The sequence below is a fragment of the Candidatus Neomicrothrix sp. genome, from assembly GCF_035329545.1.
In the GTDB taxonomy this organism is placed as follows: Bacteria; Actinomycetota; Acidimicrobiia; order Acidimicrobiales; family Microtrichaceae; genus Microthrix; species Microthrix subdominans.
In genome coordinates this window covers 1-55,082 of record NZ_DAOLGP010000009.1, presented here as the reverse complement: position 1 = coordinate 55,082, position 55,082 = coordinate 1, and the positions used below count along the sequence as shown (strand labels likewise).

Genomic DNA, 55,082 nt, shown 5'->3' with positions numbered 1-55,082 from the left:
CGGGATGATGCACACCGGGTTGACCTTGCGGGGCAGGCCCAGAATCCGTCGAGCCGAGGGGATGTGCCAGATGGGCAGCGTTTGGATCGACGCACCCAGGCCAACCGCACGGCACTCCAACAGCAGGTTCTGCACCGCCGGAAACACCGACCCGTAGAACGACGACACCGCAATCTGGGGACGGCCGACCGGACGGTGCTTCAGGCTGCGTCGGTAGCACGGGATGACGAACACCGGCAGCTCGGCGAAGTGCTTCGCCTGCCACCTGCCCGGAGCCATCTGGCGGAGCGCCTGACCGTCGCCCTGCGCCAGGCGGGTGACGACCGGGTCGAAGGCGCTGAACAGCGGCCGGTACAGCTTGGCCAGCCGCTCCTTCTGCTCGGGGTCCTCGACGACGAGATAGGACCAGTCCTGAGAGTTGCTGCTGGTCGGCGCCTTCAGCGAGAGCTCCAGCAACGGCAACAACACGTCATGGCTCACCGGGTCGAGGTGCAACCTGCGAACCGCCCGCTGGGTTCGCATCGTCTCGGCAAGCGGCATGTCGAGGCGCGCCAGCGCTTCCTCCGCCGATGGGATCTCGAACTTCGCCGCTTCGGGTTTGGCCGTCCGGCCGGATCGCGTCACTCGTTCTCCGATTCTGGTATCCGGCCAGCCAGGGCGGTGTCGACCAGGCCGTCCCCAGGCGGCCAGGGCCAACCCTTCAAACGAAGGTGCCTCACGCGGCGAACGCCGTTGACGCTTCGATATCGTCGCGCTTAAGCGCGTCCCCTACAACGACGTTGACCCGAGTGCCAGCATCCAGTTGTTCGACGATCTCGACCTCTCCCGCTCATTCTGGCCAGCATGCCACGCAAGCGCCCCGCGATCGACCGCTATCAGGTCGGGTCACTCCAGCGTCTCAGCTTGACCTTGTGGCTTCAATGGCCGCCTGGCGCACGAACTCGCTGAGCGTTTTGTTCCTCGACCGAGCTGCGCTGAGCACCGCTTCGTAGTCCGCCGGAGAAAGTCGCACCTGGGCGACGCGAGACGGCCCATCACCAAGCGACGGACGCCCACCGCGACGCCGCGGCTCCCCAGTAAACGCTGGAGGGTTGGCCACGACATCATCAGCCATCGCCTCAAACTCTTCGTCGCTGATAACTCGACCGTCGAATGTCGGCTCTGTGGAGCGACGCGCCTGAACGGAGCGAGACGGCCCATCACCAAGCGACGGACGTTCACCGCGACGCCGCGGCTCCCCAGTAAACGTTGGAGGGTTGGCCACGACATCATCAGCCATCGCCTCAAACTCTTCGTCGCTGATAACTCGACCGTTGAAAGTTGGCTCTGTGCTCATGTTCAGACTCGATACTCTGGCGGCAAATGATGATGGAAGGTGGGCCGAAGCCGCATCGCATGGAAGACGACATCGTCACCGTCGTCAGACTCGCTCCCGATGAGTTCAAGAAGGGCCCCAGATCGATCCGGGCCCACGATCAGGAACCGCGGGGGCTCGTGGTCAGGTGGAATTTCGTAGGTGTCGAGAACGGCGTTGTTGATGGCGTGCGCTATGTCGAGATCTTTGATCCCGTGCTTCCCAGCGGACGGCATGATATGCACAGGCACGAAGCAATCGTACTACAGAACTACCGTCGGCGATACCCCCGTCGACGGTTGCGCACCGTCTGCGACCAACACATCCCGGTCGCCAAAACTCCGACGACTTGAGCCTTGACTACATACAGTCGGCCTGTTCGAAGTCGTTGACCATCTAGCGCTCTGGCCATGAACGCTGGTGGGGGTGCGAGGTGGCGTGTGAGGGAGTTATGCTTGCCTAACACAACGCCCTAGGAGTGGCTCATGACAATGACAGCGACCGAACCCATTCCCGGCAGCGAACTGGCCGTCGACCGCATGCCCGGCCACTGGTTGCTGGCCCGGATGGGCAAACGGGTGCTGCGCCCTGGAGGAAGAGAGCTGACCGACCAGCTGCTGGATGCACTGGCGATCGACTCAACCGACGATGTCGTCGAGCTGGCGCCTGGGCTGGGCTCGACCACCGAGCTGGTACTCGGCCGCAACCCGGCCACCTACGTGGGGGTCGACCGCGATCCGGTGTCGGCCGAACGGGTCGCCCACGTGGTCAACGGCCCGGGCCGCTCGGTCGTCAACGCCTCGGCCGCCGACACCGGCCTACCCGAAGCCTCCGCCGACGTCGTGTTTGGCGAGGCGTACCTGACGATGCAGCCGGCCTCCCAGAAGGCCAAGATCATGGAGGAGTTGGCTCGTGTGGTGCGCCCCGGCGGTCGCATCGGCCTGCACGAGGTGTGCTTCGCCCCCGACGACCTCGACGAGGAGCGCTGCGGGGCGATCGCCGACGACCTCCAGCGGACAATCAAGGTGAACGTCACGCCGCTGTCGCTGCGCGGCTGGACCGAGCTGTTGAACGAGGCCGGCTTCGATGTGGACACCACCGTCACCAACCCGCTTCACCTGCTCGAGCCACGACGGCTGATCGCCGACGAGGGTGCGCTGGGCGCCGCCCGCTTCGTGAGCCGGGTCGCCCGCGACTCGCAGGCTCGTGCCCGGGTGTTGGCCATGCGTGCCGCGATGCACGACAACGCCGACCATCTCCAAGCGTGCGTGGTGACCGCCACTCGCCGTTCACCCAACTGAGCCCGGCCGTATGAAGCGATCTGTGGTGCTGGCCGTGGCTGGCGCGCTCGTGGTGGTGGTTGTTGGCGCGGTCGTAGTGTGGCCCCGCGGCGCTACCCCCACCGATGAGACCAGAGTGCGCGAGGACTTCGAGGCGCGCACCAACGAATCGGCGGGTCCCGATGGCACTGCGGGGACTCCTCCACCCGGGATCTACCGATTCGACACTTCAGGCTCCGAGGAGCTGAAGCTGGGCGTGCTGCCCACCGAGACCCGGCCCTACCCCGAGACGATCTCGGCGACGGTCGTCGACGCCGACCCGGGATGCTTCACGATGACGCTTCACCTGTTGGAGCAGCACAGCGAGGACAGCACCTACTGCGTTGGCGACGACGGCACAATCAGCCTCGCCGGGCATGAGAAGCACCAGCAGGTCGGGCCGATGAACCCGACCGCCGACATGACCTGCGACCCCGATGTGCTCGCCAAACCGGCGGACGGCAGCGTGCCGCTCAACTGCGAGCTGACGTTGGACGGCGGCCCGAAGCAGCTGACCGCCACGCTGAAGGGCACCAGCAGGTCGAAGCGACCGGTCACGGTCGACCTCGGCGACGGAACCCCGGTCGAAGCCACCGAGGTCGACCTCGATTTTGCGGTCACCGGTGACCTGACCGGCACGTGGCGGGAACGCCTGTGGTTCGCCGACGATGCGCTGCCGGTGCGCATCGCCCGCGACCTCGAACTCGAGGGGCTCGCCTCGTTCACTGAACACCGTGACTCCACCATCGTCGGTCTCACACCAGAGGACTGACCGGGCGCGACCGGTGACCACCAGCCGATACCCGCACCCCGGTCCGGGCCGTCCGGATCACAACTCCGCAGCGAGCGCGCGTAAGCGGCCGACGAGCGGACTGCGCAGCGCCGCGATCGAGTCGACGTCGCCGGTGGCCAGCGGGAGGGTCACCAGCGCGGACACCCCTGCGACGAAGGCCTCACACGCAAACCTGCCGTCCGGATCCTGTTTGCCGAGCAGGTAGGCGAGCGCATCGATGACCGTTGCCTGAAGTTCCGCTCGCCGAACGAGCGCATCGGGCCCGGCGGCGTGAACCTCGACGACGTAGAGCCGGGCGAAGGCCGGGTGATCGGCGATCGCCTCCAGGTACCGGTCGAACGCGTCGATCGCCCGGTCGAGCGGTGGCCGCTCCGAGGCGAGCAGCGCGGCACCCATTCGGGCGGTGAGCACCTCGCCCACCAGGTCGAGCGCCTCGAGGAAGCACTCCAGCTTGTTGGCGTGCAGCGCGTAGAACGTCTGGCGTGACACACCGGCGAGCTCGAGCACGGCTGCGACCGGGGTGTCGGCGTAGCCACGCCCGACGCACGCCTCGGCCATGGCGACCGCCAGCCGCAACCGCTGGGACTGCTCCACCTGATCGCGGGTGAGGTCGTGGCGGCCCCGAGGCAACGACGCCGCTGTGCCGCCGATGGCCGTGGAAGGGGCCGGGTTGACCAATGACCCGGTGCCCGCTTCAACGCTCACCTCGACCCTGGCCCCCCACGCGCCCGTCGGGGTCGGTCGAGGGGGACGCGCAGCGTATTGATCGTCGTGGCCAACATCTCGTAGTGGCCGACCAGCATCAGGAATTCGAGGGCGGTCGGCTCGTCGAGATGGTGGCGCAGCTGATCCCAGGTGTCGTCGCGCAGGTCCCGCCGGTCGTGCAGCTCGTCGACGGCGACGAGCAGCGCGTGCTCGCGGTCGCTCCAGCACGGGGCTGCGGGTCCCTCGACCACGCCGTCGATCTCGGCCGGTGTCACCTTGGCCCGCTTGGCCAGCTGCCGGTGGTGGGCCTGCTCGTACTCGCAGCCGGCCAGGTGAGCTACCCGCAGGATGATCAACTCGGTCTCCCGCCGGGGCAGCCTGCCGCCGGGCATCAGCCGCCCGGCAAAGCGCAGCCAGCCTCGAAACAGCTTGCGGTTGCGGCCCAGGGTGAGGAAGAGGTTGGGCGGGGTGGTGCCGGTGACCAGGCCCGACACCTGAGCGAACGCCCAGTTGACGGCGCCGACATCACGTCGCCCGCCCGGCGAAATCCTCGGGGTGGCGCTCATGCCCGTTCCCCCTCCGCCTGCTTCCCTTGGGGCGTGGTCAGCTCCACCCGTTCGTCACGGGCAATCGCCAACACCCCGGCCACCTTGGCGCGTAGCGCCCGATCGACCACCGGCTGGGCGATCGACCGAACCGGCAGCACCGCACCAACCCACCACGGGGCGACGATGCGCCGGGACCGCCGGGCAATGCCCCGCTCCAACGCGTTGATCCCCACCTCCAGGTCGGTCACCTTGGTCACCGTGCCATCACCAAAGATCGACTTGGCCGCCTCGGTGCCGAACCCACGGCTGGTCATGTCGGTGTCCAGCTCGGCGAAGTAGGCGACACCGACCCGAGCCCCGCTCGGTGCCAGCTCGGCGCGCAACGTGTTGCCCAGCGCCTCAACCGCCGCCTTCGACGCCGAGTAGGCGCCCATCAGCGGCACGCTGACCGCAGCACCCAGCGACGACACCGCCACGGCATAGCCGTTGGGGTGGGAGATGTGCGGTCCGGCGGCGCGGAGGGTGTAGTAGGTGCCGAGCACGTTGACCCGGTTGATCTGCTCGAACACCTCGGGATCGCCGCCGACCAGCGGCAGCTGGGCGGCGATGCCGGCGTTGGCCACGACCACGTCCAATCCGCCCAGCTCGCCGACCGCCGCCTCGACCGCCGCCTCGACGCTGCCCCGATCGGCGACGTCGCAGTGCCAACACGGCGCACCCGCCTTGGCGGCCGCTTCGGCCAGCAGGTCGGGCTCAAGCCCGACGAGCGCCACCCGGGCGCCCCGCTGGTGGAGACGTTCAGCCAATGCGGCGCCGATCCCCCGCGCCGCCCCGGTGATCAGAACCCGACGTCCGGCCAGCGACTTTTGATGGGAGCGCATCCCGTGGAGGCTAGCCTCGACAAACAATGATGTTTCTCAATGACCGAACGCCGGCCCGAGTTGTAGCGGCGCTGGCGGCGACCGTGGTGCTGCTGGTCGCCGGGGCGTGCTCCGGCGAAAGCGCGTCGTCGACAAACACGGTCCGAGGCGGGCCCGCCCCATTTGCCGAGGCCCCGTTCACCGGCACCGACGAGGAGTTTTATCTGCCGCCCGACCCGCTGCCCGAGGGCGAGCCGGGCGAGCTGATCCGGGTGATGGACCTGGGCGAGTCCGGCGGGATGGCGACACGCAAGGTGATGTACCACTCCCGCGACGCCGCCGGCCGCGACCGGGCAGTCACCGGCCTGGTCACCTACCCGGCCACCACAGCGCCCGAGGACGGTTGGCCGGTGGTGTCCACCGCGCCCGGCACCACCGGGCTGGCTCCTCAGTGCGGTCTCAGCCGACGCAACGGCGAGGCACAGGACTGGGGAGTCCCAGGCGTGCGGGTGATGACCGACTACATCGGGCTGGGCACCGAGGGCGGGCCCCTCCACCCCTACTTCTCCAAACCCAGCGAGGGCCACAGCGTGATCGACGGCGTGCGCGCCGCCCAACGGCTGCCCAACGCAGGCGCCGGCAATCGCTGGTTCTCGGTCGGGCACTCCCAGGGCGGTCACGGCGCCCTGGCCGCCAGCGAGCTGGCCGCCGACTATGCACCGGAGCTCGACCTGCTCGGCACCCTCTCGCTCTCCCCGGCTGCGATGTTTGAAAGCGTCTACGGCGGAATCGACCCGATCGTCACCGGCATCCTCACCGCGATGAGCCTGTACGGCGGGGCGGGGGAACACCCCGAGATCAAGCTTGAGGACTACGTGACCGACGAGCTCGCCAACGCGTCCGGCGTGTTTGAGGAGGGGTGCCTCCCCGAGATCACCGACACGCTGGTCCCCCTTGCCGTCGGCGGCCAACTGTTCACCAACGACCCGCGAGACACCGACCCGGCCAACTCCATCCTCCTCGACAACGACGTCGGTAACGTGGCTGTCGACGCTCCGCTGTTTCTGGTGTCGGGCACGGCGGATGACCGGGTGGCGACCGACCGGGTGCGCGACCTGTATGCCCGCCTGTGCGAGACCGGGCAGGTCACCGAGCTGCTGATCGTCGAGGGTGCCACCCACGACAACATCACCGCCGAGACGGCAACCCAGACCTCGGCGTGGCTGAACGCCCGCCTCGTCGGCGATCCGCCCACCAACAGCTGTGACGAGTCCCCCACCGCTCCCTGATCGCTGCAAACCCGGTGGGAGAGTCGGGACGACCCGACAAATTCCGATAGCTTCTGAAGTGCGGACCCTGCATCGTGGGGTAATAACAGGAGGTAACCCAATGGCGGGTCTCGGAGTCCCCATTCACTCGGGTCGCACGGCCCCTTGGCGACGGGTAAGCATCGTGCTTGCCATGCTCGTCGGCCTGACGGGCATCGCTGCCTGCGGAGACACTGGTGTTCGCGAGGTGTCCTCCACCGACCCCAGTGCCGGGCTTGCATCATCCGCCGCCGTTCAGGCGCCTCAACAAGTGGCTTCGCCAACCCTGGTCTACTTCGAGAAGAACGAAAACATCGCGACCGCCGGCAGGCCCGGCGTCCCGGCCACGCTGGAAGGCGCGATCGCCGCCCTGCTCCAAGGCCCCGACGACTTCGAGACCGACATCGGCATGGCTACTGCTATCCCGGAGGCCACCACGCTGCTCGGGGTGTCGGTGTCGGGCGGCACCGCCGTCGTCGACCTCTCCGAAGCCTTCCAGTCGGGCGGTGGCAGCCTGTCGATGCAACTTCGGGTTGCCCAGGTGGTCTTCACCGCCACGCAGTTCGATGAGGTGCAACGGGTGACGATCAAGCTGGACGGCCAGGACGTCGACGCCATCGGGGGCGAAGGGGTGCCAGCAGTCGACCTCGACCGCACCGACTTCACCAACGTCACGCCGGCCGTACTGGTGGAATCACCAACCCCGGGGGCATCGGTGGCATCGCCCCTGAAGGTCTCGGGAATCGCCAACACGTTCGAGGCGGTCGTGAGCTACACGATCGCCGACGGCGACGGCCTCATCGTGGACGAGGGTGTCACCAACGCAAGCGCCGGTACCGGCACTTGGGGCGACTTCGAGTTCACCTCGACCTTCGGGGCCACCAAGCCGGGTATCGGCGAGGTCATCGCCTACCAGGAGAGCGCGAAGGACGGCAGCCAGATCGACGTCTACTCGGTACCGGTTCGGTTTGGGGCATCCGCCCCATCGACCCCCGAGCCCCCGTCGTCGGGAGAAGAACCCATCGCCGTGGCACCGCCGGTGCCGCCGGTCTTCACCGGCTGAGGCTCACTTCCCGGCACAAGCGGGAACGCCCATGGCAAGGTGAGATCCTCTGATCGACCGGGGGCCACCGATGAACGAAGCCGACCTCACCCACCTGCGTCGCTGCGTGGACCTCGCCGCCGAGGCGGTTGAGCACGGCGACCAGCCGTTTGGCTCGGTGTTGGTCTCGGGCGACGGAACCGTGCTGGCCGAGCGACGCAACCGGATCGTCACCACCGGCGACCTCACCGCCCACCCCAAGCTGGCGCTCGCCGGATGGGCGTCCCAACACCTCGACCCATCCGAGCGGGCCGCTGCGACGATGTACACCAGCGGCGAGCACTGCACGATGTGCGCCGCCGCCCACGTGCGGGTGGGGATCGGCCGGCTGGTCTATGTGCTGTCGGCCCCGATGATCGCCGAGCTGGTCGAGCCGGACGTCAAAATCGGGCTGCGGGTGACCGACATCGTCGCCGCCTCCAACGTGGACGTCACCGTCGAAGGCCCCTGCGACGAGCTGGTGCCGGAGGCGTCGGCGCTGTTCGGCCGGGCCTGAGCCGAACGAACCGGGGAGTGAAATCGACCGCCTGACGGTCACCCGGACTCCCGACTTCGAAGAGGGCAGCGAACCGGGGAGCCCAAACAACCGCCTGACGGCAGTCCGGACTCCCCACTTCGGAAAGGGTTTGGGCGCTCGTGGGCGGCGGCGGCCCGCTGAAGCTCGCCGGCGGGGCTATTCGGCGATGGGGAGGGTGACCACACGCTTGCCCCGGGCGCTGCGAGTTTCGCACCCCTCCAAAGCTTTGATTGCGTCGGCAAACGGATAGATGCCTTCGAGTACCAGGCGGATCCGCCCTTCGGCGATATCGTCGATCAGTGCCTCCATCTCGCCACCGGTGTCCGAACGATGCACGAACGGCACGACGCTGATCCCCCGCTCGGTGGGCTCCTGATCGCCCGACACGGTGATCACACGGCCGCCGTCCCGCACCACCTTCTGGCTCGAGGCACCCGTGCCCGGCTGAATGGCGAGCGCTGCGTCCACCCCGCCCGCCGCCCAGGCGAGCACGTCCTCGCGCCAGCCCTCCGATCGGTAGTCGACCGCAGCCTCGGCACCGAGCGACAGCAGGTACTCGTGGTTTGGTTGGGAGGCGGACCCGATCACGCGCACGCCGCGACCGGCGGCCATCTGCACGACCAGGGTGCCGATCGCCCCGGAGGCCCCGGCCACGAACAGGGTTTCTCCCTCGGTCAGCGCAAGTGAGTGAATGCTCTCCACGGCCGATTTCCCGGCAACCGTGACACCCGCTGCGGTCGCAAAGTCCATGGCGTCGGGCATCGGCGACAGGCCGCCGGCGGGCACGACGGCGCACTCCCCCCAGGTGCCTCCCTCGGGACGCATGTTGGTCGACACGATGACCCGATCGCCGACCCCGACGTTGTCGACGCCCCCGCCCAGCTCGGCGACGACGCCGGCACCCTCGATCCCGATGACGTAGGGAAACGGTCCGGTCGGCGGGATGAAGTAGCGGTCGTGGATGCCCACCCCGAATGCGTGCATCTCGACGAGCGCCTGGCCCTCACCGGGCGATGGTTTGGGCAGATCGGTCAGCTCGACCACGTCACTCTGTGGTTCCAGGCGCACATAGGCTTGCATCCGCTCGACCATATGCCCCACGCAGCGCGCCGACCGACGAACCTGCCGTGCAACTTGGCTTCACTGCCACGCACAGCGCTCATGACGAGGATTTGCGCATTTCGGCTGTTGTCCTATGGTCGGTCGCGTTGGGGGCGATAGGCCGGGAGGCTGACGTGAGTGGAGGGGGCGCGCCATGTTGAACACCGCCGGATTTGGCGATGCGACCGGACGGGCCGAGTCGATGCTCGGGCGTCGGCTGCGGCCCTGGTGGGGACAGGCACCGAGCAAGCTGCTGATCGGTGGTCTCGTCCGGGCGGGCCTGTTCGGGTTGATCATCTACGGCTGCTGGCAGGTGCGCTACGGATCGGTCGACCTGACCGAGATCGACCTCGCCGATGGCAGCCTCGAAGACCATCGCAGCACTATCGAGACCGCCGCCGTGTGGGTGGCCGCCGTGTCGGCCGTGCTCGCGCTGTACAACCTGATCCAGGTGGCGGTCGGCATGATCGACCTGTTCGTCCGTCGGCACGTCGAAGGCCAACTTTTGGCAGCTCAGGAACGTCGCACCGGCGACTTCCTTCCCGGCATCGTCCAGCACTTCTGGTTCCGCAGCCGGGACCGCAGCAGCATGAACCGGTCGGTGCGCCGACGCCGACGCTACGAGGTGGTGATCGCCACCTCGCGCGGGCCCAAATCGTGGAATATCCGGTTGCAGGACTTCTCCAAGGTGCGCTCGCGCAACGGTGCCAGGGTCCGCCTGCGGGTCAGCCCCCTGCTCGGGTACGTCAGCCGCATCGAGGTTCTGGACGCACCGACGCCGACCGAACACACCGGCTTCGACCAGTACGCGCACCGCCGCTGACCCCGACAGCCGCCCCGGCGCTCGTCGCCTGGGCCTCCGGCCACCTCGCTCACCGTCGCTCCCAACCACAACGGCCGCCGGACCCGGCTGCATCACCGGTAGCGTCTCGACGATGACCGACGACACTGCCGAGATCACCGGCCGGGACCGGCCCCTCGAGGGCCAGGTGTGCCTGATCGTCGGCGCAGGCGAAGGCATTGGCCGGGCGTGCGCACAGGCCTTCGCCGAGGCCGGCGCCGTCGTGGCCCTGGTCGCACGCGACGAGGGCCGGCTGAGCACCCTGGCCGACGAGGTCGGAGCTTCGTCCGGCGGCCGAGCCATTCCGATCGTCGCCGACCTGGGGCAACCGGAAGCCGACCAGACGATCGTGGAGCGGGTTCTCGCCCAGACCGGCCGGATCGACTCGGTCATCGCCGTGGCCACCAGGGCCGGACGAGGAGCACTGGTCGACGTCGACCTCGCTCAGCTGAGGGAGGCCTTCGAGGTGAACGTGATCGGCACCCTCGGCGTCAGCCGCTGTGCCGCCCGGGCGATGCGCTCGGCCGGTCGTGGCGGCTCGATCGTGCACGTTTCCACCTTGGGCACCCATTCGCTGCCCGAGAAGCAGGCCCCGTACACGGCCACCAAGGCGGCGATGGTGTCGGCGTCGAGGACGATGGCCAAAGAACTGGGTCCGGCTGGCATCCGGGTGAACGTCGTGACCCCGGGGTACGTCAACGGTCCGCCACTCGAGACCTTGTTTGCGTCGATCGCCGAGCGGGAAGGCATCGAAGCCGCCGACGCCTCCCGCCGGATGGCCGCCACCGCCGCGCTGCGCCGCCACGTCGACCCGGTCGACATCGCGCAGGCCGCGCTGTTTCTGGCAGGGCCGGGGGCAAACAACATCACCGGCGTGGAGCTGCGGGTCGACGCCGGCCAACTCATCCAGGGATAGGAACCCCGCAGCGGTCGCAGGTCGCCGGCCGCAGGCTGGCGACGCTTGACTGCGCCGGCGCGGAAGGTCCTACGGTACCGACCATGACCACAGCGACCGGAACCCGGACCACGCCCACCGTGGCCTTCGTCCAATCGAGTTGGCATGCCGACCTGGTCGACGGCGCTCGGCGCGGTTTTCTCGAGGTCGCCTCGGCAGGCGTCGCCGAGGTGGAGACCTTCGAGCTGCCCGGGGCCTTCGAGATCCCGCTCCACGCCAAGCTGCTCGCCGAGACCGGTCGGTTCGACGCCATCGTGGCCGCCGGTTTGGTCGTCGACGGGGGCATCTACCGACACGAGTTCGTCGCCGACGCCGTCATCGGCGGGTTGATGAGGGTGCAACTCGACACCGGAGTGCCCGTGTTCTCCTGCGTCCTCACGCCCCACGAGTTTCATGAACACGACGCGCACCAGCGGTTCTTCGCCGAGCACCTCGTCGCCAAGGGTCGGGAGGCCGCCCACGCATGCCTGGCCACGCTGGAGGCGCGCCGCGACCTGCTCGGCACCGACTGACCCGACCGTGCGGCCGAGGCCCGACGGCGCCCGGCGTCGAGGCCCGACGCAGGCAATCTCGCTATGACCGAGGCGCCGGCCACGTCGGCCGGGGGCCCTGACGAGGTCAGTCGCGCCAGTAGTTGTTGGCCGCTGCCACGGTGGCGAACTCGATCGCCACCACGTGCCCGGCGGCGGTCAACGAGTTGGGATCGTTGGCGTACAGCGGCCGCAGGCCGGCGCGTACGTCCGCATCGGTCTGGATGGCACCGATCGTCTTGCGGGCCATCATGATCGCCAGCTCACGACCCTCTTCGGGGGTGGCGGTGATCAGGGTGTTGTCGGGCACGAGTGCCATCGGTGACTCCTCAAAGTCGCTGAGCATGGACGGGACACGGCCGCTGTGACGGCCGTCAACCTTCGACCCTACGCCCTGCCGGTCGGGAATCGCTGGAACCCGACGCGCGAGACTCGTGCCATGAAGCTGATCACGCTGGACAACGCCCCCGACTACGACGCCGAGCGCCTGGTGGCTCAGCCGTTCCTCGACGGTACGCAGCTAAACGCCCGGGTGATTCGCCTGAGCCCCGGCCAGGTGCTGCCGCCTCACACCCATGGGGTCTCCGAGCTGATGCTCTATGCCGCCGAGGGCGAGGGCCTCCTGGAGTCCGACCATGGGCCGGTGCGCTTTCGCACCGGATGCCTCGTCCTGCTCAGCGGCGACGAGGAACTGCGCATCTCCAACCCGGGCGACACCGGCCTGACGTTGCTGGCCTTCCTGGCGCCTCCTTTCCCACCCTCCACCGACACCTGATTCTCGCCGATCGGCCCGCTCGTTGGCCGGCTGATGGGATGATGAGGGGTTGATGAAGAGCCTGGCGTTCGTTCTGAGCTATCTGGCGGGCCCGCTGCGGCGGCGCGACCGCCGCATGGTGGCGATCCTGCTCGGCACCTTTGTGGTGCTCGTCGTCGTGTTCGCCGCCATCTTCCACGCCGTGATGGCCCAGGAGGGCCAGAACCACAGCTGGGCCACCGCCTTCTACTGGACGCTCGTCACGATGACGACGCTCGGCTTCGGCGACATCACCTTCACCTCCGACCTCGGCCGGATCTTCTCGGTGATCGTGTTGCTCACCGGCACCGCATTCCTCCTCATCCTGTTGCCGTTTGCGTTCATCCAGTTCGTCTTCGTTCCCTGGATGAACCGGCGCGACGCCAGCCGGGCACCGCGCTCCATACCGGCGTCCACCTTCGGGCATCTGGTCCTCACCCGGCTGGGCCCGATCGAAGACGCCCTCATCCGCCGAGCCAAACAGGCCGACGTGGACTACGTCGTGCTGGTCGCCGACCTGACCGAGGCGCTCCGCCTGCACGACCAAGGGTACCGGGTGATGGTCGGCAGCAGCGACGTTCCGGAGACCCACCGCGCCGCCAGGGTGGCCAACGCTGCACTGGTGTCGGCGACATGGCCCGACACGACCAACGCCAACATCATCTTCACCGTCCGGGAGATCTCGACCAACGTCCCGGTGGTGGCCACCGCCACCAAGGAGGCGTCGGTCGACGTCCTCGAGATGGCCGGCGCCGATCAGGTGCTCCGGCTCGGTCAACTGCTCGGGCGGGCCATGGCAGATCGGACCCTGTTGCCCGACGGGCGAACGCACGTCATCGGTCAGTTTGCCGGGGTGCTGATCGCCGAGGCCCGGGTTGCCGGGAGCACCCTGCTCGGTCAGCGCATCGCCGATGTCGGGCTGCGCAAACGTCTCGGGGTGACCGTGATCGGCGTCTGGGACAAGGGGGTGTTCGCCATCGCCGTTCCCGACACCGAACTGACCGCCACCTCGGTGCTGATTCTCTCCGCGTCCCAGGACCAACTCGACGCCTACGACCGTTGCTACGGGACCGGATCGGACCTCCAGGGATCGGTGGTGATCATCGGTGCCGGGCGCGTCGGTCGAGCCGCCGCGGAGTCCTTCGACGAGGCCAACATCCCCTACCGGATCATCGACCAGCAGCCCGACCGGATACGCAACGAAAAGTACGTCCTCGGCGACGCCGCCGACATCGCCGTGCTCGAGGCCGCCGGCATCCAATCGGCCACCGGGGTGTTGATCACGGCCCACGACGACGACGTCAACATCTACCTGGCGATCTACTGCCGCCGGCTCCGGCCCGACCTGCGGATCGTCGCCCGGGCCAACCTGGACCGCAACGTGTCGACGCTGTACCGGGCCGGGGCCGACGACGTGTTGTCCTATGCCTCGACCGGTGCCGCCGCCATGTGGAACGAGTTCCGAGGCAACGACACGCTGGTCGTCGCCGAAGGGCTCGACGTCTTTCGGGCGCCGGTCCCCAAGCCGATGCGCGGCAAGACGCTGGCGGCGAGCGGGCTGCGCTCAAGGACCGGATGCAACGTCGTCGCCATCGAAAGCGACGGCCAACTCGTTGGCAACCCGGGTGCCGACGTGGTGCTGAGAGCCGACACCAGCCTGGTGCTGATCGGCGACGACGCCGCCCGGGACCGGCTGGCCAACCTCGACGACGGGTGGCGGGCCATCCTGAACAACCGGCTGGCGAGCCTGCCCGACTGAGCCGACGGTCAGTTTTTGGCGGGTCGCTTGGCGCAGCCGCTCAGCCCTCAAGCAGCTTGGCCAGGCGGGCGAGGGCGCCCAGCCCGCGCGACACGTAGCCGTCGGCGAGGACCAGGACGGGCACGATCGGCTCGGTGGCGGCCTGCCACGCCGCCCTCCATTGGTCGGCCACTTCGAGATCGGCGCTGCCGGCGCCGAGGGCCTCGAGCGCTGCGGGGTCGTCGATGGGCCCGCCCCCTTCCCAGTGGGCGCCGAAGATCCCTTGGCGCACCGCGGGGCGCGCTTCGCCCGGCGTTCCGGCGTAGCGCCGGGTGGCCAGCGCTGTGCTCACCTGCCGGACGGGCAGCCGGAGCCGGTCGGGTTCCCCCGGCGCGAGCAGGTCTCGAATCCGGTCGAGCTCCGAGGTCAACATGTCGGCCAGATCTCCGGACACGTCGAGGCCGGCAGGTGGGATTCGGGTGTCGTGTTCGACGGCGCGCCACTCCCCCGACGCGACGCCGCGCCGCTCCAGCTCCTCGAGACGGGCGCTGGCCAGCGCGCTGAACGGGCAGTTGAAGTCGCCGTAGGCGGTCAGTTCGATCACGACGCTCCTTCGGCCAGCACTGCGGCGGCGGCAAGGTGCACGCCGGCCATCTCGTCCCATTCAGGTTCCTCGAAGTTGAACCTGGCGGCCGAGAACAGCTCCATCTCCTCCACCTCGATGTGCGACGCCAGCTCGTAGAACTCGCTGCGATCGAACCGGCCGGCGACCAGCGCCTCCCGTACCACCCGATGCTCCTCCTCGAGCGCTGCACACGCGTCCTCGGCCAGTGCGCCGACTTCGAGCAGTTCCGGATAGAGCCCGGCCTCCTCTTTGATGACGTGCAGGTCGAGCAGCGCCAGCAGGCTGTCGAGCACCCCCGGGGTGGCCGGGTGACCCGTCCGGGCCGCCTCGGCCAGCTCCCAGGCCATGGCCAGGATCTCCACGTGCTCGGCGGTGAGCTCGGCGATCGGAGGGAACGCACGACAGCCGCAGTGATCACACATGGCCAGGTCCCCCACCGGCGGATCCCGGAGTGTGGTGGCCATGGGTGCAGTGCATCTGTGCGACCGTCGCGTCGACCGCCACCATCTTGTGTTCCCACGACGATCGGTCGTCGCCGTGGAGGTGTTCGCTGACGATCGAGAGCAGTCGATCATCGGCGACGCTCTCGTCATGATCGATGCGAAAGCACTGCTCGCCGATCGAACCGTTGACCGCAAGCACGCCCGGCTGGGCCATGAGCGACCGGGCCGTGTCGTTGAAGCACAACGAGCAGTTGGCACCGTCGAGCCGGATCTCGGTAGTGACCGGTCCGTCGTTCCCACTGATGGGGTTGCTCATGGGCCTCCCTCCCGGCGCCCCTACAACCGGGCAACGACTGCGTTCACCGGCCCGGCGGGCACCTCACGACCAAGAGTTCATATATACCACGCGCTAGAACAACGGGAGCGTCGGAACACGGTGAGTCAGTGGGTGCCGGCCGGACGCCTGGGCCTGATCAGGGGGTGCCGAAGCCGTAGCCGGTCAGGATCTGCTGCCCCTCGTCGGACAGGACGAACTCTTTGAACGACTTGGCGCCGTCCCCGTTTGGCGCCCCGGCCAGCTGAGCGATCGGGTACTTGGCGACGACGTTGTCGTCGGCGGGGATGTCGATGCCCTCGACCCGGTCGCCGGCCGAGGTCACGTCGGTGACATAGACGATGCCGGCGTCCAGTTCATCGCTGCCGATCTTGGTGAGCAACGCTCGAACGTCGGGCTCGTTGGTGTCGATCGCCGGCTCGACGCCGACGCCCTCGAGCGCCTCTCGGGCAAAGTCGCCGCAGGGCACCTCCACGGCGCACAGCCCGATCAGCAGGTCGTCGTTGGCGAAGGCGTCGAGCCCCTTCACCTTGCCGGGATTGCCGGCCGGGACGGCGATCTGCAACTCGTTGGTCACGAACACCTGCGGCTCGCCGGCGACCTCGTCGGCATCGACGACGTCGGCCATGTTGGACTCGTTGGCCGACGCGAACACATCGGCGGGGGCGCCAGCCAGGATCTGCTCGCGCAGCGCCGAGCTCCCGCCGAAGTTCAGCTGCACCTCGGCGTCCGGGTTGTCCTCCTCGAAGGCCGTCTTGATGTCGCCGAAGGCATCGGTGAGCGAGGCGGCGGCAAACACCAGCACCTCGCCCTCAACGTCGCCACCCTCGGCCTTCGCCGCGTCGGTCTCGCCATCGCCGCTGCAGGCCACGACGCCCAACGCCATGATGCCCACCAGCATCGCCCTGCGAAGTTGCTTCATCATCAGGTACCCCTCGTTCGTGACCCACCGGTGCGAGCCGCAGATTTAGTCTCATTGAGACTAGCGGTTGGGGCACAGTTCGGCGCATCCAACCTCCGACAGCGGGGCTACCCTGCCCGATGATGGGAACTCCAGACGCCTCCCACAACGGCCCCCCCGAGCTGTCGCTGACCGAATGGGTGGTGTTGGCGGTGCTCGTCGAAGCCCCGATACATGGGTTTGCCATCGCCAAGGAACTACGTCCGGACACCGACCTGGGACGCATCCTGACCGTGCATCGCCCCCTGGTCTACCGGGCCCTCGACCGGCTGGTGGCCGCCGGGTTGGCCGAGCCCCACCACACCGAGCCCGGAGCGGCCGGACCCACCCGCACCCTCCACCGACCCACCCGCACGGGCCGCCGGGCGGCCGACGACTGGCTCGACCAACCGGTGACCAGCGTGCGCGACCTGCGCATGGAGTTTCTGGCCAAGCTTCGGCTCAACCAGCGCCGCAACCGGGATTTGTCCCACCTGGTCCAGGCGCAGCGGAGCGCCTTGGCCGGAACCTTCGAGCGCCTCGACGCACCCTCGTCCACCGACGTGGTCGACCTGTGGCGCAGCCACAACGCCGATGCGGCGAAAGCGTTCCTCGACGAGCTGTCCCAGCGCTGAGATCCGCCGCCGTCCGGCGATCGCCCCGACCTCAGCCCCCGGCGTCCCCACCTGTGTCGGCGGACGTGGGCGTCGAGGAGATGGTGACGCCCGGCGGTTTCGATGCGGTGGTCGATGGTGCGACCCCGTCGGCGGTAGTGGTCGAGGCCGTCGCGTCGGTAGTCGTCGTCGAACTGGTCGTCGACGTGCCGAGAGGGCCGATGCCCTCGTCGACGTCGGAGCCGATGAAGTCGGCGTTATCGCCGTCGCGGACCTTGTCGGTGATTACGCGCCTGCGAATCTGCAGGTCACCGGCCGTGCCGACGATCTCGAGGTCGTCGATGGCGATCAGCTCGCCATCGCGGAAGCGCAGCAGGGCGGCGCTGGCCGGGGTGTCGTTGTCGACCAGCAGCGAGCCCAGCCCGGTGGCACCGGTGGAACCGACCATCCACACCAGCGTGCCGTCGCGGGCGCCGAGCTGGGAGCGGTGCATGTGGCCGGCGATGGCGACGGGCACCTCGCCGACCAGCTCGCGCAGGATCACCGGGTTGTGCACGGCGAGAACGTCCGGCCGCTCGCGCCCCAAGAGCTCGCTCACCTCCGGCGCTGCGGCCAACTCGACCGCCTCGCGCTCGTCCCTGGGCACCGGATCGGCCGTCGTGATCACCGGGTCGTCAAAACCGGCGATCGTGACGCCGTCGACGTCGACGACGGTGTTGTGCAGCGCGGTCACACCCGGCGTCGCCTTGATCCCCCGCCGGTTGGGCCGCGAGTCGTGGTTGCCGGCCACGAACAGGTACGGAACCGGGAAGTCGGCGAGCGCCTCGGCGTACACCCCCTCGAAGGACGAGCCGAACGACGTGGTGTCGCCGGTGTCGACGACGGCATCGACGTCGAAGGTGGTGGCCAGGCGGCGGGCCAGCTGGGCACCGATCGGGTTGAGGTGCAGGTCGGAGATGTGCAGGATCACCACCTCACCCTCGGTGTCGGCGACCGATTGGGTGATGCCGGCCGAGTACAGCCCGGCCAGGCGATCGGTGAGCGCGGTGACCCGCTGGCCGAGCGGGCCGTCGGCGGTCGAGATGGACTGCATCATCTGGCGACCTGCGGTGAGCGGGCCCTGGTAGGTCAACTCGTCAAAGCGTTGACCGTTGAAGCCGGGCAGCGCCGACGCTGCCAGCCCCACCGCCACCGCGCCCCCGAAGACCGCTCCACCGATCACAGCTCCATCCGCACCTCGACCGGGCCGCGGTGGGTTGGTGCGCTGGCCTGCCCGAGCGGCGGCAGGCCCAGCGTCGTCCGGCCGTGCTGGGTGGGCCAGAACCCGATCGCCACCGACCCCGGCCCCATGCGGTGGTCCGAGGTTCCCAGCCGAGGCGCCAGCAGCAACACGGCAACCGCCACCACCGCCAACGAGACGATCACGCGCAGCCAGCGGCGGTACTTCGGAGGCTTCGTCCGCCCCGTCGACCCCGACGACTCGGTCGGGTTCAACGACTCGGTCGGCTGCGGCGACGCGTCCGATCCCAGCCGATCCGGTTGCTCCGATGGGGCCACACCGAACGGTACCGCGCCACGGCGGATGGGCGATGCCCACGGGCAACGACTCGCCGGTGCCCAAAATCGCTGCGGAACCTGGCAAGATCAACACCCGCCACACCCGAGGGAGCGCGAGCTGATGAAGCGAACCGGCATCGTGATGGGACTGCTCACCGTTGCGCTGCTGAGTGCGGCCTGTGGCGGCGGCGACTCGGCGGGCGAGACGTCGGCATCGACGACCAGCCCCGGTGACGAGACCGGCACCACCGGATCGGCCGAGCGCCCGGACGGTCCCGCCGCCACCTTTGGCGAGGAACTGACCGGCGGCAACGGCATGTCGCTGGTGTCGGCGGCCGAGGTGCCCGACCTGGCCGAGGCCGGCTACACCGAGACCGAATACGCCGTGGCGGGCACCGCGACCGCGTACGAGTCCGACGGGGACCTTCCCGCCGACGGCGCCTTCGAGCTGACCGAGACCGGCGAGGGCGACTTCAACACCCGGGTGGTCGTTCGACGGCCGGAGAAGGCGGCCGACTTCAACGGGACCGTCGTCGTCGAATGGCTCAACGTCAGCTCGGGGGCCGATGTGGCCCCGGACTACACCTACATGGCCGACGAGATCATCCGGGGTGGCTACGCCTGGGTGGGCGTGTCGGCCCAGCACATCGGCATCGAGGGCGGCCCGGTGGCGGTAGCCGCACCGGGTTCGGAGTTCACGGGCGCCGGCAAAGGGCTGGCCGCCTTCGACCCCGAGCGGTACGGAGATCTGAGCCATCCCGGCGACGCCTTCAGCTACGACCTCTACACCCAGGTCGGTCGGGCACTTCGAGCCCCGGGCGACGCCAGCCCGCTGGGCGATTTGAACGTCGAGCGCGTGCTGGCCGTCGGCGAATCCCAATCCGCCTTCGCGCTGACCACGTACGTCAACGGCGTGCAGCCGCTGACCCATGAGTTCGATGGCTTCATCATCCACAGCCGGGGCGGCGCCGCAGCACCGCTGGGCGAACCGGACACCGGCATCGATATCTCCGGGACGATCACGGGCGAGCCCACCAGAATCCGCACCGACATCGACGTGCCGGTGATCACCGTGCAGACCGAGTCCGACGTGCTGGGCCTCCTCAACTACTTCCCCGCCCGCCAGGACGACAACGACCGCTTCCGGCTGTGGGAGGTGGCCGGCTCAGCGCACGCCGACTCCTTCCAGATCGGCGCCGCCGAGCCGATGCTCGGGTGCCCGAAGCCCATCAACCGGGGCCAGCAGAGCTTCGTGTTGAAGGCGGCCCTCCGCGGCCTCGACGCCTGGGTGACCGACGGCGAGGCACCCTCGAAGGCCGATCGACTCAACGTGGATGAGTCGGGCGATCAGCCCACCTACGTGCTCGAAGAGGTGGGCAACGTTGAAGGCGGCGTCCGCAGCCCGGCGGTGGACGCACCGGTCAACGTGCTGTCGGGGCTGCCCGCCGAGAACGCCACCGTCATCTGCATGCTGATGGGGTCGACCACGCCGATCCCCGCCGCCGAGTTGGCCGAGATGTACGACTCCCCAGCCGCCTACGACGACGCCTACGAAAAGGCGGCCGACGCCGCCGTCGAGGCCGGCTTCGTGCTCGACGACGACCGGGCAAGCCTCATCGAAGCGGCCCCGCCGCTGCCGGGCGAGGACTGACGCGCTGTCCGGGACGGATCGCTCCCATCGGGATGCCCAGCGAGACCACCACAATGTGACATTGGTCACATCAAGACCTACCCGACCACCACGTTGCGACGGGTCGATCCCTGTCCGCTCAGCGATCGCGGGTCAATTCGTGGTTATCGAGCGCTCTCCAACCCCACGCCAAACGTGCCGTTGAGAGGCCCGATGACCGATTCGGGGTCGTTCCCGGGTTACGTTATGAGCTGCATCAACAATTTCGAGTTGGTGCGTACTACGAAAAGAGCAGCAATGACCACAGGTACCGTGAAGTTCTTCAACGCTGACAAGGGCTTCGGATTCATCTCGCGAGAGGGTGGCGACGACGTGTTCGTTCACTACTCCAACATCGCCGGCGAGGGCTACAAGAACCTCGACGAGGGCCAGACCGTCGAGTTCGACGTCGCCCCCGGCCGCAAGGGCGAAGAGGCTCAGAACGTTCGCGTCATCTGAGCAACCCCAAACCTCGGCTTCGGCCGTCGTTCTTCGAAATCGCCGGCCCCTCGGGGTCGGCGATTCGTCGTTTTGGTCGGCCGACGCTCCGACGGCGGGGGTACGGTCGGCCGATGGGCAACAACGATGACCAACCGCTGGTGCTGCGCTCCGACGGGGACCACGTCGCCACGCTGACGCTCAACCGCCCCGCCGCCCGCAACGCGCTGTCCGAGGCGATGCTCACCGCGCTGGCCGAGCGGCTGGCCGAGATCGACGGCGACGACGAAGTCCACGTGGTGATCCTGGCCGGAGCGGGGCCGGCCTTCTCGGCCGGACACGACCTGCGGGAGATCCGGGCCGACGACGACCCCGCCTTTCACGAGCGGCTGTTCGCCCGCTGCTCCGACGTGATGATGCAGGTTGGCCACCTACGCCAACCGGTGATCGCCCGGGTGAGCGGCGTGGCCACCGCCGCCGGCTGCCAACTGGTGGCGTCCTGCGACCTGGCGGTGGCCGGCGCAACCGCCCGCTTCGCCACCCCCGGGGTGAACATCGGGCTGTTCTGCTCCACGCCGATGGTGGCGCTGACCCGGACCGTCGGCCCCAAGCACGCGATGGAGATGCTGCTGACCGGCGAGCTGATCGACGCCACCGATGCCCACCGCATCGGCCTGGTCAACCGGGTTGTGCCCGACCAGGCCCTCGACTCCGCAACCGCAGCGTTGGCCGCCACGATCGCCGCCAAGTCGCCCCTGACCGTCGCAATGGGCAAGGCGGCCTACCGCAACCAACGCGACCTACCGGTGGCCGAGGCCTATGCCCACACCTCCGGGGTGATGGTCGACAACCTGCAGGCCGACGACGCCGCCGAGGGGATCGCGGCCTTTCTCGACAGGCGTCCGCCCACCTGGACCGGCAGATAGGGTCCACCCGATGAACCGAACACTGCGGCGCCGAGGCGCCAACAGCCTGTGCGCCGTCGTGATGATCGCCGCACTGGCGCTGGTCGGCAGCACACCGGCGGGCGCCCAATCCGAGCCTCCCGAGATTGCGCCCTCGTCGCTCGGCCCGATCGGCCACGACGGCCGCTGGATGACCACCGCCGACGGTCGGGTGTTGATGCTGAACGGCATCAACTTCGTCGACAAGAACCTGTTGACCCCCGCCGGTTACGGCTTCGAGGACGATGACGGCGAATGGCTGGCCGCCAACGGCATCGACGCGGTGCGCCTGGGCTTCACCGCCGCAGCGGCCATGCCGACGCCCGGGGTGCTCGACGAGGACTACCTCGACGCCTTCATCGAGACCGTCGACATGCTCGAGTCGCACGGGCTGCTGGTGCTGATCGACCTGCACCAGGACGGCTGGGGCCCAACGCTTGGCAGCAACGGCTTCCCCGAGTGGATGACGCTGACGCACGGCGCCGAGAACACCGGCACACCGTTTCCGCTGTACTACATCACCAACCCGGCGATTCAGGCGGCATTCGACAGCTTCTGGGCCAACGAGAAGGGCCCGGACACCATGCCGCTTCAGGATCAGGTCGCAACGATCTTCACCGACATGGCGGAACGGCTGAAGGACAGCGACGCCATCTTGGGGTGGGACCTGCTCAACGAGCCCTGGCCCGGCACCAACTTTCAACCCTGCGGCGAGGCCGGCCCGGGATGCCCCGACCAGGACGCCTCGTCCCTCGACCCCTACTACGCTTCGATGACCGCTGCGATCCGAGGAACCGGCGCCGAACAGCTGATCTTCGGTGAGCCGTGGGTGCTCTTCAACTTCGGCATGACCGCCACCAACATCGCACTGCCCGGCGGCGACGCCAACAGCGGCCTGAGCTTTCACGCCTACACCCTCGAGGACGCCAACGTCCCGGTGGTCATGGACCAGGCTCAGGCCTGGTCCAAGCGGACCGGTGGGGCGCTGTTGGGTTCCGAGTTCGGGGCCGACCCCCGCCCGGAGTTCAACAACGGCATCATTGAGGCGTTCGACCGTGCGCTGATCCCATGGATGTACTGGGCCTACAACGAGAACACGATCGGCAACCTCAAGGCGCCGCCTCAGCAGAGCGAGGCCGACGCCGTCGACGCGATCGTTCGACCCCACCCGCTGGCGGTCGGCGGCACACCCACCCGGCTCCACTACCAACTCACCGAGCGCGTGATGCGCTTCACCTGGGACACGACCGGCCCGGACGGCACGCAATCCCCAGCCGACACCGAATCGGTCTTTCAGGTGGCGCCGCGCACCTACCCCAAGGGCTACAAGGTGCTGACCGTCGGAGCGACGGTCACCTCCCCAAGCGACGCTGCGTCGCTGACCGTCGTGGCCGACGGGTCCGGTGACGAGCCGAAGGTGGTCGTCTACCCGGCCGACGCCGAGCCGCCCAGCCTCGACTTCCCGGAGGACCAGGCTGCTCCGTCCGACGACACGGCCCCGCCACCCTCACCCGACTCAAGCCCGTCGGCCCCCGATGTCGCACCGCTGACGCCGGTCTTCACCGGCTGACGCCCCCGGCCTCAGCCGGCGCCCCGCCCGGTCATCTCCTCGATGCCGGCCACGAAGGCATCGATGTCCTCGGGTGTCGTGTCCCACGCGGTCATCCACCGCACCTGGCGGCGGGCGGGGTTCCAGTCCCAAAAGAAGCTCCACGCCTTCAGTGGTTCGATCAGGTCTGTGGGCAGCGCAGGGAAGATGGCGTTGACCTCGGGTGACGCCCCGGCGTCGATACCGGGCAGCGTCGCCACGCGACGGTGCAACAGCTCGGCCATGGCGTTGGAATGAAGACCGAGCTCGAGCCAGAGGTCGTCGGTGAGCAGGGCGCTGAACTGGGCGGCGAGAAAGCGCATCTTCGACGGCAGCTGCCCAACCTGTTTGCGGACGAACTCCGACCCGACCGCAACCTCCGGGTTGAGGAACACGACCGCCTCGGCGCCGAGCGAGCCCACCTTGGTGCCCCCAAACGACATGGCATCCACACCGGCATCGATCGTGAACGATCGCAGCGCCGCCCGGGTTCCGCCGAGCGACGCGGTTGCGTTGGCGATGCGGGCCCCGTCGAGGTGCACGAGCATGCCCAGCTCGTGGGCGGTGTCGCACAGCGCCACGATCTCGTCGACCGTGTAGAGCGTGCCAAGCTCGGTGGGTTGGGTGATGCTGACGACCCCCGGCTGAGCGTGATGCACCTGGCCCCGGTACGCAGCCGCCTCCCGCAGCTGATCCGGCGTCAGCTTGGCATCGTCACTTGGAACATCGACCAGCTTGGTCGACAGGATGCGTTCGGGTGCCGCCGTCTCGTCGGTGTGGATATGGGCCCAACTGGAACACACGATGGCCTGGTTGGGGCCGCCGTGGGTTGCCATCAGGCAGGCCAGCGCTGCGACATTGGCGCCGGTGCCGTTGAAGGTGAGCCGGGTGACGACCTCCGCGTCGAACAACCCGGCGAACATCTCCTCGCAATGGGCGGTGTGGGCGTCCTCGCCGTACGCGAGGCAATGCCCCGCGTTGGCGGCGACGACCGCGTCGAGCACCGCCGGGTGCGCACCGGCCGCATTGTCGCTGGCGAAGGAACGGGACGGCGGATCAACGCTGGGACCTGGCATCCCTGTCGGTTTATCACCCTGGCTGCTGCGACGTTGGGTGCACACCCGTCGTCGCCGACCCCCACATCAGAACTCTGGTAACTTGCCGCGGCGCGGGTCGAACACTTGATGTCGGGGGGCATGTTGGCGAACGTAACGACCAGTCCGTCGTTACGAGATGATCGAAGCGATGCGCTTGCGCTGTCCGATGTGACGGTCCGCTTTGGCGGCATCTCGGCACTGAGTGACGTCTCCCTCGGGGTGCCTTCGGGTCAGCTCTGCGGACTGATCGGGGCCAACGGCGCAGGCAAGACCACCCTGTTCGACGTGATCAGCGGACTGCGGAGTCCGTACTCCGGGACCGTGACACTGCACGGAACCGACGTCACCAAGTGGAGCGTGCAGCGGCGCGCCCGTTTTGGACTGCGACGCACGTTCCAACGGGTGCAGGTGTTCGGGTGGCTGTCGGTGGAGGACAACCTGCTGGTGGCGAGCGAGTGGCGTGGCGGGGGCGGCGGGGTCCTCGGGGATCTGGTTGCGTTGCCGACCCGCGGTGCGCGTGAACGTGAACGTCGGGAGAAGGCCGAAGCGGTGCTCGAGCGTTGTGGGCTGCTCGACATCAGGCATCGGCCTGCAGCGTCGCTGCCGATCGGCACCGCCCGCCTGGTTGAACTGGCCCGGGCGCTCATGGATGATCCGACCGTGCTGCTGTTCGACGAGCCCGCATCAGGGCTCGATTCGACGGAGGCCGAACGGTTCGGTGATCTGGTCCAGGAGATCGCGGAGAGCCACGAGGCGGCGATCCTTCTGGTGGAGCACAACGTCGGCTTCGTGATGCAGCGTTGCCACCGGGTGGTGGTTCTGCACCTGGGCAAGGTCCTCGCCGATGGCACCCCCGAGCAGGTCCGTGAGGACCCGTTGGTGCTGAGCGCCTATCTGGGGGCAAGCACAAGTTGAACAATTCCTGACAGTCCCACAATCCAAGGAGTGACCATGCCCAGAAAACGGTACGTATCCGCATTGGCAGTACTCGCCACCACGGTGATGCTCATGTCGTGTTCCAAGTCCGTGGACGACGAAGGCGCGGCCACAACCGCCGACACCAAAGAACCCACCGAGCAGACCATGCGGGGCATCACCGACACCTCGATCAAGGTCGGCGGTATCCAGTACGGCGTCTACTTCTCCGACGCAGCCATCGGGGTCGAGGCGCGGATCAACCAGGCCAACGAGGACGGCGGCGTCCACGGACGGAAGATCGAGTTCGTGGGCGCAAAGGAAAACGACAACGACTCGACCAAGGACCAGGATCTCGCCCGAGCACTCGTCGAACAGGACGAGGTGTTTGCCCTCCTGCCCGTCATGTCGGGCACCTTCGGAGCGATCGACTACGTGGTGGACAACAACGTTCCGATGTTCGGCTACGGCGTCAATCCCGCGTTCTGCGACAACGACATCGCTTTCGGGATCACCGGGTGTGTGACCAACCCGTCCCTGGAGGTTGGCTCCAACGCCCTCGGAACGGCACTCGAGGACTACTACGACGGTGACTCCAACAAGTCGATCTCGTTCATCGCAGAGGACAACGACGCAGGTCGTGGCGGCCTTACCCTGCTGTCGGCATCCGTCGAGGACAAGGGCTTCAAGGTGCCCTTCGCCGAACCGTCGATTCCGGCACCGCCGGAGCAGGTCGGCGACGTGTCCCCGTTCGTCTCGGAACTGCTGAAGTCCGACGGTGGCGAAGCACCCGACGCCATCTACCTTCAGGCCACCTTGGTGGGCACCAAGCTGGCCGACGGCCTGCAACAGGCCGGCTATGACGGCACGATCATCACGCCGTCCTACAGACCGCTGCTCCTGGGCACTCCGGGCTACGACGGAGTCCTCGTCAACACCCAGTTCGGGATGGATCCGGAGCTGGCGCCCAACGCCGAGATGCTCGACGCCGTCCACAAGATCGATCCGGAGAAGCAGATGAGCCTGGCCCTGGTATCGGGCTACCGCTCTGCGGACATGTTCGTCGAGGCGCTCGAAGCCACCGGCAAGGACCTCAGCGTCGAGTCGTTCCTGCAAACCCTCAACGACGGCTTCTCATACTCCGTCGACGGGGTCGTGGGTAAGTCCACCTGGCCGGAGAACCATGGCAAACCGGTGCCCTGCGCCGTGATGACCGAGGTAAAGGACTCCAAGTTCGTCACGATCCAGGACCTGATCTGCGGCGAGAACATCAAGATCGGATGACGCTTCGATGATCGAGTTCTGGAGCCTGGTGCTGGCGGGCGCCGTCGCCGGAGGCCTGTACGCGATCATGGCCTCCGGCCTGGTGCTCACCTACCAGGCGTCCGGGGTGTTCAACCTGGGTCAGGGGTCGGTGGCCTTCGTCACCGCGCTCGTGTACTTCCAGCTGCACTCACCCGAAGGACTGGGGCTCCCCGTTCTTCCAGCAGCGATCATTGCCATCTTCATCCTGGCGCCGGCGCTCGGCGTCCTCCTCGACCTGGTGCTGTTTCGACGGCTTGCCAGCGCTCCGATCGCGGCCCGCCTCGTGGGCACGGTGGGCGTGCTCATCGCGCTGCCCGCGGCGGCCTTGATCGTCATCCAGGCGATCAACAACATCTTCGGGTCCACCATGCCCGACGTCTCCGGTGACGCCGGGGTGAGCCCGCCGGGCATCGGACCCGTTCCGCCCACGACCTGGTCGATCTCGCGTGGCATCGCGATCAACTCCGATCAACTGGCCGTGGTGGCCGTCGCTGCGGTGGCGGCATTCGGCCTGTGGTTCCTCATGCGCCGCACCCGTCTGGGACTCGAAACGCGAGCGGGGGTGGACCGCCCGGTCCTCGCCCGATTGCGCGGCATCGATACCGACCGTTCCTCCCGCATCATCTGGGCCCTGTCCACGCTGCTGGCCGGCTGCGCAGGGGTCTTGATCGCCCCGCTTTTCGATCTGTCGGCGATCACGTTCCACATGATCGTGTTCACCTCCTTTACTGCGGCGGTGGCGGCCCGTCTCAGATCGCTGCCGATGGCGTTCGTCGCCGGCATCACGCTGGGCGTGGTCCAGAACCTGGTCTACGGGTACGCGCCGGACTTCCTGACGGCGGTCTCGGGATTTCGCAGTTCGGTGCCCTTCATCTTGTTGTTCATCCTGTTGTTCTTCGTCCGGGACGGTGCAGGCCGCGCCGCGGGCTCAGTCGCCGAGGATGCCCCCGGCGAGGACCCACTGGCCGAGATGAACCCCTGGCGGCGCCGCGCCCCCTGGATCGTCGCCGGGACGCTGTTGTGCCTCTATGCGCTGCTCGTGGCCAGCGGCTACTGGGTCGCCATCCTCAACCGGGGGCTCGTGCTGTCGCTGGTCTTCCTCTCCTTCGTGGTCGTCACCGGCATCGGGGGGATGATCAACCTGGCGCAGGCGACCTTCGTCACCGTGGGGGGGTTCACCGCAGGCTGGCTCGTCAACCACCAATGGCCGTCGACCGTACCCATCCTCATGGTCAACGGTCGGTTCGTGTTCTGGGTGGCGCTGGTGGTGGCGATCGTCGTGGCCGTGGCGGTGGGCGCACTCGTCGCCCTTCCGTCGATCCGTCTCGGCGGGCTGACGTTGGCGTTGGCGACCCTCGCCCTGGCGTTCATCGGCGACCGGTTGGTGTTCCAGCTCGAGGGGGTCCGCAACGGCTCCCGCGGGTGGTCGGTGCCGGCGCCGAAGCTCGGCCCGTTCGACCTCAGCGACGACCGCACGATGTTCGTCGCCCTTGCGGTGATGGTGCTGCTGTGCGTCTGGGTGGTCGGCAACCTGTCGCGCTCCGCCACCGGCCGCTCGCTTTTCGCGTTGCGCTCCTCGCCAGAAGCTGCGGCGGCGTCCGGGGTCGATCCCGTGCGCACGAAGTTCGTTCTGTTCGCGGTGTCAGCCGGGCTCGCCGGGCTGGCCGGCGCCTGGTTCGCCGTGGTCAACAGTCCGATCACCAACCTCAGCGCTCCCCCGCTGCTGGGCCTCATCTGGCTGGCGGTGGCGGTGACCTTCGGGATCCGTCGCCCGGGGGGTGCGGTCCTCGGAGGCATCGTGTACGCGGTCCTGCCGGTCGTCCTCCTCGGCATCGGGGAAACCTGGGGCGGCCCGTGGGAGGCCATCCCCGACGCCGTCCGTCAGATGATCGCAAGCCCCCAGCTCGCATCGCTCCTGTTCGGCCTGGGGGCGATCTCGCTCGCTCGGGAGCCCGATGGCGTCCTCGCCCAGACCACCAAGGGCATCAGGGAACGACGCCTGGCCAAGCTCCCCCGAGCCCGTGACGCATCAGACCCGGTCACCGATGCCCCGGCAACCGACACGACAACAAGCGCGACCGAAGCGGTGCCTCGGGTGCACCGCGCAGCGGATGCGGGCGCGGGCACGGCCCCGATCCTCGAACTCCGCAACGTCAGCGCTGGTTACGGCGAGGTCGAAGTGCTCCACGGTGTGTCTTTTCAGATCATGCCCGGCGAGGTGATCGCCGTTCTGGGCGCAAACGGCGCAGGCAAGTCGACGCTGTGCGGGGTCATCGCCGGAACGGTCGCCGCCGGCAGCGGTGAACTTCTTGTGGAAGGAACCGAGATGGCGGACATGTCGGCCCACACGCGTGCGCGCCGAGGCGTGGTGTTGGCGCCCGAAGCCAGAGGGATCTTTCCCGGGCTGTCCGTCGACGACAACCTCGCGATCAGGCTTCGCACCGAACCCGGCCGCACGGAGGCCAAGGAGCGGTTCCCGATACTCGCCGAACGTCACAACCAAACCGCCGGCCTGCTGTCGGGGGGAGAGCAACAACAACTGGCCATGGCCCCCATCCTGGCTGATCCACCCGCGGTGTTCATCGCCGACGAACCGTCGCTGGGGCTGTCGCCGATGGCCGCGAACAGCGTGTTCGACGCCTTGGCCGAAATGACCGAGCTGGGAACCACCCTGATCCTGGTCGAGGAACAGGCGGGCAAAGCCCTGGCCATGGCGGACCGAGTGATCATCATGGATCTTGGGGTCGTCACCTGGGATGGACCGGCGCACGAACTCGACGTCGACCGTCTCGAAGCGGCCTACCTGGGGCGATAGGCCAGATCGGCAACCGCCTACTCCACCGGGGCCGGGGCGAGGTCGTCCAGAATGCCGTCGACGAAGCCGGCCACCTTCTTCGACCACAGATAGCCGACGTGGTTGCCGGGAAACCAGCTGATCGTCGGGTGATCCCAGTGCTGCCACAACGCCTGGGTCTGGGCAGGGATCGCCATGCGGTCCCCCAACCCGGCGAAGATGAAGCGCCGCTCGACGGGCACCAACGAGGGCATGGCCAGGGGCGACACCACGCGGTGAATGACCTCGGCATGCCCCTCGAGCACCTGGTGTTCGGCGGCCCGTTCCCGGACGTGCTTGGGCGACTGATGGGCGAACAGCGCCGGGAAGTCGCAGATCGGGATTCCGGCAATGACCGCATCGAAATCGCCGTCCAGGCAGGTGGTGAGCGCGGTGACGTCCCCGCCGAGCGAGACGCCGTGAAGCACCAGCGACGTGGGCTCCTGGGTGCGCACCCAGCTGAGTAGCCGGCGGACGTCCCAGGCCGACTGGGCCAGCGCGTGCACCGAGTTGATCATGTCGAAACTCAGAAAGTGCTCGCCGCCCATCCGCGACGGGCTTCGGCTGCCGTGCACCGGCAACACGATCGCCGCCACGTTCCAGCCCAGGTCGTGGTGCAGGTGCTGGGCGCGGAACGTGATCATGTCGGAGAACGGGGCCCCGGTGCCGAACCCGTGGACGCACACCACCCACGGCCTGGGGCCATCGTCGTGCTCCAGCAGCCACGCCGACGCGGTGTGGTTCCTCTCGAAGTCATCCCACCGCTGCGCCCCGGGCTCCTCCGGGCGGGCGTGGTAGCCGCTGACCCAGCTCATGCGCCGGTAGCGCTGCCCCAGCGCCCAACCGCTGCTGAAGCTGACGTCCACCAGCGGCTCGGGGTCGCGATGATACGAGCGAGGATCGTCCAGCCATCCCCGGTCGTCAAACAACGCTTGGGCCACGCGGACTTCCGCCGACACCCGCTTGTAGTCGGCTCGGCGCGGAGTGCGGTTTGGGCCTTGCATGAGCGCGACGACCGCCTCGTCCATCGCCACCTGTGCCGCCAAGGCGGCGGTCATGCGGATCTGCGGGGCGCCCGGGATCCTGCCCGCCTCGGTGAGGGCGGCCTCGATCGCCCAGCGGGCGGTGCGCGGGGCGACCGTCGTCAGCCGGGCCAGCGGCATGCGGGCCAGGCTCTTCTCAACCCGGTTGATCAGCGTGATCGACCCGGCCTCGTCCTCCTCGGACAACAAGACGTTGGTGATGTCCTCGACGTCGGTCTCGTCCGGGTGGTCTGGGGCGGGCTGGGTCATGGCTACTTCGCCTTCTTGGCCGGCGGCTTCTTCATCGGCGTGTTCTTGGCGGGCGCCTGGGCGGCGGGCGCCTTCTTCGCCGGGGCCTTCTTCGCCGGCGACTTCCTCGCCGGGGCCTTCTTGGCGGGAACCTTCTGAGCGGGAGCCGGCTCGTCTCCGGCAGCGACGGCCGCCTGACGCAGCACCTCGATCGCGTCGACGATGCCGTCGCTCACCTCCTCGACATCGGGGGCGATGTCAGGGCAGGCGATCACCCCGATGTCCATGTTGCCCATGTTGGACAACACCGAGATGTTCAGCCCCGAGCCCTCGATCAGCGGGCCGAACGGGTACATGCCCACCAGCTGTGCACCGGCGATGTAGAGCGGAAACGGCGGCCCGGGCACGTTGGAGATGACCAGGTTGTGGATCGGGGCAAGCCGGTCGGCCAGGTTGGCGGAGCTGTACAGGCGGCTGGCCAGGTTGAAGATCGCCGGCGGGGTCACTTCGGTGACATCGCCGATCATGTCGGCACCGATCGCGCCGTGCACCGCTTTGGCATCCAGGGTGTCCACCCGCACCGCACGGAGCTGGTCGACCGGATCGACCAGGTGCACCGGCAGGCGCACGAACATGTTGGACACCTGGTTGGCCGACCCCCCTGCGGTGGTCTTGCCCTTCACCGACACCGGAACGCTGACCACCAGCGGCCGCTCGAAGGTCTCGCCCCGCTTGGCCAGGTAGGCCCGAAGGGATTGGGTGCAGGCGGCCAGCACCACGTCGTTCACCGTGACGCCAAAGGTGGTCTTCACCAGCTTGAGATCGTCGAGCGAGCACTTGGAGAAGGCCACCGACCGGCGAGCGGTGATCGAGTGGTTGAACAGGGTGCGGGGCGCATCGAACGGCCGGGCCATCGTGGGGCCTTCGTCGCCTCCGCCGACCACGCCGGCCACCACGCGGGCGACCGAGGTGAGGCTGCGTCCGAGCGCCCGGGCGCTTCGGAACGGGTCGGTGATCCGGGACACCACCGCACCGGCAACGAGCTGGGGGCCGCCGGGGATCGACCCCTCCGGCGCAGCCTGCGGCGGGTAGTCGGTCTCAACTTCGGGGGTGAGCTCCACCAGCTGGGCCAACAGGTCGGTGCCGCTGGTGCCGTCGACCAGCACGTGGTGCACCTTGGACACCATCACCGCCGTGCCGTCGGCCAGCCCCTCGATCAACACCATGTCCCACAGGGGTCGGTCACGGTCGAGCGGCTCGGATGCGTACCGACCCACCCACTCGGCCAAGTCGTCGCTGGTGGCGTCGTCCAGCAGTTCATGGTGCATGTGATCGTCGAAGTTGAAATTGGGATCGTCGACCATCACGGGATGGTCGATGCCCAGGGGCACCTCCATCATCCGGTGAAGAAACGCCGGGATGCGGGGCAACCGCGATTGAACGTGCGCTCGAAACTTCTCATAGGAGAACCCGCCCGCAACGGTGGACGGATCCATCACCATCACACCCGTCACGTGCATGTGCACCACCGGGTTCTCCATGTACCAAAACGAGGCGTCTGCTGCTGTGGTGCGCTCCATGGGTCAAGTGTGCCACCCACCGCATCGATGCGCATCGTTTGAACCATCTTGCGGGCCGTCCTGCACCCGCCACGGGCGCGGTTCGAGCACCGGCAGCGGATCACCCGGGGTTGAGGGCGACCTCGGTGGCCTTCATCGATACCCACACCCGGCCGCCGGGCGCCAACCCCAGCGCTGCGGTGGCCGCCGGGGTGACGTCGGCGATTAGCGGGATCGGACCACCGAGCGTGATCCGGGTGATGTCACCCAGCGGTTCGATCGTGACGATCGTCGTCGTCCAGCGATTGCGGGGGCTGCCTTCGGGAGCGGGCGCCCCGTCGCCGGCCGGATGGAGCGCAATCGCGTTGGGGTGGATCGTCACCAACACCGGCCCGTTGGTGACGGTATCGGCGCTGATGAGGGTCCGCCCGGGCTGGTCGTCCAGGTCGACCGTTCCGCCGCTGTTGGTGCCGCTCAGCAGGTTGAGCCCGGCGAGCGCCGCAACATAGGGCGTGGCGGGACGCCGCCGAACGTCCTCGACGCTGCCGGACTGGGTGATGACGCCCCCTTCGAGGATGTAGAGGTGATCGGCGAGCAGGAACGCATCGGTCGGGTCGTGGGTGATCAGCAACCTCGGCCCGTCGTAGCGCTCGAGGTGCCCGGCCAGGGTGCGCCGAAGCTTGGTGCGGGTTGAGATGTCGAGGGCGGCCAGGGGCTCATCGAGCATCAGCAGGTCCGGCTCGGTGGCCAAGGCGCGGGCGAGCGCCACGCGCTGAGCCTGACCGCCGGACAGCTCACCCGGTAACCGATGGGCCAGCTCGCCCAGGTCGAGGGTGTCGATCCAGCGCCGGGCGATGGCGTCGGCCTCCTTGCGGGGGCGCCCGGATGAGCGCGGCCCGAAGGCGATGTTGGCGGTCACGTCGAGATGATCGAAGAGCAGCCCTCGCTGAAACACCACGCCCAACCGCCGATCCTCGGAGGGGACGAACACGCCCGACCCGGGATCGTCGACGACCCGACCGGCCAGCTCGATGCGACCGGCGTCGAGCGGCAGGATGCCCGCCAGGGCGTCGACGGTGGTCGACTTGCCCGAGCCGTTGGGGCCCAGCAACGCCGTGGTACTGCCCGGATCGATCGTCAGGTCGACATCGAGCACGAAGGCGTCGCTGCGCCGAACAACGATCCGGGCGCGCAGGCCGGAGCCTCGGCCGACCGCGAGGCGCGTCACCGGCCCCACCAGCGGTCGCGCAACGCCACGAGCACCACCAGCGACACCGCCACCAACACCAGGCTCATCGCCACCGCCGCATCCCGGTCGGACTCCAGCGCAATGAACACCGCCAATGGCAACGTCTGGGTCCGGCCCTGAAGGTTGCCGGCGAACGTGATCGTGGCGCCGAACTCGCCGAGCGCTCGAGCCCAGGCGAGCACCACCCCCGCCCGCAGCGATGGAGCGATCATCGGCACCGTGATGCGCCGAAACACCGTGAGGCGCGACGCCCCCAGGCTGGCCGCCGCCGCCTCGTAGCGAGGATCGATCCCGCTGAGTGCCCCCTCGACCGTGATGACCAGAAACGGCATGGCGACGAACACGTTGGCGACGACCACCCCCCAGCCGCTGAAGGGCAACAGCAACCCGGTCGTCTCGTAGATGGGAGCTCCGACCAGGCCCCGTCGACCCAGCGCAAAGAGCAGCGCTGCGCCGCCCACCACCGGGGGCAACACCATCGGCAGCGTGACCACCGCCCGCAACACGCTGCGGCCGGGAAACTCGACGCGCGCCAGCAGCCAGGCCAGGGGCACCCCGAGCAGGAGGGAGATCGACGCCGCGCTCAGCGACGTGATCAGCGACAGCTTGAGGGCGTCGACCACCACGGGCGAGGTGACCAGCTCCGCCAGGTTGCCCCACGGGACCTTGCTGGCCAGCCCCGCCAACGGAACGACGAAGACCGCCGCCCCGAGCCCGCCGAGCGCAACGAGCGGCCACGGCGCCCGCTTCAGCGTTGACATCCTCCGGCTCCGTGACATGTCTCAGCGAGACTACCGACCCCGCAACGGGTCAGTCGGCGCAGTTCACGCAACGCACCGCCCAAGGCAGCACCTCAAGCCGCTCCGGCGGAATCTCCACGCCGCACTCGTCGCAGCGCCCCTCGCTGCCGCCCGCCAGCTTGGCCTGGGCCCGCCGGACGGTGACCAGCTCGGCGATCAGCCGGTCGTGCACGGCCACCTCACCGATCCGCTCGACCGCAATGTTGGTGCCCTCGCCGACCCGCTTGCCAAACCCGATGCCCCCGGCGGCGGTGACGGCTGCGGCCTCGATCTCGGCCATCTTGGTCTCGATCTCGACCGCCCGCGCCACAAGCGACGCAGCCAGTTCCTCGTCGCTTCGTTCGCCGGCGGGTTCCATGGTCGTGCCAACCCGAAACGCCACGCGACTGTTCCCGAATCACGATCTGGGTCGCTAGGCTAAGGGCACAGTTCCGATCCGAAGGATGAACCATGAAGCCTGTCGCCGTTGCGTTCGGAGCTCACGAACACGCCCCACCACTGCGTTGGACCAGAGACTTGGCCAAGGCGCTCGGCGCTCCGCTGCGGGTGCTGAGCGTCGTGGCACCGACGTCCGCCGAGGCTCCTCCCGAATATTTCGAGGAGCTCGACGAGCAGCGTCGCACCCAGATCGCCAGCAATCTGTCGGAGGCTGGCATCAACGACGCCGAGATCGTTCTCATGAACGAACACAAACCGCTGGGGGCGGTGGCCGCCTATGCGGACGAGCACGATCTGGCGGCATGCATCGTAGGCTCGCCACAAGAGGGCGGCCTCGGCGAAGGCAACCCCGCCAACTACCTGCTGCACCACACCCATATCCCAATCGCCATGGTCGGCAACGAGTACGAACCGCTCGATGGTGGCGTGTTCGTCGTTGGCGTCGAGGCCACCGGCACGGTGTCACCGGCGTTGAGGATGGCGTCCGACCTGGCCTCTGCGACCGGCGGAAGCCTGCACGCGGTCCACGCCTACGAGTCGATCAGCGAGGACGAGGCCGAACGTTTCCGAGAGATGGAGGCCAGCCTGTCGTCGCAGGTGTCCGTGCCCCTGCAATTTGTTCCGTTGGCCGGGCACCCGGCCGGGGTCGTCATCGACCACGCCGAGGAGGCCGGGGCAGCCGCCATTGTGATCGGGACACGAGGCTCCGGCGGCTTTCTGGGGCTTCGCCTCGGACGGGTCCCGTCCCAACTCCTCAACCACGCAGCATGCCCCGTGATCGTCGTCCCCCATTCGGACGATGCAGCATGACCGGCCCCACCACCTCCGATCAGGACGACCCCACCATGAGCGATCAGCCAGACCCCGAAACCCTTGCCCATCACCTCGGGCACTTGGCCGCCGACGCCGATGACGTCACCGCCATGCTCACCTCCCAACACGCCGACGGTGGCGACATCCACCCCGAGGCGATGCACAAGGCCGAGCGGCTCCAGGCGAGCCTCCATGACGTGATCAATGCCCTGACCCACCATGACCACCTGGCAATGGACGCCGACGACGTGTGGGCCACCCTGTCCCGCAAGCACCACGACAACAGCGGCGACCCGGTCAACTAGCGCTTCGCCCGCCGGACAGCGAAGATCTAGTCTGCCGGTCTGGACATGAGCGCCGCTTCAGAGCCGGGGCGTTCGTCAATGGTCGGCCCGCCTGCTGGGACCGTGCCCGACGGGCGTTCCGTCACGACCTGAGCCGGATCGACCCATCCATCGAGCACCGGTAGCCGCTGATGGCTGACCGCCACCACCGCCACGTCGGGGTTGGCCATCAGCGTGCCCAACGCTCGCTGGGCGGTCGCTTCGTCAAGGTGGGCGGCCGGCTCGTCCAACAGCACCAGGCGGCGGCGCGACACGACCGCCCGGGCGATCGCCAGGCGGGTTCGTTCCCCACCGCTCAACCCGGCCAGCGGCGTGTCGAGCCCGTCGGGCTGGCGGGCCAACCACCCGGTCAGGTCGGCGGCCGCCAGAGCGTCGCGTAGGGCGTCGTCGTCGGCCGATGGGCGGGCGAGCGCCAGGTTGGCCCGGATCGTGCCGGCGAAGGCGTGCGGCTCGTCGTCGACGACGGCGATGTCCGCGCGGGCAGCGCCCAGACGCACCTCGTCTGCCTGATGACCGGCGAGCAGGTGGGTTCCGCTGACCGGGGTGAGCTGACGGGCGAGCACCGCCAGCATCGTCGACTTGCCGATGCCGTTGGGCCCCGAGATCTGGGTGCGGGTCGTCGCCGAGAGGAGCGGGAGCGTAAACGGGCCCAGCGGGGTCTGCTCGTCGCTCCACGCCGCCCGGATGCCCTCAGCCGTCACCGGCAGCACCCCATCGGGAAGCTCCAGGGTGCCGGCATCATCGACGGCCGGCCGCTGGTCGAGGACGCCGTCCAGGCGGGCCTCCGCCTGCTGAGCGCGAGCCCGGGCACCGCCGATCTCGGCCAGACTCACCCAGGCATCGGCCAGGGCGATCGGGGCCAACGCCACCAGGGCGGCCACCGGAGCGGAGATCACGCCCCGATTCAGGCCGTCCGAGGCGAGGATCATGACGCCGAGCACCGTGGCCGCCAGCACGGCCCACAGGGCGGCCAGCGTGACGGCCCGGGCGCGAATCAGACGCCGCTCGGCTGTGCCCTGGCGCCGCTGCGCCAGCTCGATCGAATCGGTGGCAGTTTCGGCAGCCCCGCCATCCGCCCCGACGACCGCCCGCACCTGATCGAGCCGATCCACCAGGTCGGTGGTCACCCTCAACGCCACCCCACGAGCGCGCACCGCATCGTCTTGCGCACTTCGTTCCCGGCGCTCCCCCAGCGCTGCCATTCCCATCGAGATCACCCCGCCTGTCGCCAGCACGATCGCCGCCGGCCACAGGACCAGTGCCACGATGGCGGCTGCACAGACGGTAGCGATCAGCGTCGACCACCAGGGGACCAGAACACGAACCTGCTCATCGACCGCATCGTCGAGGTCGGCGACGACGGCGCTCAACAGGTCGCCGCGATGGCGGCGGCCGAGTCGGGCCGGCGTGAGGGGAATCAGGCGGCGGTACACCTCCACGCGACGGTCGGCCAGGGTGTCGAGGGCGGCATCGTGGGACACGACTCGTTCGCCGTAGTGCAGCACGGGCCGGGCGATACCGAAGGTCCGCACGCCGACGATCGCCACCAGCAGGGTGAGCACCACGGGTTGGGTGGAGGCCTGAACGATCAGCCAACCCGACGTCGCCGTCAGCGCCACACCGGCCGCCACCGACAGACCGCCGAGCAGGCAGGCCAGTCGCAGACGGTCGGCCACCGGCCGGCGCTGCCACCATCCGAGCGCCGCGTCGGTGGCCGAATGGCCCGAGGTGCGACCGATTGAAACGCCTGGGTCCGGCGTTTCTGCGCTCGGGGTCACTGCGGGGGGTGCTGCGGGGGGTGCTGCGGCGACCGTCGCGGTGACATCGGTCGAACCGGTGCTCGTCGCCGCCGGCGTGGCCCGCTCGTCCTCCGTGGTCGACTTCGCCCTCGGATCAGCGGACGCAATCGAGAGGTCCCAGCGATCGTCGGCCAGCTCGACCAACACCGGGTCGTGGGTGGCCACGATCACCCGGCGATCCTTGGCCAATTCGACGACGACCGACCGCAGCGCGTCGAGGTCGTCGGCGTCGACGTGAGCGGTCGGCTCGTCGAGCAACAGCAACGGTGCGTCGCTCAGCCGGGCACGGGCCAGCGCCAGGCGGGTTCGCTGACCGGCCGACAGCCCAAAGCCGTCGTCGCCGAGTTGCGTGTCCAGCCCCTGACGCTCGGCAAGTGCCGGCCACAGCCCCACCGTTCGCAGCGCCTCCTCGCAGGCCGCCTCGCTCGCCTCGGGCGCACCCAGGCGAAGCACGTCGATCACCGGGCCGGGCAAAACGAGTGGGCGCTGGGTGGCCAGGTGGGCAGCGTCGGCGACGATCGCCCCCGCGGCCGGGGTACGAACGCCGGCGATCAGGTCCAACAACGTGCTCTTGCCGCTGCCCGATTGCCCGGTCAGTGCGGTCAGGCCGGGACCGGTCGGGGTGGCGAAGCTGGCACGGTTGAGAATGTGGGCGCGGTCCGGGTAGCCGAAGGACACCCCGTCGACGAGCACCCGGTCCGGAGCACCGGCATCTCGCTCGGGCTTCGCGACATCGGCACCGGTCGGGTCGACGATCTTCGCTGCCCCTTCGGCAGCGGACGGGGTGGCAACCTCGTCCCGGGTCTGCACGGCATCCCGGTCGGCATCGAGGTAGGGCCGAACGGCGTCGAGTACTGCGGCGCCGTCGGCCGCGTTGTGAAATTCCTGGCCCACCCGCCGCACCGGCCAGTAGGCCTCGGGCGCCAGCAGAATGGCGGTGAGCCCAACGTGCAGGTCCATCGACCCGTTGGCCAGCCGGAGGCCCACCGACACCGCCACCATCGCCACCGAGATCGTGGCCAACAGCTCGAGGGCGGCCGACGACAGGAAGGCGGTGCGCAGGGTGCGGACCGTCGCCCGGCGGTGAGCGTCACCGACCGCAGCGATGTTCTCGACCTGGTGGTCGGCCCTGCCGTAGGCGACCAGGGTGGGCAGGCCCCGCACGACATCGAGGAAGTGCCCGGCCATGGCGTGCATCGCGCTCCAACGCCGAGCGGTCTCCGCCTCGGTGTGCATGCCGATCAGAGCGGCGAAGAACGGCAACAGCGGCAGCGTGAGCACCAGGATGACGGCGCTCCAGAAGTCGACCCAGAACAGCACGAGCACGGCGAGCACCGGGACGACCACAGCCGTCACCAGCGCCGGGAGATACTCGGCGACGTAGGGCTCGACGCTCTGCGCCCCCGACCCGGCCAGCGCCACCGCCTCGGCGGACGTGGGGCGCCGCTCGGGCGGGCTGGCAATCCAGCGCCGCAGCAGCCGTAAGCGCACCTCTCCGCTCACCCGGTGACCGGCATCGCGGGCGACGATCTCGTCGACGGCCGCCACCAGGCCTCGCATCACCAGGATGGCGGCCAACACGATCAGCGGTGTGCGCAGCGGAGCGGCGCGCACGATCGCCGTCGCCGCCCACGCCACCGTCACCGCCTGGCCCAGCGCCAGGGCGCCTGACACCACCCCCATACCGGCGAGTCGGGCCACCCGGCTGCGAGCGCCGGGCAGCGCACGCAGCAGCGACGGATCGAACGGGGCCATCAGGCCTCGGGGCTGCCCCCGGCCGACCGGCCCGACGAGGATGCGACGGGCTGCTTGGGCTGGCGTCCGGCTTCGGGCCGGGCCGCCAGCGCCACCTCGGTGGGAATGTGATGGCCGGACACCCGCTTGCGGAACGTCCAGTAACTCCAGCTCTGGTAGAGGATCACGATCGGGGTGAACACGACCGCCACCCACGTCATGATCTTCAGCGTGTAATCGGTCGACGACGCGTTGGTGGTCGTCAGCGAGAACGCGGGATCGGTGGTGCTCGGCATCACGTCGGGGAACAGTGCAACGAACAGCGAGCCGACGCTCATCCCGATCGCCGCGAACGCCAGGCCGAACGCCCAACCTTCTCGACCCGATGGCAGCATCGCCAGCGCCCCGAGCAGCAAGACCGCACCGGCGCCGGCCATGATCCACGACTCCACCGAGCCGGTGGTGGCGTGGATGACCGCCAACCAGGCCACCGCCAACACGGCGGCCGCAAGGCCAACGCGCAGGGCGATCTCCCGGGCCTTGTCGCGGATGGCACCGTCGGTCTTCAGCGCCAGAAACATCGCCCCGTAGGCGGTGAACAGCGCAACGGTCGTCACCCCGCCGAGCAGCGCTGCGGGGTTGAGCAGCGTGAACAGGTTGCCCGTGTACTCCATCTCGGCGTCGATCGGCACGCCTCGGACGATGTTGGTGAACGCAACGCCCCACAGCAACGCCGGGGCCAGGGACCCGCCGAAGATCGCCCAGTCCCAACGCTGGCGCCACACGGGGTCGTCCACCTTGCCGCGGTAGTCGAACGCCAACGCCCGCATGATCAGGGCGACAAGGATGAGCAGCAGTGGCAGGTAGAAGCCGGAGAACAGGGTGGCGTACCAGTTGGGGAACGCAGCAAAGGTGGCGCCGCCGGCGGTGAGCAGCCACACCTCGTTGCCGTCCCAAACCGGCCCGACCGTGGACAGCATGACTCGTCGCCGGATCTCGCCGGTCTCGCCGCTGTCCGGGTCGTCACGACCCAGCACGGGGAAGAGTATGCCCACGCCGAAGTCGAAGCCTTCGAGCACGAAGTAGCCGATCCACAGGACGGCGATGAGGATGAACCAAACGGTGGTGAGTTCCATGTTGTTGCCTCGGTGAGGTGTCAGCGGCCTTTAGTAGGAGAACACGAATGGTTCGTCGTCGTCGCGTTCGCTCGGGTCGAGCGACTCGGGCGGCGGAGCCGGCTCGGCACCGGTGCGTCCGTACCGCAGTATCAGGCCCACCTCGACGACGGCCAGAGCGCCGTAGAGCAGGGTGAAGGTGCCCAGCGACGCCGCCACCTCCCAGGCCGACACCCCCGGGCTCACGCCCATCTTGGTGGTGATCACGCCGAAGACAAGCCACGGTTGGCGGCCCATCTCGGTGAAGATCCAGCCGAAGGAGTTGGCCAACAGCGGCAGCAGGATCACCGCCAGGCTGGTCCAGAGCCAGCGCTTGGACGTCAGGCGGCGGGTCTCTCCCCGCAACGCCCAGAGGGCGAAGGCCCCAATCGCCATCGCAGCCATGCCGGTGCCGATCATCCAGCGGAAGGTCCAGAAGGTGACGGGGATGATCGGGCGGTAGTTCTCCGCCTCGGTCAGCGCATTATCGCTGAAGGCCAACTCGTACTCGGCCTGCAGGTCGTTGATCCCCTCGACCCGGCCGCCGAGGGTGCCGGTCGACAGGAACGACAACAGCTTCGGAACCCGGATCGCCCAGGTCTCGTGCTGACCGTCCGGCGTGCCCACCGAAATGATCGAGAAGGATGCTCCCTCACCCTCGGGCGAGGTGTCGTAGAGCGCCTCGGCCGCCGCCATCTTCATCGGCTGCACCTGGGTCATCACCCGGCTCTGGAGGTCACCGGTGACGGTGACGACGACCCCGCCGACCAGCAGGACGATCGCGCCCAGCCGGGCGGAGCGTCGATACATGCCCAGGTCACCCTCGGGAGTCTGCGAGCGCCACATCAGCCACAGCGCAATGCCCAACACGAAGGCCCCGCCGCTCATCCACGCAGCTGAGATCACGTGGGGAAAGGCGACCAGTTGCACCTTGTTGGTCAGCACGGCGAGAAAGTCGGTCAGCTCGGCTCGGCCGGTGAGGGGGTTGTTGGTGTAGCCCACCGGGTTCTGCATGAAGGAGTTGGCCGCAAGGATGAAAAAGGCCGACAGCACGGTGCCGATGTGCACCAGCCAGATCGCGCCGAGATGAATCTTCTCGTTGATGCGGCCCCAGCCGAAGATCCACAGGCCCAGAAACGTGCTCTCGAGGAAGAACGCCAGCAACGCCTCGATGGCGAGCGGCGCGCCGAAGATGTCGCCGACGAAGCGCGAGTAGTCCGACCAGTTCATTCCGAACTGGAACTCCTGGACGATGCCGGTCGCCAGGCCCAAGATGAAGTTGATCGTGAACAGCTTGCCGAAGAACTTGGTCAGCCGCAGCCATTCGGGATTGCGGGTGCGCATCCAGAACGTCTGCATCAGGGCCACAATCAGCGACAGCCCGATCGTGATCGGGACGAAAAAGTAGTGGTACACGGTGGTGATACCGAACTGCCACCGTGCCAGGTTGAGGGACTCCATCGCGCATCCTTGCGTCGAGGTCTGGGGGTGTGAACTCCCGCCGACCGAGATGTAGTCCGGTCAATCCTAGGAGCGGCTTGCGCCCCCTGATGAATCGGTCGCGTGTGCTCTTGGCCACCGTCTCGAACCACGATATAAAACCGGGGTTGAAACACGGTCAGGATCGCACAGGCGACCCCGAGCCGATTCCCCTTGGACAGCCGCAGTTCTCATCGGCGGTCGGTCCGTGCGACGATAAGGCGGATGTTGGATGCCTCGCCTACCGATCAGCCCGACGATTCCCAGCCGGGAGAGGACCCACCCGAGTCCCCCAAGCAAGGCAGATGGCGCCGCCTACCCCGCCCCCTCAAGGCGGTGATCGTTGCGGTGTGCTCGATCGTGGTCCTGCTGGCGCTGACCAAGTTGATCGTCCAACTGAGGGACCGTTCCGATCCGGTCGACACCGCCGCCGTGGTCAAACAGTTTGAAGAGGACGGTGCCTCCGCCGACGGGGATGGCGGGACGACCATTGCGTCCGGCGCCTTCGTCTACAACGCCAAAGGCACCGAGTTCGTCGACCTGCTCGGCGGGCCAATGCACGAGTTCCCGCCCGAGGTGGTCGCGACGACAACGAGCAACGACTGTGGCGGCTCGACCAACGTCCTCAAGCTGTTTGAACAACGCAACGACGAAATGGTCCTGTGCCCGACCGACGACGGCGCCATGTCGATGAAGTCGTCCGTCACCCGCCACGAGTTTGCCGGGCTCAAGGATCAGACAACCACGACGTGTCCGGAGAACTCCCTGTGGCCAGCCGGGTTGTTCGATTTGGAAGCCGGGCTCAAGGCGAGGGCGGAGTGCATCGCCACCGGCGACTCGGTGGGAACCATCCCGGCCATGCTGACCAGCCGCGTGTTTGGGCAGGAGGAGGTCATCGTCGACGGTGACCCGGTCGACGCTCAGCACCTCCAGATCTCCACCGTGATCGGATCCAAGGGCAGCGAGACCTACGGCACCTACGACAACGACTTCTGGGTAACCGAGGACGGCGTCGTCGTGCGGCGAAGCCTCAACGCCGACGTCAGCGCCAAAACACCCGCCGGCCAGGTGGGGTTCAAGGAGACCTTCGGCCTCATCCTCCAGGAACTCCCCGCCTGACCGTTCCTTCCAGCAGCCAGGAAGCATGTCCCTCGCAGCGCTTCGGCCAACGACCAACTGTAGCACGTGGTGCTACAGTTGGGTCATGGCCCAGGAGATCAGCCAGCGGGAATTGCGCAACAACAGCGGCAAGATCATGCGTGGGCTGGACGCGGGCGAGACCTTCACCGTGACCCGCAACGGCACGCCGGTGGGCGAGCTGACGCCACTTCGCCGCCACCGCTACGTTGCGGCCGAGGCGGCGATCGAGTTCTTCGCCAGCGCGCCGGCCATCGACTACGACCACCTGCGGGCCGATCTGGACGCCCTCGCCGATCAGGACATCGCCCCGCGTGGATGACGGGGCAGTGGACGAGCAGTCACGCCCGGCACGGGGCCTCCTCGACACGTCCGTCGTCATCGACCTTGAGCAAATCTCGGCGCACCAGCTCCCCGCACAGGTGGCGATCAGCGCGATCACGCTCGCCGAGTTGGCCGCCGGCCCACATGCAGCCGGCGATGCCGAGGAACGGGCTCGTCGACAGGATCGCCTGCAACGAACCGAAGCGGCGTTCGATCCTCTCCCCTTCTGTGCGGAGTCAGCCCGCGCCTACGGCCGCGTGTTTGCTGCGGTCAGCTCTGCTGGTCGCAAGCCGCGAGGCGCCAGGGCGGTCGACCTGCTGCTGGCGGCAACGGCGGTCGCCCATCCGGGGCCTATCTACACCCGCAACCCCGCCGGTTTCGCCGCACTCGATGGCCTCGTCGAGTTGCACGCGGTCTGACGAGCGGCACGTCACGGCCCCTCCGGAACCGCTGGTGCGGGTGGCGGGGTCGGGTCGGCGCTGGGCTTGGGCATGGTGAGGGGTGGGAGGAACAACTGCACTAACGGGCCGACACCCACGGCGAACACCGCCGTGCCTACGCCGATTGCACCTCCGAGCGCAACGCCGACCGCCAGCGCAGAGAGCTCGACAACCGTGCGGGCCACCCGAACCGAGATCGGCCGACCCGCAAGCGTGAGCTCCGCCAGGCCGGTCATCAAGCCGTCGCGTGGCCCCGGCCCCAGCCCGGCACCGATGTAGAACCCGGACCCGATCGCAATGACGACAACGCCGCCGAGCATCATCACGACCCGGGGCAACAGGGGCTCGAACTCGGGCACGATCGGCATCAACAGATCAACAAAGACGCCGATCAGCACCGCGTTCAGGACGGTGCCGAGGCCCGGCCTGACCCGAAGCGGGATCCACAGGAGCAGCAGCGCCACACCGACCGCCACGATGATGGTTCCGACGCCGATGCCGGTGAGCTCGCTGACGCCGGTGTGGAAAACATCCCACGGGGCGGCGCCCAGCTCGGCCCGGATCAACAACGTGATCCCCGCGGCGAACAGAAACAGTCCAAACACGCACCGGACAAGCCGCTCCGTCATGGTGCGTTGCTACATGCCGAGCGGCGGAACGATCGCCTCGATCACGTTTGGGCCATCGTGGGCCAGCGCCCGCTCGAGCGCCTCGGTGAACTGCTCGGCGGTCTCGGCCCGCTCCGCTGTCACACCCATCCCCTGGGCCAGGTCCACGAAGTCGAGGTCCGGGCCGTGCAGGTCGAGCATGCTCAACGCCTTGGGTCCCGCTTCCTCGGCGCCAACGCGGGCCAGCTCCATCCGCAGGATGGCATAGGACGAGTTGTTGTAGATCACCGTGGTGACGTTGGCACCCTCGCGGGCCTGGCTCCACCAGCCCTGCAGGGTATACATCGCCGAGCCGTCGGCCTGAAGGTTGATCACCGGCCGGTCGGGGGCGGCGATCGCCGCACCCAACGACAGGGGCACCCCGATGCCGATCGCGCCGCCGGTGAGGGTCAGCCAATCGTGCGCCGGAGCACCGCCGGTGGCGCCCTGGTTGAAGATGCCGGACGTTTGCGCCTCGTCGACGATGATGGCGTTCTCGGGCATCAACGCACCGAGGGACGCCGCCACCGTCTCGACGGTGAGCTCGCCGGTGGGAGGCTCAGTTCGGCTCGCCTCGGCGAGCGCCACATCCTCGGGTGCGCCGAGCGCATCGGCCAGGGCCTCGAGCGCGGCGACCGGGTCGTCGGTGCCGGTGGCCAGCGTGGACACTGCGCATCCCTCGGGCACCAGCGAGCTGGGCTTGCCCGGGTAGGCGAAGAACGAGGCGGGCGCAGGGGCGTCGACGAGCACCATCGAGGTGGCGTCGCCGATCTGCATCTGGGCGAACTCGGCCAGATACGTCAGCCGCTCGACGACCGGCAAACCGGCGCCGCGGCGCTGGATGCGGGGGAAGACCTCGCCGAACACCTTGGCCCCGGTGGCCGCCGCGATGCGGACCGCCGCCCGCTGGCCCCGCTCGTCGAGGGTGCGACCGCCGAGGAACAGCACCGAGTCGCCGTCGCTTTGCAACGCCCGGGCCGCCGCCACAATGACCTCGTCGGGAACGATCGCAGCCGGCTGGGGCGTGATCGGCTCCGCCGGCGGGGTCGAGTCCAGCCAGCACACGTCGGCGGGAAGGATCAGCGTGGCCACGCCGCCGGGAGCACGCATGGCCTCGGCCACCGCGCGGGCCCCGTCGGTGGGAACCGCGTCGGGGGTCATCGAGCGATGGACCCAGGAGGAGACCGTGCCGGCGACCGCGTCGATATCGCTCTCGAGCGGGGCGTCGTAGCGCTTGTGGTAGGTGGCGTGGTCGCCGACGATGTTGACCATCGGGGTGTGGGCACGACGGGCATTGTGCAGGTTGGCGAGGCCGTTGCCGAGGCCGGGGCCGAGGTGCAACAGAGTGCAGGCCGGCTTGCCGGCGATGCGGGCGTAGCCGTCGGCCGCCCCGGTGGCGACGCCCTCGAAGAGCCCGAGCACCGCCCTCATGCCGGGCACGTCATCCAGCGCGGCCACGAAGTGCATCTCGGAGGTGCCCGGGTTGGCGAAGCACACCTCGACGCCGGAATCGACCAGCGTGCGGATCAACGACTGGGCGCCGTTGGGGGTGGGGTTGCTCATCGACAGGACCTTTCTGTGCTTTCGTAGACCGAAGCCTGCGAGAACGTGTGTGTCTGGAAAATGTGGCGAACGGGGCAGGCGCCTTAGAAGACCTTGCCGGGGTTGAGGATGCCGTTGGGGTCGAACGCCACCTTGATGCGGCGCATCAGCTCGATCTTGGCCGGATCCTCCAGCTCGAGGAAATAGCCGCGCTTGGCGGTGCCCAGCCCGTGCTCGCCCGAGATCGATCCCCCGAGTTCCATGCCGATCGCATAGAGGCGCAACATGACGTCGGCGAGCACGTCCGGGTCGCCCTGAAAGACCGACATGTGCACGTTGCCGTCGCCGGCGTGACCGCAGCCGGCGATCCACGAGGCGGTCTCGGTTGCCAGGTCGCCCACCCGTCTCATGAACTCGGGCATCGACGAGCGGGGGACGACCACGTCGATGATTTCGTTTGCGTTGTTGGCCTTGGCCACCCAGAACGCCTTCTCGCGAGCGTCGATCAGCTCGGTCGCCGCCTTGGGTGGGAGGACGTAGATGTCCATGGCACCCAGCTCGGCGAGCTGCTCGGCCACGTTCTGAATGTCGACCTCCAGGCGATCGTCGTAGGCCGACTCGAGGACGACGACCAGGTACGCCAGCGCCGTGTCCTTGATCTCGGTCGGGATGCCCAGATCGAGGCCCAGGGTGGTGCCCATCGCCGACAGGGTGAGCATGTCGATGTACTCGAGGATCATCGGATCGACCCCCGACGCCACCACCTTGGGGACCGCCTCGGTCACCTCGTCCATCGAGGCAAACGGCGCCAGCACCGTGGCGGCGTGTGGCAGCCGGGGGCTGAGCTTCAGGGTCGCTTCGGTGACGACCGCCAGCGTGCCCTCAGACCCGAGGATCAGCTGGGTGAGGTCGTAGCCGGTAGTCGCCTTGACGAACTTGCCGCCGGTGCGGATGATCTCGCCCGAGGCCAGCACCGCCTCAACACCCAACACGTGGTGACGGGTCACCCCGTACTTCACCGCCCGCATGCCGCCCGCGTTGGTGGCGACGTTGCCGCCCAAGCTGGAGGAATACTCGCCGGGAAACACCGGGTACACCAGGCCGTGCGGCGCGATCGCCTCGTCGAGCTGGTCGAGGCGCACGCCGGGGCCGACCACCGCCATCGAATTGTCGGTGTCGATCTCGATGATGTCGGCCATCGCTTCGGTGCTCAACAGGATGCCGGCGGCGTCGGGCACTGCGCCGCCCGACAGGCCGGTGCCGGCACCGCGGGCGGTCACCGTGGTGCCGCTCTGATCGGCCCAGGCCAGCACCGCCGCCACCTCGGCGGTGCTGCGGGGCGACACCATCGCCGCCGGCCGCACTCCGAAGATGCCGATCGCCTCATCGTGCAGGTAGTCCTCGCCGATGTCGACGGAGCTGGTCACCCGGTCGTCCGGCACGACGGCCCGCAGGGCCTCGACCATCTCGGCAACGGCTGCCGGATCGAGCTCGTCGCCGCTCACCAGGAACCTCCGCCGTCGTTCTTCTTCTCGGTCGGCTTGGACGCTGTTGGCCGCTCCGACCGGCGCTGCTTCTTCAACCCGAGGCGTTGGGCTCCGTCGCCGGTCGGTTCGTCCGCCGACGACCCGCCGGTCGTATCGTCGTCGTTGTTGTCGCTGCCTCGGTCACCCACGGCTCGCTCCCCTCGTCCGAGCGCCGACCGTAGTCGTTTGACGAGCGCGTCACCGCTCCGGGCCGGGCCGCCCCCGAAGCCCGGCACCACCGCTCCCAGGGCGGCAACGACTGCGCCCGGGCGGCGTCGTACCTCGACGGCCACCCCCCACCACACCCCTGTGCTGTAGGCGACGTCGTCGGCGATCGACACGGCCGACCGTCCGTGGATGGCCGACGCTGCCAACGCAGCGGCCGCCAGCACCCGGCCCCGGCGCCACCGCCAGGCGGCGACCACGGTGACCGGCCACCAGGGACGGATCAGCGCTCGGGCCAGCTGGAATCCGGCGAGCAGGGTGCCCCGCCCGGCCAGCCTCAGCGCCTCCGCTGCCGGGTCGGCGACGTCGAGCCGGCGGGCCAACACCCCGGTCGAGCCCGCCGCCACCGCCAGGCCGGCGAGGGGATGGCCGACGACGACCAGCCCCCAGGCGGCCGCCGACCAAGGGGACACCACGACGGGCGACAATGCGCCAGGGTGGCGTACCGCCAGCGGAGCCGCCGAAGTGCCGTAGCGGAACCGCTGCTCGGCCCAGCCGGCCAGGGTGGGACGCACCCGGTGCTTCACCCGGCTGCGGGGGTCGTAACGGGCGACCCACCCGGCATCGACCAGCCGCCAGATCAGATCAACGTCCTCCCCGTAGCGCAGACCGGCATCGAACCCACCCACCAGACGGAGCGCATCGACACGGACCAGCCACGCTGCTGAGGGCGCATAGCTCAACCGGGTGCCCGGCGTGATCGTCCCACCGTCGGCCCCGAGATCGAGCGGCGAGTGAGCCCGCTCGTAGGCCGCCAGCTTTGCCATCGGGCTCCGAGCTGTTCGACGGCCTTCGACCATGCGATCACGAATCAGCCGATCGACGCCATGGCTCACCCCGGGCATCACCCGCGGGGCGACGAGCGCGATCCTCGGCCCGGTGGACCCGGTCGATACACGATCGTCGCGAAGGTGGGCACCCGCTGTCGCCAGCCAACCGGTGGCCACCGTGGTGTCCGCGTCGAGGAACGCCACCCAGGGGGTTGTCACCGCAGCCAGGCCGATCGTGCGGGCCGCCCCGGGCCCGCCGCTGCGATCGCACCGGATCACCTCGGCACCGAACCGCTCGGCGACCCGTGCCAGGCGTTGGGGGTCGGTCGAAGCGTCGTCGACGACCAACGTCCGCATCGGCAGGGAAATGCCGTCGTGCTCTGCGGCCGGATCGACTGCGTCGCCCACAGCGACGCCGGGGGGCCGACGACGGTCGAGCATCGGGGTACAGGCGGCGAGGGAAGCGAGCAGGGCTGCGACGCCGTCGGCATCGTCGCGCACCGGCACGACGACGGTGAGCTCGCCGAGCAGGCCCCCAAGCTCGTCGGGCGACAGCGCAACCGGTGTCGCCACCAGCATTCCCCGTCGTTCCAGCCGGACCAGCAACGCACGCTCTGCGACGCTCGCCACCGGAGCACCGCCTGGCGAGGCCGCTCGGCCCAGAGCCCGATCGAGGACCGCTGCGCCGGCCTCGGCGAGGCGCATGATCGTCATCGGCGAACCGCCGATGACGACCCGCCCGCATTCCACCCGGCGCACCCCGGGGGCGAGCGCCCACTGGGGGGCCCTCAGATCAGCCATCTGTGGTCACCACAACGGAACCGGTGGGACCGGCGACGCCGACGACGCTCACGTCGCGGTCATGCCGCCGTCGACCGGAACGAGGGCGCCGGTGATGCCCGATGCGCCGGCCGAACACAGCCAGGCGACCGCATCGGCCACCTCCTCCGGTCGAAGCAGGCGATCGATCGGCTGTTGACGGCCAAAGTCCTCCGCCCGGGATAGCCCGTACACCCCGGCCGAGGCCTCAAGCATCGCCGTATCGGTCGAACCCGGCCCGACGGCGTTGGCCGTCACGTTGTCCGGGCCGAGCTCGGCGGCCAGCGACCGCACCAGCCCGGCCACGCCCGCCTTGGATGCGCTGTACGCAGCCAGCTGGGGCATGCCCCGGACGCTGGCCGCCGATGCGAGCGCCACGAACCTGCCGCTGCGAGGCTGCGGCCGTTGCAACAGCGCCGGGACGGCCGCATGGGCCAGCTTCCAGATGCCGCCCAGGTTGACGTCGACCATCAGGTCCCATGCGGCCTCCGGGGTGCGCCACTGCGGCTCGCCCCCCCAGATCACCCCCGCTGCGCCGATGGCCGCATCCAAGCCACCAAAGCGGGCCACCGCCAGCGACGTCGCTCCATCGAGCTGCCCCTGGTTGCGCACGTCGGCCTCGAACACGACGGTGTTCGGCCCGCAGTCGGCGGCCACAGCGTCGAGTTCCTCCCGGGTGCCCAACGCATAGGTGAGCAGCTTCTCGTGGCCGACCGAATCGCTCAGCACCAGCGACCATCCGTCGGTTGCCAAGCGGCGGGCGACCCCCGCTCCGATCCCCCGGGCCGCGCCGGGGATCAGGGCAACACGGGGGGGGTCGTCGGGACCGTCGGGTGTCGAAGCGGGGTGCATTCCGCTCAGGTTGGCAGCAACCGGCTCGGACGGGCCACCCACGCCGAGCGCCCTTTCAGCTTCCGAGCGTGTCGAGCAGTTCGGCGAGCGCACCGTGGGCGTCGAGCACCATGTGGGCAAAGAGCGCCGCACCCTCGCTGGCGTTGGCACCGGAGGGATCACCCAGCACGCCGTTGGGTGACACGGCCGCCACGCCGCCGGCGCGCAGCTGGGGCATCAGCTCGGTGACCGGGGAGGTGGCGCCCGCCTCCATGCGTTCGGCGCGCACCAGGTCGCCGAACAGGTGCAGGGCCAGCGACGTTTCGGTGAACCCGGCGTGTGCATCGGCCCTCGGCAACGATGGCGCCCAGGCCGCAACCCGGCGACCCTCGGCGACGAGGCGGCTCACCGCAGCGACCACCGCTGCCGCGTTTCCACCGTGGCCGTTGAGGATGAGCACGGCCACGAACGGTCCACCACCGGGCTGGGTCGCCGAACGCACGAGCTCGACCAGCATCGCCTCGGTGGTCTCCGCACCGATCGACAGCGTGCCGGCAAACCCGCCGTGCTCGCCCGACGAGCCGAAGGGCAGCGCCGGTGCCACCAGCACCTGGCCCCGCACCAGCGGGGGCGCCGGGTCGGCCGCCACCGCATGGGCGACCGCTGCCGCGATCCGGGTATCGGTGTCCAAAGGAAGGTGGGGGCCGTGCTGTTCCGTCGAGCCCAGCGGCACCAACAAAATCGGTTGCGCCGCCACCTCGCCGCTGGTCAAGCGGCCGAGTGCGACGTCGCGTCTGTCGACGGCGCCGGCAGCCTCAGCCATCGCGACGCGACGCCGGGGAGTCGGCCGGGGAGTGGGAAGAGTTCGGGTCGTCGATCACCGGCCGTTCGGCGGCGTCGACGCCGCTGGTCTCGGGTTCGGCGATCGCACCGTCGAGGTCGATGCCCTCCGGAACCGTTCCTCCGCTGGCCACCCAGGCGACGAGCAGGTGTCGTGCCGCCTCCTCGGGGGAGACGACAAGAGCCTGGGATGGCGAGGTCGACGTCGACGCCATGCCGGTGAGCTGCTCGACCCGGGCGAGCGCGTCGCAGCCGGCGGGAGGCGCCATCACCTTGGTACGCGGCGTGGGCGGGCCCACCTCGCCGACGCCCGCCGAGGGCCTGACCACCAGGTCGGGCGGGGCGGCCAGGCGCTCGACCCGCACCCGATCGGCGCCCAGCGTGCTGCCGAGGGGCGCCCGCCGCAGCCGGGCCACCGAGCCTTCGACCGACACCACCGCCGGCGGGGACACCAGCAACTCCTCGCGGCGTGCGCCATCGAGGCGACGTTGCACCCGAATGCGGGCGGGCGACGACGAACCATCGACGCCATCCGCAGCAGGCTCAGCCAACACGGCCGACACCAGCCCCAGCGCCTGGGGCAGGCCGGTCAGCGCCGCCAGTGCGGCCGGCACCGTGCCGCTGCCCCGGTCCGCCGAGTAGTCGCCGCACACGACGAGCGGATCGGCCAGCCCCGCCGACTCCATCCCCCAGGCCAGGGCCCCCGCCACGCTCAGCGAGTCCGGGTCGAGGCCATCGAGCAACACGAGCACAGCCCGGTCCGCCCCGACCGCCAGCGAGCGTTCCAGGCCGGCCACCGCATCGTCCCGTCCGGCGCTCAGTGCCACGACGCTGCGATCGAGGGCCTCGCCCAGGCTGAGCGCCAGCTCGAGCGCCGCCTCGTCGGCTGCGGAGAAGCCTCGCGCCTTGCGGTCGGCGATGGCGTCGCCGGTGAAGGGGTCGACGTCAAAGAACAGGTCGGCCCACTTCAGCGCAACGACGATCACCCCGGGGACGGGCGTTGCGTGGATCGTCGGCATCGAGGCGTCGCTCATGCTCGGTGGAACACCACCCCGTGGCCACCCTCGGGGTAGGTCCACGTGATTGCGCCCTCCTCGTTGCACACCATGTAGCAGGTGCCGCACTCGAAGCACTGCTCGTAGTTGAACAGGATGCCGCCGTCGGAGGTGGGCACGAACAGCTGAGCGGGACAGGCGATCAGGCACCCCCGCACCGAGCAGTCACGACAGATTTCGGAGTCGACCGTGATGTGGGCGCGCTCTTGGTCGATGCGAAACTCGGTGTTGGCCATCAGCGACTCGAAGTTGAGCTCGCGACTGACGATGGTGGGCGCGGTCATCGATACCTCACGATCATGAGCGTGTCCTCCGGCGGTCGGTCGTCCGAAAGTCGGTCATCCAAACGTCCTCAGGGCGGCGAGGCCGTCGCGGGCCAGGTCGGCCACCTTCAGGCCGCTGCGCCGCACCTCGTCGAAGATGATCTCGTGCATCTGCGGCTTGGGCCTGGGGTTGTCCACCCGAAACACCCGCTCGACCGTGTTACAGATCAGCTGCGGGTAGTGCTGCTGCATCCGCTCGCTCATCACCAGGTGCGGCGCCTGGCGCAGCCGTCGGTGGTCCGACAGGACGAAGCTGCGCTCCAGGCGATCGACGTAGCTGGCCAGGCCCTCGGCCGAGGTGTCACTCGAATCCAACGCCACCGCGGCGGCCCTGCCGGCGGCCGCCCCGGCGCCGATGGCAAAGTTGACCCCCTCCAGCCAGATGCCCGACGCCAGACACATGGCGGCGGCGTCGCCACAGACCACCATGCCGTCGGTGACCAGCTCGGGCATCATGTCGTAGCCCGCTTCGGGGATGACGTGGGCGGAGAACTCGCTGACCTCACCGCCGTCGATCAGCGGCGCTATCGCCGGGTGGGCCTTCAGCTCGGCGAGCAGTTCCTCCGGGCGGCGACCGCCGGCGGCGAGGGCGGGCAGCGACAGCACCAGCCCCACCGCCACCGAATCGAGGTTGGTGTAGACAAACCCGCCGCCCGGCACGTCACCGGTGGCGCCGATGATCTCGATGTCGGTTCCGTGGCGACCCCGCACCCCGAAGCGATCCTCGATCACCGTGCGGGGAAGGCTCACCACCTCCTTAACACCCACCGTGAAGTTGGCCGCCTCGCCGTGCGGGTACATGCCCGCTTCCTTGGCCAGGAAGGAGTTGACCCCGTCGGCGGCGATCACGACGTCGGCGTACAGGTCGCCGTCGGGGCGGTCGGTGCGCACGCCGATCACCTTGCCCCGGCTCGCCGGGCCACCCGGACCCGCTCCGCGCCGGCTGCCGGCGCCGGGCGGCCCGGCACCGCGCGGCCCGTCCGACCCACCGGGCTCATCGGCCGGACCGTTCGGGTCGTCGCCCTCGAAGATCAGGCCGGTGGCGGTGGTCGAGCAGGCCAGCTGTGCGCCTGCGTCGGTGGCCTTGCTCGCCAGCCAGGAGTCGAAATCGGGCCTGAAGGCGGTCGCACCGTTGTAGGGCGGCTTGCCCCAGGCCTCGGACCGGAAGTCGACGGTCATCGCCTGGGTCTCGGTCAGCACCATCGTCTGGCGGCGCGTCACCCACCGCTGGATCGGCATCTCGTCGGTCCAGTTGGGCACCAGGTCGTCGAGGATGCGGCCGTAGATCACCCCGCCGTACATGTTCTTCGACCCGGGAAACGGCCCCCGTTCTAACAGCACGACCGAACGGCCCGCACGGGCCAGCTCCAACGCTGCCGCCGATCCAGCCGGCCCGGCGCCGACCACCACGGCGTCCACTCGGTTGACCCCAGGGGGCACGGCGTCTGGGTTGTGCTCGGACGTCGCCACGACCCGAAGAGTACAGCGGACGCCCAGCCGGTCGGATTCCGCCCAGGCTTGCCGCTTGACCAGCCGGTCAAGTAATCAGTGGGCAGCGCCGACATCACACCTGGGGGAGACATGTCCGTGAGCACAATCCAGCCCACTCTGGAGGAGTTCCGCGACGAGGCGGTCGCGTTCCTCGATGCCAACTGCGAGAAGTTGCCGACCGCCACCGGGTTCGTGTGGGGCGAGGGCGACGACGACGTCGCCTTGTTCGAAGAGCTCGACCCGGAGACGGAGGCCCGACAGCTCGCCGAGGGCAAAGCTTGGCTGGGCACCCGCAACGCCGCAGGGCTGTCGTGGATCACCGGACCGACCGAGCTGGGCGGTCGCGGCCTGCCACGGGCCTACGACGTCGCCTACCGCACCCTCGAGGCCGGCTACCGGACGCCCAACATGTCGTTCTTCGGCATCGGCTTCGGCATGGTGGCGCCGACGATCCTCGCCCACGCCAGCGAGCCGGTGAAGGCCCGGGTGCTGCCGGGGATGTACCGGGGCGACCTGGTCGGTTGCCAGCTGTTCAGCGAGCCGGGCGCAGGCTCCGACCTGGCCGGTCTGCAGATGCGCGCCGAACGCGACGGCGACGAGTGGATTCTGAACGGTCAGAAGGTGTGGACCTCGGGCGCCCACTACTGCGACGTCGGCGAGGTGATCTGTCGCACCGACCCCGACCTGCCCAAGCACCGCGGCCTCAC

55 protein-coding genes (1 of these 55 running past the window's edge) are annotated in these 55,082 nt (G+C 68.8%); 24 read left to right on the top strand and 31 right to left on the bottom strand.

Going from position 1 to position 55,082, the window contains the following annotated elements; genetic code table 11:
* Nucleotides 1-624, bottom strand: the 5' portion of a protein-coding gene (locus tag PKD89_RS07290) for a nitroreductase family protein (protein ID WP_289010301.1). The gene continues 117 nt to the left of window position 1, outside the view; 624 of the gene's 741 nt are visible here — the first part of the coding sequence; its start codon is at nucleotides 622-624; its stop codon lies off the left edge, out of view.
* Nucleotides 625-1,338: 714 nt separating this feature from the next.
* On the bottom strand, nucleotides 1,339-1,605 hold the full coding sequence (locus PKD89_RS07285) for a hypothetical protein (RefSeq protein WP_287378492.1): 267 nt from the start codon (nucleotides 1,603-1,605) through the stop codon (nucleotides 1,339-1,341).
* A 234-nt stretch (nucleotides 1,606-1,839) separates the two neighbouring features.
* Here PKD89_RS07285 and PKD89_RS07280 point away from each other — a divergent pair, with 234 nt between their 5' ends.
* The gene (locus tag PKD89_RS07280) at nucleotides 1,840-2,655 is read left to right on the top strand and encodes a class I SAM-dependent methyltransferase (RefSeq protein WP_289010299.1); all 816 of its coding nucleotides are present in this window, start codon (nucleotides 1,840-1,842) and stop codon (nucleotides 2,653-2,655) included.
* 10 nt (nucleotides 2,656-2,665) lie between these two features.
* Complete coding sequence (locus PKD89_RS07275) at nucleotides 2,666-3,445, top strand: hypothetical protein (RefSeq protein ID WP_289010298.1); 780 nt, start codon at nucleotides 2,666-2,668, stop codon at nucleotides 3,443-3,445.
* Nucleotides 3,446-3,502: 57 nt separating this feature from the next.
* Here PKD89_RS07275 and PKD89_RS07270 read toward each other — a convergent pair whose 3' ends face one another.
* From PKD89_RS07270 to PKD89_RS07260, 3 genes are read right to left on the bottom strand one after another with little or no spacing between them, the layout of a single operon-like run.
* Nucleotides 3,503-4,171 (bottom strand): TetR/AcrR family transcriptional regulator, encoded by a 669-nt coding sequence (locus PKD89_RS07270; protein WP_289010297.1) that lies wholly within the window; start codon nucleotides 4,169-4,171, stop codon nucleotides 3,503-3,505.
* On the bottom strand, nucleotides 4,168-4,737 hold the full coding sequence (locus PKD89_RS07265; RefSeq protein WP_289010296.1) for a carboxymuconolactone decarboxylase family protein: 570 nt from the start codon (nucleotides 4,735-4,737) through the stop codon (nucleotides 4,168-4,170). Before PKD89_RS07265 ends, PKD89_RS07270 begins: the two co-directional genes overlap by 4 nt.
* A complete protein-coding gene (locus PKD89_RS07260; protein WP_289010295.1) occupies nucleotides 4,734-5,600 on the bottom strand; it encodes an SDR family NAD(P)-dependent oxidoreductase in 867 nt (288 codons plus the stop codon). The genes PKD89_RS07265 and PKD89_RS07260 overlap by 4 nt, the downstream gene beginning before the upstream one ends.
* Before the next feature lie 26 nt (nucleotides 5,601-5,626).
* Between PKD89_RS07260 and PKD89_RS07255 the strand changes: the two genes are divergently transcribed.
* The 3 genes from PKD89_RS07255 (at nucleotide 5,627) to PKD89_RS07245 (ending at nucleotide 8,484) form a co-directional block, all read left to right on the top strand.
* Nucleotides 5,627-6,868, top strand: coding sequence for a lipase family protein (locus PKD89_RS07255; protein WP_289010294.1), 1,242 nt, complete (start codon nucleotides 5,627-5,629; stop codon nucleotides 6,866-6,868).
* Nucleotides 6,869-7,157: 289 nt separating this feature from the next.
* Nucleotides 7,158-7,949: a Gmad2 immunoglobulin-like domain-containing protein gene (locus tag PKD89_RS07250; RefSeq protein ID WP_289010293.1), complete on the top strand. Its 792-nt coding sequence runs from the start codon at nucleotides 7,158-7,160 to the stop codon at nucleotides 7,947-7,949.
* Between the two features lie 70 nt (nucleotides 7,950-8,019).
* Complete coding sequence (locus PKD89_RS07245; protein ID WP_289010292.1) at nucleotides 8,020-8,484, top strand: nucleoside deaminase; 465 nt, start codon at nucleotides 8,020-8,022, stop codon at nucleotides 8,482-8,484.
* 177 nt (nucleotides 8,485-8,661) lie between these two features.
* Here PKD89_RS07245 and PKD89_RS07240 read toward each other — a convergent pair whose 3' ends face one another.
* Nucleotides 8,662-9,585 carry an NADP-dependent oxidoreductase gene (locus PKD89_RS07240; protein WP_289010291.1) on the bottom strand — a complete coding sequence of 308 codons (924 nt, stop codon included), beginning with the start codon at nucleotides 9,583-9,585 and terminating at the stop codon, nucleotides 8,662-8,664.
* Nucleotides 9,586-9,760: 175 nt separating this feature from the next.
* Here PKD89_RS07240 and PKD89_RS07235 point away from each other — a divergent pair, with 175 nt between their 5' ends.
* From PKD89_RS07235 to PKD89_RS07225, 3 genes are all read left to right on the top strand, one after another.
* Nucleotides 9,761-10,429, top strand: a complete 669-nt coding sequence (locus PKD89_RS07235) for a hypothetical protein (protein ID WP_289010290.1) — start codon at nucleotides 9,761-9,763, stop codon at nucleotides 10,427-10,429.
* 112 nt (nucleotides 10,430-10,541) lie between these two features.
* Entirely contained in the window at nucleotides 10,542-11,363 is an 822-nt protein-coding gene (locus tag PKD89_RS07230; protein ID WP_289010289.1) for an SDR family NAD(P)-dependent oxidoreductase, read from the top strand.
* Nucleotides 11,364-11,446: 83 nt separating this feature from the next.
* A complete protein-coding gene (locus PKD89_RS07225; RefSeq protein ID WP_289010288.1) occupies nucleotides 11,447-11,914 on the top strand; it encodes a 6,7-dimethyl-8-ribityllumazine synthase in 468 nt (155 codons plus the stop codon).
* 106 nt (nucleotides 11,915-12,020) lie between these two features.
* Here the strand turns inward: PKD89_RS07225 and PKD89_RS07220 are convergent, their stop codons facing one another.
* Nucleotides 12,021-12,251, bottom strand: coding sequence for a hexameric tyrosine-coordinated heme protein (locus PKD89_RS07220; protein ID WP_287378513.1), 231 nt, complete (start codon nucleotides 12,249-12,251; stop codon nucleotides 12,021-12,023).
* Nucleotides 12,252-12,371: 120 nt separating this feature from the next.
* On the opposite strand from PKD89_RS07220, the gene PKD89_RS07215 reads away from it, so the two are divergent.
* Complete coding sequence (locus PKD89_RS07215; protein WP_289010287.1) at nucleotides 12,372-12,707, top strand: cupin domain-containing protein; 336 nt, start codon at nucleotides 12,372-12,374, stop codon at nucleotides 12,705-12,707.
* A 52-nt stretch (nucleotides 12,708-12,759) separates the two neighbouring features.
* Nucleotides 12,760-14,484 carry a potassium channel family protein gene (locus PKD89_RS07210; RefSeq protein ID WP_289010286.1) on the top strand — a complete coding sequence of 575 codons (1,725 nt, stop codon included), beginning with the start codon at nucleotides 12,760-12,762 and terminating at the stop codon, nucleotides 14,482-14,484.
* Between the two features lie 40 nt (nucleotides 14,485-14,524).
* Here PKD89_RS07210 and PKD89_RS07205 read toward each other — a convergent pair whose 3' ends face one another.
* The 4 genes from PKD89_RS07205 to modA all read right to left on the bottom strand — a co-directional run bounded on the left by PKD89_RS07205 (nucleotide 14,525) and on the right by modA (nucleotide 16,790).
* Nucleotides 14,525-15,067: a hypothetical protein gene (locus PKD89_RS07205; protein WP_289010285.1), complete on the bottom strand. Its 543-nt coding sequence runs from the start codon at nucleotides 15,065-15,067 to the stop codon at nucleotides 14,525-14,527.
* Nucleotides 15,064-15,552: a hemerythrin domain-containing protein gene (locus PKD89_RS07200; RefSeq protein WP_289010284.1), complete on the bottom strand. Its 489-nt coding sequence runs from the start codon at nucleotides 15,550-15,552 to the stop codon at nucleotides 15,064-15,066. Before PKD89_RS07200 ends, PKD89_RS07205 begins: the two co-directional genes overlap by 4 nt.
* Nucleotides 15,503-15,847, bottom strand: coding sequence for a hypothetical protein (locus PKD89_RS07195; RefSeq protein WP_289010283.1), 345 nt, complete (start codon nucleotides 15,845-15,847; stop codon nucleotides 15,503-15,505). The genes PKD89_RS07200 and PKD89_RS07195 overlap by 50 nt, the downstream gene beginning before the upstream one ends.
* Nucleotides 15,848-16,004: 157 nt before the next feature.
* Nucleotides 16,005-16,790, bottom strand: coding sequence for a molybdate ABC transporter substrate-binding protein (gene modA, locus PKD89_RS07190; protein ID WP_289010282.1), 786 nt, complete (start codon nucleotides 16,788-16,790; stop codon nucleotides 16,005-16,007).
* A 119-nt stretch (nucleotides 16,791-16,909) separates the two neighbouring features.
* Between modA and PKD89_RS07185 the strand changes: the two genes are divergently transcribed.
* Nucleotides 16,910-17,440 carry a PadR family transcriptional regulator gene (locus tag PKD89_RS07185; RefSeq protein WP_289010281.1) on the top strand — a complete coding sequence of 177 codons (531 nt, stop codon included), beginning with the start codon at nucleotides 16,910-16,912 and terminating at the stop codon, nucleotides 17,438-17,440.
* Between the two features lie 31 nt (nucleotides 17,441-17,471).
* On the opposite strand, the gene PKD89_RS07180 is transcribed toward PKD89_RS07185, so the two are convergent.
* Both PKD89_RS07180 and PKD89_RS07175 read right to left on the bottom strand, forming a co-directional pair.
* Nucleotides 17,472-18,641 carry a metallophosphoesterase family protein gene (locus tag PKD89_RS07180; RefSeq protein ID WP_289010280.1) on the bottom strand — a complete coding sequence of 390 codons (1,170 nt, stop codon included), beginning with the start codon at nucleotides 18,639-18,641 and terminating at the stop codon, nucleotides 17,472-17,474.
* Complete coding sequence (locus tag PKD89_RS07175; RefSeq protein WP_289010279.1) at nucleotides 18,638-18,976, bottom strand: hypothetical protein; 339 nt, start codon at nucleotides 18,974-18,976, stop codon at nucleotides 18,638-18,640. The genes PKD89_RS07180 and PKD89_RS07175 overlap by 4 nt, the downstream gene beginning before the upstream one ends.
* Before the next feature lie 121 nt (nucleotides 18,977-19,097).
* Here PKD89_RS07175 and PKD89_RS07170 point away from each other — a divergent pair, with 121 nt between their 5' ends.
* The 4 genes from PKD89_RS07170 to PKD89_RS07155 all read left to right on the top strand — a co-directional run bounded on the left by PKD89_RS07170 (nucleotide 19,098) and on the right by PKD89_RS07155 (nucleotide 23,597).
* Nucleotides 19,098-20,627: an alpha/beta hydrolase domain-containing protein gene (locus PKD89_RS07170; RefSeq protein WP_289010278.1), complete on the top strand. Its 1,530-nt coding sequence runs from the start codon at nucleotides 19,098-19,100 to the stop codon at nucleotides 20,625-20,627.
* Between the two features lie 276 nt (nucleotides 20,628-20,903).
* A complete protein-coding gene (locus PKD89_RS07165; RefSeq protein ID WP_287378530.1) occupies nucleotides 20,904-21,104 on the top strand; it encodes a cold-shock protein in 201 nt (66 codons plus the stop codon).
* A 113-nt stretch (nucleotides 21,105-21,217) separates the two neighbouring features.
* The gene (locus PKD89_RS07160) at nucleotides 21,218-22,009 is read left to right on the top strand and encodes an enoyl-CoA hydratase (protein ID WP_289010277.1); all 792 of its coding nucleotides are present in this window, start codon (nucleotides 21,218-21,220) and stop codon (nucleotides 22,007-22,009) included.
* Between the two features lie 10 nt (nucleotides 22,010-22,019).
* Nucleotides 22,020-23,597: a cellulase family glycosylhydrolase gene (locus tag PKD89_RS07155; RefSeq protein ID WP_289010276.1), complete on the top strand. Its 1,578-nt coding sequence runs from the start codon at nucleotides 22,020-22,022 to the stop codon at nucleotides 23,595-23,597.
* An 11-nt stretch (nucleotides 23,598-23,608) separates the two neighbouring features.
* On the opposite strand, the gene PKD89_RS07150 is transcribed toward PKD89_RS07155, so the two are convergent.
* Nucleotides 23,609-24,691, bottom strand: coding sequence for a threonine aldolase family protein (locus PKD89_RS07150; RefSeq protein ID WP_289010275.1), 1,083 nt, complete (start codon nucleotides 24,689-24,691; stop codon nucleotides 23,609-23,611).
* 120 nt (nucleotides 24,692-24,811) lie between these two features.
* Between PKD89_RS07150 and PKD89_RS07145 the strand changes: the two genes are divergently transcribed.
* Genes PKD89_RS07145 through PKD89_RS07135 form a run of 3 tightly spaced genes read left to right on the top strand, consistent with a single transcriptional unit; the run spans nucleotide 24,812 to nucleotide 29,747 of the window.
* Nucleotides 24,812-25,627 carry an ABC transporter ATP-binding protein gene (locus tag PKD89_RS07145; RefSeq protein ID WP_289010274.1) on the top strand — a complete coding sequence of 272 codons (816 nt, stop codon included), beginning with the start codon at nucleotides 24,812-24,814 and terminating at the stop codon, nucleotides 25,625-25,627.
* A 36-nt stretch (nucleotides 25,628-25,663) separates the two neighbouring features.
* Entirely contained in the window at nucleotides 25,664-26,911 is a 1,248-nt protein-coding gene (locus PKD89_RS07140) for an ABC transporter substrate-binding protein (protein WP_289010273.1), read from the top strand.
* A gap of 7 nt (nucleotides 26,912-26,918) precedes the next feature.
* Nucleotides 26,919-29,747: an ABC transporter permease subunit gene (locus PKD89_RS07135; protein WP_289010272.1), complete on the top strand. Its 2,829-nt coding sequence runs from the start codon at nucleotides 26,919-26,921 to the stop codon at nucleotides 29,745-29,747.
* 17 nt (nucleotides 29,748-29,764) lie between these two features.
* Here PKD89_RS07135 and PKD89_RS07130 read toward each other — a convergent pair whose 3' ends face one another.
* The 5 genes from PKD89_RS07130 to PKD89_RS07110 all read right to left on the bottom strand — a co-directional run bounded on the left by PKD89_RS07130 (nucleotide 29,765) and on the right by PKD89_RS07110 (nucleotide 35,026).
* Nucleotides 29,765-31,057, bottom strand: coding sequence for an alpha/beta hydrolase family protein (locus PKD89_RS07130; protein ID WP_289010271.1), 1,293 nt, complete (start codon nucleotides 31,055-31,057; stop codon nucleotides 29,765-29,767).
* A gap of 2 nt (nucleotides 31,058-31,059) precedes the next feature.
* Nucleotides 31,060-32,616: a WS/DGAT/MGAT family O-acyltransferase gene (locus PKD89_RS07125; RefSeq protein WP_289010270.1), complete on the bottom strand. Its 1,557-nt coding sequence runs from the start codon at nucleotides 32,614-32,616 to the stop codon at nucleotides 31,060-31,062.
* 100 nt (nucleotides 32,617-32,716) lie between these two features.
* Entirely contained in the window at nucleotides 32,717-33,823 is a 1,107-nt protein-coding gene (locus PKD89_RS07120) for an ABC transporter ATP-binding protein (RefSeq protein ID WP_289010269.1), read from the bottom strand.
* Nucleotides 33,820-34,605, bottom strand: a complete 786-nt coding sequence (locus PKD89_RS07115; protein ID WP_287378548.1) for an ABC transporter permease — start codon at nucleotides 34,603-34,605, stop codon at nucleotides 33,820-33,822. Before PKD89_RS07115 ends, PKD89_RS07120 begins: the two co-directional genes overlap by 4 nt.
* A 49-nt stretch (nucleotides 34,606-34,654) precedes the next feature.
* Nucleotides 34,655-35,026, bottom strand: coding sequence for a TraR/DksA family transcriptional regulator (locus PKD89_RS07110; RefSeq protein ID WP_324332345.1), 372 nt, complete (start codon nucleotides 35,024-35,026; stop codon nucleotides 34,655-34,657).
* Nucleotides 35,027-35,094: 68 nt separating this feature from the next.
* On the opposite strand from PKD89_RS07110, the gene PKD89_RS07105 reads away from it, so the two are divergent.
* On the top strand, nucleotides 35,095-35,892 hold the full coding sequence (locus PKD89_RS07105; RefSeq protein ID WP_289010268.1) for a universal stress protein: 798 nt from the start codon (nucleotides 35,095-35,097) through the stop codon (nucleotides 35,890-35,892).
* Nucleotides 35,889-36,200 carry a hypothetical protein gene (locus PKD89_RS07100; protein ID WP_287378554.1) on the top strand — a complete coding sequence of 104 codons (312 nt, stop codon included), beginning with the start codon at nucleotides 35,889-35,891 and terminating at the stop codon, nucleotides 36,198-36,200. The genes PKD89_RS07105 and PKD89_RS07100 overlap by 4 nt, the downstream gene beginning before the upstream one ends.
* Nucleotides 36,201-36,226: 26 nt before the next feature.
* Here the strand turns inward: PKD89_RS07100 and cydD are convergent, their stop codons facing one another.
* From cydD to PKD89_RS07085, 3 genes are read right to left on the bottom strand one after another with little or no spacing between them, the layout of a single operon-like run.
* Nucleotides 36,227-39,793: a thiol reductant ABC exporter subunit CydD gene (cydD, locus tag PKD89_RS07095; RefSeq protein WP_289010267.1), complete on the bottom strand. Its 3,567-nt coding sequence runs from the start codon at nucleotides 39,791-39,793 to the stop codon at nucleotides 36,227-36,229.
* On the bottom strand, nucleotides 39,793-40,908 hold the full coding sequence (gene cydB / locus PKD89_RS07090; RefSeq protein WP_289010266.1) for a cytochrome d ubiquinol oxidase subunit II: 1,116 nt from the start codon (nucleotides 40,906-40,908) through the stop codon (nucleotides 39,793-39,795). The genes cydD and cydB overlap by 1 nt, the downstream gene beginning before the upstream one ends.
* A gap of 30 nt (nucleotides 40,909-40,938) precedes the next feature.
* The gene (locus tag PKD89_RS07085; RefSeq protein ID WP_289010265.1) at nucleotides 40,939-42,387 is read right to left on the bottom strand and encodes a cytochrome ubiquinol oxidase subunit I; all 1,449 of its coding nucleotides are present in this window, start codon (nucleotides 42,385-42,387) and stop codon (nucleotides 40,939-40,941) included.
* 243 nt (nucleotides 42,388-42,630) lie between these two features.
* Here PKD89_RS07085 and PKD89_RS07080 point away from each other — a divergent pair, with 243 nt between their 5' ends.
* The 3 genes from PKD89_RS07080 (at nucleotide 42,631) to PKD89_RS07070 (ending at nucleotide 44,285) form a co-directional block, all read left to right on the top strand.
* The gene (locus PKD89_RS07080; protein WP_289010264.1) at nucleotides 42,631-43,524 is read left to right on the top strand and encodes a hypothetical protein; all 894 of its coding nucleotides are present in this window, start codon (nucleotides 42,631-42,633) and stop codon (nucleotides 43,522-43,524) included.
* Between the two features lie 85 nt (nucleotides 43,525-43,609).
* The gene (locus PKD89_RS07075; protein WP_289010263.1) at nucleotides 43,610-43,864 is read left to right on the top strand and encodes a type II toxin-antitoxin system Phd/YefM family antitoxin; all 255 of its coding nucleotides are present in this window, start codon (nucleotides 43,610-43,612) and stop codon (nucleotides 43,862-43,864) included.
* A gap of 7 nt (nucleotides 43,865-43,871) precedes the next feature.
* The gene (locus PKD89_RS07070) at nucleotides 43,872-44,285 is read left to right on the top strand and encodes a type II toxin-antitoxin system VapC family toxin (RefSeq protein WP_324332343.1); all 414 of its coding nucleotides are present in this window, start codon (nucleotides 43,872-43,874) and stop codon (nucleotides 44,283-44,285) included.
* A gap of 11 nt (nucleotides 44,286-44,296) precedes the next feature.
* Here PKD89_RS07070 and PKD89_RS07065 read toward each other — a convergent pair whose 3' ends face one another.
* From PKD89_RS07065 to PKD89_RS07025, 9 genes are all read right to left on the bottom strand, one after another.
* Nucleotides 44,297-44,935 carry a YczE/YyaS/YitT family protein gene (locus tag PKD89_RS07065; RefSeq protein ID WP_289012673.1) on the bottom strand — a complete coding sequence of 213 codons (639 nt, stop codon included), beginning with the start codon at nucleotides 44,933-44,935 and terminating at the stop codon, nucleotides 44,297-44,299.
* A 9-nt stretch (nucleotides 44,936-44,944) separates the two neighbouring features.
* A complete protein-coding gene (locus PKD89_RS07060) occupies nucleotides 44,945-46,516 on the bottom strand; it encodes an acetolactate synthase large subunit (protein ID WP_289012672.1) in 1,572 nt (523 codons plus the stop codon).
* An 83-nt stretch (nucleotides 46,517-46,599) separates the two neighbouring features.
* Nucleotides 46,600-47,961, bottom strand: a complete 1,362-nt coding sequence (locus PKD89_RS07055) for an FAD-binding oxidoreductase (RefSeq protein WP_425591237.1) — start codon at nucleotides 47,959-47,961, stop codon at nucleotides 46,600-46,602.
* 35 nt (nucleotides 47,962-47,996) lie between these two features.
* Nucleotides 47,997-49,817 carry a glycosyltransferase gene (locus PKD89_RS07050; protein WP_324332342.1) on the bottom strand — a complete coding sequence of 607 codons (1,821 nt, stop codon included), beginning with the start codon at nucleotides 49,815-49,817 and terminating at the stop codon, nucleotides 47,997-47,999.
* Between the two features lie 48 nt (nucleotides 49,818-49,865).
* Complete coding sequence (locus PKD89_RS07045; RefSeq protein WP_324332341.1) at nucleotides 49,866-50,687, bottom strand: mycofactocin-coupled SDR family oxidoreductase; 822 nt, start codon at nucleotides 50,685-50,687, stop codon at nucleotides 49,866-49,868.
* A gap of 55 nt (nucleotides 50,688-50,742) precedes the next feature.
* Nucleotides 50,743-51,489: a mycofactocin biosynthesis peptidyl-dipeptidase MftE gene (gene mftE / locus PKD89_RS07040; RefSeq protein WP_287378582.1), complete on the bottom strand. Its 747-nt coding sequence runs from the start codon at nucleotides 51,487-51,489 to the stop codon at nucleotides 50,743-50,745.
* Nucleotides 51,482-52,540 (bottom strand): mycofactocin-associated electron transfer flavoprotein beta subunit, encoded by a 1,059-nt coding sequence (locus tag PKD89_RS07035; RefSeq protein WP_289010509.1) that lies wholly within the window; start codon nucleotides 52,538-52,540, stop codon nucleotides 51,482-51,484. Before PKD89_RS07035 ends, mftE begins: the two co-directional genes overlap by 8 nt.
* A complete protein-coding gene (locus tag PKD89_RS07030; RefSeq protein WP_287378586.1) occupies nucleotides 52,537-52,845 on the bottom strand; it encodes a ferredoxin family protein in 309 nt (102 codons plus the stop codon). The genes PKD89_RS07035 and PKD89_RS07030 overlap by 4 nt, the downstream gene beginning before the upstream one ends.
* A gap of 54 nt (nucleotides 52,846-52,899) precedes the next feature.
* The gene (locus PKD89_RS07025; RefSeq protein WP_289010508.1) at nucleotides 52,900-54,354 is read right to left on the bottom strand and encodes an FAD-dependent oxidoreductase; all 1,455 of its coding nucleotides are present in this window, start codon (nucleotides 54,352-54,354) and stop codon (nucleotides 52,900-52,902) included.
* Nucleotides 54,355-54,471: 117 nt separating this feature from the next.
* Between PKD89_RS07025 and PKD89_RS07020 the strand changes: the two genes are divergently transcribed.
* On the top strand, nucleotides 54,472-55,082 hold a 611-nt coding region (locus PKD89_RS07020), incomplete at its 3' end, for an acyl-CoA dehydrogenase family protein (protein ID WP_289010507.1).

Coding starts and splice junctions, on each gene's coding strand:
- PKD89_RS07265 (WP_289010296.1), bottom strand. CDS start 4,737: ATGAGCGCCACCCCGAGGATTTCGCCGGGCGGGCGACGTGATGTCGGC.
- PKD89_RS07105 (WP_289010268.1), top strand. CDS start 35,095: ATGAAGCCTGTCGCCGTTGCGTTCGGAGCTCACGAACACGCCCCACCA.
- PKD89_RS07035 (WP_289010509.1), bottom strand. CDS start 52,540: ATGAGCGACGCCTCGATGCCGACGATCCACGCAACGCCCGTCCCCGGG.
- PKD89_RS07245 (WP_289010292.1), top strand. CDS start 8,020: ATGAACGAAGCCGACCTCACCCACCTGCGTCGCTGCGTGGACCTCGCC.
- PKD89_RS07075 (WP_289010263.1), top strand. CDS start 43,610: ATGGCCCAGGAGATCAGCCAGCGGGAATTGCGCAACAACAGCGGCAAG.
- PKD89_RS07065 (WP_289012673.1), bottom strand. CDS start 44,935: ATGACGGAGCGGCTTGTCCGGTGCGTGTTTGGACTGTTTCTGTTCGCC.
- PKD89_RS07100 (WP_287378554.1), top strand. CDS start 35,889: ATGACCGGCCCCACCACCTCCGATCAGGACGACCCCACCATGAGCGAT.
- cydB (WP_289010266.1), bottom strand. CDS start 40,908: ATGGAACTCACCACCGTTTGGTTCATCCTCATCGCCGTCCTGTGGATC.
- PKD89_RS07160 (WP_289010277.1), top strand. CDS start 21,218: ATGGGCAACAACGATGACCAACCGCTGGTGCTGCGCTCCGACGGGGAC.
- mftE (WP_287378582.1), bottom strand. CDS start 51,489: ATGGCTGAGGCTGCCGGCGCCGTCGACAGACGCGACGTCGCACTCGGC.
- PKD89_RS07220 (WP_287378513.1), bottom strand. CDS start 12,251: ATGGCACTCGTGCCCGACAACACCCTGATCACCGCCACCCCCGAAGAG.
- PKD89_RS07150 (WP_289010275.1), bottom strand. CDS start 24,691: ATGCCAGGTCCCAGCGTTGATCCGCCGTCCCGTTCCTTCGCCAGCGAC.
- PKD89_RS07145 (WP_289010274.1), top strand. CDS start 24,812: ATGTTGGCGAACGTAACGACCAGTCCGTCGTTACGAGATGATCGAAGC.
- PKD89_RS07030 (WP_287378586.1), bottom strand. CDS start 52,845: ATGACCGCGCCCACCATCGTCAGTCGCGAGCTCAACTTCGAGTCGCTG.
- PKD89_RS07230 (WP_289010289.1), top strand. CDS start 10,542: ATGACCGACGACACTGCCGAGATCACCGGCCGGGACCGGCCCCTCGAG.
- PKD89_RS07085 (WP_289010265.1), bottom strand. CDS start 42,387: ATGGAGTCCCTCAACCTGGCACGGTGGCAGTTCGGTATCACCACCGTG.
- PKD89_RS07050 (WP_324332342.1), bottom strand. CDS start 49,817: ATGGCTGATCTGAGGGCCCCCCAGTGGGCGCTCGCCCCCGGGGTGCGC.
- PKD89_RS07225 (WP_289010288.1), top strand. CDS start 11,447: ATGACCACAGCGACCGGAACCCGGACCACGCCCACCGTGGCCTTCGTC.
- PKD89_RS07275 (WP_289010298.1), top strand. CDS start 2,666: ATGAAGCGATCTGTGGTGCTGGCCGTGGCTGGCGCGCTCGTGGTGGTG.
- PKD89_RS07130 (WP_289010271.1), bottom strand. CDS start 31,057: ATGACCCAGCCCGCCCCAGACCACCCGGACGAGACCGACGTCGAGGAC.
- PKD89_RS07115 (WP_287378548.1), bottom strand. CDS start 34,605: ATGTCAACGCTGAAGCGGGCGCCGTGGCCGCTCGTTGCGCTCGGCGGG.
- PKD89_RS07185 (WP_289010281.1), top strand. CDS start 16,910: ATGGGAACTCCAGACGCCTCCCACAACGGCCCCCCCGAGCTGTCGCTG.
- PKD89_RS07210 (WP_289010286.1), top strand. CDS start 12,760: ATGAAGAGCCTGGCGTTCGTTCTGAGCTATCTGGCGGGCCCGCTGCGG.
- PKD89_RS07195 (WP_289010283.1), bottom strand. CDS start 15,847: ATGAGCAACCCCATCAGTGGGAACGACGGACCGGTCACTACCGAGATC.
- PKD89_RS07240 (WP_289010291.1), bottom strand. CDS start 9,585: ATGCAAGCCTATGTGCGCCTGGAACCACAGAGTGACGTGGTCGAGCTG.
- PKD89_RS07170 (WP_289010278.1), top strand. CDS start 19,098: ATGAAGCGAACCGGCATCGTGATGGGACTGCTCACCGTTGCGCTGCTG.
- PKD89_RS07215 (WP_289010287.1), top strand. CDS start 12,372: ATGAAGCTGATCACGCTGGACAACGCCCCCGACTACGACGCCGAGCGC.
- cydD (WP_289010267.1), bottom strand. CDS start 39,793: ATGGCCCCGTTCGATCCGTCGCTGCTGCGTGCGCTGCCCGGCGCTCGC.
- PKD89_RS07080 (WP_289010264.1), top strand. CDS start 42,631: ATGTTGGATGCCTCGCCTACCGATCAGCCCGACGATTCCCAGCCGGGA.
- PKD89_RS07280 (WP_289010299.1), top strand. CDS start 1,840: ATGACAATGACAGCGACCGAACCCATTCCCGGCAGCGAACTGGCCGTC.
- PKD89_RS07055 (WP_425591237.1), bottom strand. CDS start 47,961: ATGGTCGAGGCCCTGCGGGCCGTCGTGCCGGACGACCGGGTGACCAGC.
- PKD89_RS07260 (WP_289010295.1), bottom strand. CDS start 5,600: ATGCGCTCCCATCAAAAGTCGCTGGCCGGACGTCGGGTTCTGATCACC.
- PKD89_RS07135 (WP_289010272.1), top strand. CDS start 26,919: ATGATCGAGTTCTGGAGCCTGGTGCTGGCGGGCGCCGTCGCCGGAGGC.
- PKD89_RS07165 (WP_287378530.1), top strand. CDS start 20,904: ATGACCACAGGTACCGTGAAGTTCTTCAACGCTGACAAGGGCTTCGGA.
- PKD89_RS07125 (WP_289010270.1), bottom strand. CDS start 32,616: ATGGAGCGCACCACAGCAGCAGACGCCTCGTTTTGGTACATGGAGAAC.
- modA (WP_289010282.1), bottom strand. CDS start 16,790: ATGATGAAGCAACTTCGCAGGGCGATGCTGGTGGGCATCATGGCGTTG.
- PKD89_RS07155 (WP_289010276.1), top strand. CDS start 22,020: ATGAACCGAACACTGCGGCGCCGAGGCGCCAACAGCCTGTGCGCCGTC.
- PKD89_RS07140 (WP_289010273.1), top strand. CDS start 25,664: ATGCCCAGAAAACGGTACGTATCCGCATTGGCAGTACTCGCCACCACG.
- PKD89_RS07060 (WP_289012672.1), bottom strand. CDS start 46,516: ATGAGCAACCCCACCCCCAACGGCGCCCAGTCGTTGATCCGCACGCTG.
- PKD89_RS07235 (WP_289010290.1), top strand. CDS start 9,761: ATGTTGAACACCGCCGGATTTGGCGATGCGACCGGACGGGCCGAGTCG.
- PKD89_RS07045 (WP_324332341.1), bottom strand. CDS start 50,687: ATGCACCCCGCTTCGACACCCGACGGTCCCGACGACCCCCCCCGTGTT.
- PKD89_RS07200 (WP_289010284.1), bottom strand. CDS start 15,552: ATGGCCACCACACTCCGGGATCCGCCGGTGGGGGACCTGGCCATGTGT.
- PKD89_RS07255 (WP_289010294.1), top strand. CDS start 5,627: ATGATGTTTCTCAATGACCGAACGCCGGCCCGAGTTGTAGCGGCGCTG.